The following is a 57,671-nucleotide window of genomic DNA, read 5'->3' on the forward strand; positions in this document are numbered from 1 at the left end:
CAGCGCCCACACGAATTACTTGGTTAACTTTTTAAAGAACGTTGAGCCGTTGCTCAATCAAGGCCGCGTATTCTACATCGAATCCCGACCCTGTCAACCGTTGTTTTGAAGTAATTTTCGAGGCTTTCAACAAGCGTTCAAACCACTCAAACCGTCCGGCTTGCTCCGAAGAGCGAGGCGCGCATTCTACAGTGAATCGTCGCCCTGTCAACCACCTTTTTGAAGAACTTTATAACTCAAATTTCTTCAACCTTTTCAGGCAGTTGCCGCTTCCGAACCGACCCCGTTTGGCGTCGTGTCCGTCAGAAGTGGGGCGCATTCTACAGCCCTCAGGAAAACTGTCAACGCCGGATTTTGACATTTCTCACGATTCTTCGGTTTCCACCTACACCACCACCCCAAAACCGGTCAAACTATGACCATAACGATCACTTTTCGTTCACTCTGGGGCGTGATTAATTTCTATAACTCAATTTTCACGGCACGGGCCGCCCGCGTCGCGTTGCTTCGCGCCTGATCGACCGAGTCTGCAAGAGCCAACGCCACCCCCATTCTCCGACGACCGGTTAGCTCTGGTTTACCAAACAACCTTAACTGGGTATCGGGCTGAGCCAGAGCCTCATCGAGACCAGAGAAGGCAACATGGTCGGACTCACCCTCCGGCAAAATGACGGCCGACGCCGATGGGCCATTCTGACGGATGGCGGGTATCGGAAGATTCAGAATCGCGCGAGCATGGAGAGCGAACTCCGACAAATCCTGAGAAACGAGCGTCACCAACCCGGTATCGTGGGGACGAGGCGAGACCTCCGAAAACCAGACATCATCCCCCTTGATGAACAACTCCACCCCATAAAGGCCATTGCCACCGAGGTTCTCTACAATCTTGCGCGCAATGTCCATTGATCGCTCAAGTGCGACCTCCGACATTGGCTGTGGCTGCCAGGACTCCCGATAATCGCCATCGACTTGCCGGTGTCCAATGGGATCACAGAAGGAAATACCATCGCGATGTTTAACGGTAAGGAGGGTGATTTCGTAGTCGAAATCCACAAAGCCTTCGACGATTACCCGCCCTTTACCAGCGCGCCCACCGGTTTGGGCATAGTCCCAGGCCGGCTCGATATCCTGCTCGGCCTTGACAGTGCTTTGCCCCTTCCCGGAAGAACTCATGACAGGCTTTACCACCAGAGGAAGACCCACTTCCTTTACTGCCGCCAGGTATTCTTCTCTGGAGCCCGCGAAGCGATAAGGGGAGGTAGGAACACCCTCCTCTTCGGCAGCCATTCGCCGAATACCTTCCCGATTCATCGTGAGGTTAACGGCGCGGGCGGTTGGCACCACCCGAAAGCCCTCCTCCTCCTCAAGACGAACCAGTTCGGGCGTGGCTATCGCTTCAATCTCCGGGACGATCAGGTCGGGCCTTTCCAGCTCGATAACTCGACGCAGCTCTGCCCCATCCAACATATCAATGACGTGACTCCGGTGCGCGACCTGCATCGCGGGGGCATTTGCATAGCGGTCTACCGCGATCACTTCTACACCGTATCGCTGAAGCTCAATCACCACTTCTTTTCCCAGCTCCCCGGAGCCGCAGAACAGAACCCTGAACGCTCCCTCTTTGAGAGGCGTGCCGATACGTACGGAGTCGCTTCCAGCCATGTCACCACCTGTTACGTTGATTTGATAGAAAGAAGGCGTCGAACGACGCCCTTACAGCGCAAACTTCTCTTCGCGAATAGCAACCTCACGAAGGACATCCCTGCGCTCCTCATTCGTCATTTGCGTCCATCGGAGTATTTCATCCCCGGTGCGCTGGCACCCGATACAGACATCGTTTTCATCAAGGGCGCATACACTCACGCAAGGGGAGCGGACTTTATCTGTCACACTCATCTGCGTGGCTTACAGGTTTTGAGGGATTCAAGGTACCGCACTCCGTTCTGTACGTAATGCTGAGCACTCATTTCCAGCATCTTCTTCTGGCTATCGTTCAGCTCTCGCTTAATCTTTCCCGGTGAGCCTATGACCATGGATCCATCGGGAATCTCCATCCCTTCCGGAATCAGCGTGTTCGCGCCGATCAGGCAGTGCTTGCCGATTTTGGCACCGTTCAGGACGACCGCATTGATGCCAATGAGCGAGTAATCGCCAATTTCACAACCGTGAAGCATCGCCTTGTGGCCTACTGTGACCCCCTTTCCGAGCGTCAGTGGGATGCCGGGATCAGTGTGCAGCACCGAACCATCCTGAACGTTACTGTCTGGGCCGATGGTAATCAGCTCGTTATCACCCCGAACCACAACATTGAACCAGACGCTGGCCTGCTCCATTAACCGGACACTTCCAATAATAGATGCGTTTTCAGCGACGAACTGATTTTCACCAACCAGTTCAGGCACGCGATCGCCCAACTCGTAAAACATCTCACCCTCCTTGAGGTGGCTCCAGCAAATCAATGCCCGCATCGTACACAGCGTTCAGGAAATCAACCAGAACCACAGCGGACATTCCCCAAATCTGATAGCGCTCCCAACGATAACAGGGCACGTAAAAGGTATGATTCATAAAGCTCAGGGTATCCGTTCGCTCTCGTATGTCGTCCATGAAAAAAGACAACGGAACCCGAAACACGCTGTCGATTTCTTCCGGATTTGGCGCCAGCGGGTAGTCACCAGGAATCACACCAACATAAGGCGTAACCAAGATGCCGTAGCGGGACATCACCTGACTGAGGGGCGCGATCACATCTACCCTGTCTGGCGGCAACCCAATTTCCTCATGGGTCTCGCGCAATGCTGTGGCAACGAGGCTCGGATCCTCCTGATCTCGCTTCCCTCCCGGATAGGCCACCTGCCCGCTATGGGTGTTCAGATTGGAAGATCTGAGCGTAAATACCATTTCAGGGTTCTGATGATCGTCAGTAATCGGAACCAGAATGCCTGCTTCCGGATAGTCGAGCGCCAGTTGACGGGGGGCATAGGATGCCAGACGCTCGGCAAGTAAATCTCGCAACGTAATACTCCAACACCATAAGCGGTTTACATGAGACACAGGCGATCGTGATCGTTAAACTGACCACCTGAACCTATTCAGTATACGGGGAAAACAATGAAGTACTGCAGCACTTGCGGCCATCCGGTTGAACAACGCATCCCCGAGGGTGACAACCGCCACCGTTATGTTTGCATCAGCTGCGAGGAGATACATTACCAGAACCCGCGAATCGTCGCCGGTACCGTGACTCTTTGGGAAGGAAAGCTGCTGCTTTGCCGCAGGGCCATCGAACCCCGCTATGGCTATTGGACTCTGCCGGCGGGGTTTATGGAAAACGCCGAAACAACCGTTGAGGCTGCGATGCGGGAAACCCGGGAAGAGGCACTCGCCGAGGTGAACGTAGAGGGCCTGTACTCCATCATCGATGTCCCGCACATCAACCAGGTGCATATGTTCTACCGGGCATCCCTCATTAACGGGGAGTTTGGTGCCGGCGAAGAGTCCCTGGAATCACAACTGTTTGAACTGGATAAAATCCCCTGGAGCGAACTGTCGTTTCCCACCGTTCGAAAGACACTGGAGCTTTTCGTTGAGGACGCCAGAAAAGACACTTTTGGCGTTCACATCGACGATATTCGGCGCCCTATGTCAGCCTCCAGTAAAACAGGCTGATTACAGCAACTCCATTCGATAGACCTCATAGGCGGGCTCCTCATAAGGGTGAGCCTGCTTCAAGGCCTCCAGCGCCGTCCTGATCAGACTGTCCTCGCAAACCAGCTCCACCTTGTACTCGTCTACTTTTTCCAGAGCCCCGACAACCCCCAGAAACGGGTCGCTGCCGTCAAGCGGTCGGAACTGTCCCTGCCCCCGACACTGCCACGCACAGCTGTCGTAGTCACCGATTCGACCGGCACCAACATCGAACAGAGCCTGCTTGGTTTTTTCGAGGTGGGATTCCGGCACGAAGTAGCACAATTTATACATAGACGCCCTCGCACTGAACATTTTTTGACCAAACCAACAACTTAGAAACTTACCCACAAAATCTGTGGATAACTTTGGGGAAAGTTTTTGGGTATGCGCCCCAAGGCCGCGTAATCACTACACTTACGTCAAATTGGCGAGAAAATCGCCCCTTTTATTTTTCTTATATATTTCAATGCTTTAAAAGAATGATCAAAAAGATGAACGCAATTCATACCTTTTGTTTACAAAACACGCAAGCGAGCACCACGAATGTGCATAAAGTGGACCAGTCAAGCCTGTTTTTCCATTTTTTTCACTCTTTTTTAGATTGACTTGCTCTGAAACAGGGCAGCCAGACGCACATAAAAAAAACCGACCTGAAAGGCATCAACGAGTGACACCCTCAGGCCGGTTTCGCTTTCCCGGTTAGCTAACTTATTCGAACCAGCCTCGAGCGTTTCTGAACATGCGCATCCATGGCCCGTCCTCCTGCCAACCATCAGGCCGCCAGGAGTGCTGGACCGCCCGGAAGACGCGCTCCGGGTGAGGCATCATAATGGTGACGCGACCATCACGGGTGGTCACACCAGTCACGCCGCCTTCGGACCCGTTGGGATTGAAAGGATAACGGGTCGTGGCCTGCCCCCGGTTGTCCACATAACGCAGGGCAACCATGTCGTTATCCATCAGGCTCTGAACTCCACCCTCTGCAGCAAACTCAATCCGCCCCTCACCGTGGGCAACCGCAATCGGCATGCGTGAGCCGGCCATGCCATCAAGGAAGGCAGACTGCGACGGCAACACCTCTGCCATCACAAATCGTGCTTCAAACTGCTCGGACTGGTTACGAACAAAACGAGGCCAGCCATCGCTGCCCGGAATCAGTTCGTGCAGATTCGACAACATTTGACAGCCGTTGCAAACACCCAGCGCCAACGTGTCCTGCTGATTGAAAAATGCGGCGAACTGGTCCCGAACGCGGTCATTGAACAGGATGGATTTGGCCCACCCCTCGCCGGCGCCAAGAACGTCTCCAAAAGAGAAGCCACCACAAGCAACCAGGCTCTGGAAGCCTTCCAGGGTCACGCGCCCAGCCAGCAGGTCACTCATATGCACGTCGACTGATTCAAACCCGGCACGATCAAACGCCGCGGCCATTTCGACCTGCCCGTTGACGCCCTGCTCACGCAGCACGGCGACCTTGGGACGGACGCCACTGTTGATGTACGGCGCTGCGGTGTCTTCATTGGGATCGAACGTCAGCTCGGCGCTCAGACCCGGGTCCTCGGCATCAAGCAGGTTGTCGAATTCTTCCTGAGCGCAATCGGCATTGTCGCGAAGCGCCTGCACCCGGAAGCTGGTTTCGGCCCACAAACGCTGAAGTTCTACGCGCGTTTCATCGATAAAGGTATTGTCCTCGTAGCTGAAACGGATGCGGTCATCGTCGTTCAGGCTACCGACAACACTCGAATGCTCACCCAGCCCCGCCGCAGACAATTGCTGAAGCACAAAAGCCGTGTCATCGCGGCGCACCTGAATAACGGCACCGAGCTCCTCGTTAAACAGCTCTCTGGCAATCTGAACTGACTTTTCGACCAGACCATCGAGACGGACATCGATGCCCACATGCCCAGCGAAAGCCATTTCCACCAGGGTAATGAAAGCGCCGCCATCAGAGCGGTCATGATAGGCCAGCAGCTTACCGTCGGAATTCAGGCCCTGGATAACCGCGAAGAATGCCTTGATGTCTTCCGGGTTATCCAGATCCGGCGCCACAGCACCAATCTGCTTGTAGACCTGCGCAAGCGCCGATCCACCAAGGCGATTCTGGCCGGCCGCCAGGTCGATCAGGATCAGATCCGTCTCCCCCGCGTCGGTCCGCAATTGCGGTGTCAGGGTACGCCCCACGTCGGTCACTGGGGCAAAGCCACTGATAATCAGCGACAGCGGAGCCGTTACGCTCTTCTGCTCGCCGTTGTCTTCCTCCCAGGTGGTTTTCATGGACATGGAGTCTTTACCCACCGGAATGGTAATACCCAGTTCCGGGCACAGCTCCATACCAACGGCACGAACGGTTTCGTACAGGTTTTCATCCTCACCCGGGTGGCCTGCCGCAGCCATCCAGTTTGCGGAAAGACGAATATCGGAAAGCTTTGCAATCGGGGCCGCCGCCAGGTTGGTGATCACCTCACCGACCGCCATACGGCCAGAAGCGGGCGCGTCAATGACGGCTACCGGCGTTCGCTCTCCCATCGCCATAGCCTCGCCGGTGTTTACATCGAAGGCACTGGCCGTGACGGCAACGTCGGCGACAGGAACCTGCCAGGGACCGACCATCTGATCGCGAGCCACAAGACCGGTAATGGTCCGGTCTCCGATGGTGATCAGGAAACTCTTGGAGCCCACGGAAGGCAGACGCAGCACACGGCGAACCGCTTCATTCAAATCGATTTTGGAAGAATCAAAAATCGGCTTGGTGAACGAGGAGCGGCTGACGCTACGATGCATACGCGGCGGCTTGCCGAACAGCACCTCCATCGGAAGATCCACTGGCTTTTCATCAAAATAGGAGTCGCCCAGTTCCAGGTGATGCTCTTCTGTAGCTTCGCCGATCACCGCGTAAGGACAGCGCTCACGCCGACAAAGCGCATCAAATTTCTCGAGGTTTTCTTGTGCTACCGCAAGGACGTAGCGCTCCTGGGATTCATTACACCAGATTTCCAGGGGCGACATGCCCGGTTCGTCGCTGGGGATTTCCCGCAGTTCGAACTTTCCACCGCGACCGCCGTCCTTGACCAGTTCGGGCATGGCATTGGACAAACCACCGGCACCCACGTCGTGGATAAAGGCAATAGGGTTGTCCTCCCCCATTTGCCAGCAGCGATCAATCACTTCCTGACAACGGCGTTCCATTTCCGGGTTGTCCCGCTGAACAGACGCAAAGTCCAGATTCTCGTGACTGGAACCGGAATCCATTGAGGATGCCGCACCGCCACCGAGACCGATCAGCATGGACGGCCCACCCAAAACAATCAGCTTGGCGCCAACGGGAATATTGCCCTTCTCAACGTGTTCCTCGCGAATGTTCCCGAGGCCACCGGCGATCATGATGGGCTTGTGGTAACCCCGGACTTCTTCGCCCGCTGCACCAGGAACCTTTTCTTCAAAAGTACGGAAATAACCCGCCAGGTTCGGGCGGCCAAATTCGTTGTTGAACGAAGCACCACCGATGGGACCTTCGATCATGATATCGAGCGCGGATACGATACGATCCGGCTTACCGTAATCCCCTTCCCAGGGCTGGCGATCACCCGGCAGGTTCAGGTTGGAGACCGTAAAGCCCGTCAGGCCGGCCTTGGGCTTGGAGCCGCGCCCAGTCGCGCCTTCATCCCGGATTTCACCACCAGAGCCGGTCGCGGCGCCGGAAGCCGGGGCAATGGCCGTCGGGTGGTTGTGAGTCTCCACCTTCATCAGAATGTGGATGTCTTCTTCATTGTATCCATAGACGCCTGTCTTCGGATCCGGGAAGAAGCGGCCACCGCGGCTGCCGCGAATGACTGAGGCATTGTCTTTGTAGGCAGACAGCACCCCTTCGCTGTTCATCTCAAAGGTGTTGCGGATCATCGCGAACAGCGACTTTTCCTGGCCTTCGCCGTCGATATCCCAGGAAGCGTTGAAAATCTTGTGACGACAGTGCTCGGAGTTGGCCTGCGCAAACATCATCAGTTCAACATCGGTGGGATCCCGCTGCAGGTCGGTAAACGCCTTCGTGAGGTAATCGATCTCGTCTTCAGCGAGAGCCAGTCCCAGACGCTTGTTGGCCTCAACCAGTGCTGAGCGGCCTCCATCAAGCACCGGCACCCGTTCCAGCGGACGCGGCTCTTCGTGACTGAACAACAGCCCGGCACCGGCCATTTCGTGGAATACGGTCTGGGTCATCCGGTCGTGAAGCAAGGCCGCGATCTTTTCGCGCTGGGTGAGGTTCAGTTTCTGGTTGGCCTTAATATAGAACGCCGTCCCACGCTCGATACGCTGGATCTGACGCAGTCCGCAGTTACGGGCGATATCGGTTGCCTTGCTTGACCAGGGCGATAGAGTCCCCGGACGAGGTACGACCAGAAACAGCACACCCTCGGGTTCTTCAACCGATACACTGGGGCCATACTTCAACAGCCGATCGAGAATCGCCTGCTCCGAGTCAGAGAGGTTTCCGTCGAGGTCCACGAAATGCATGAATTCTGCATACACGTGATCAACTTCAGGGACTTCCTCCTGAATCCGGGCATGCAATTTACGGGAACGAAAAGGCGAGAGCGCCGGGGCGCCACGAAGTTCGAGCATGGTATCAACCTGTATCGCGCGAAAAAGAGGAAATCTGGATGAGTTTGGAAAGGCGGCAATGATACTCGAAAGCCGCGCCGGGATACAGTTTCCCCATCCTCCCGGAAACTGGACAATTCACATTGTTTTGCATATTACTTAGTCAGTTGTGTTGACCAATGCAAACAAGACATTGATCATTTGATGGTGGCAGGACGCCACACTCGGCATGACATCGGATACGTCCATTCCTTTCACACTGACGTATCCCGACGAGCCAGCTGTAAATGGAGTTCAGGGAAGTGTTCAGATCAATATTGGAAAAAGCGACGGCTCCCGTTCGGGTTTCAGTATTCGTGTGCGCTGCACTGGTCATTGCCGGCTGTTCCCGGCCAAGCACCCTGCAGGAAATCCGGGACGAAAACGTTCTGCACGTGATCGCCCGCGAGGCCCCATCGATCTACTTTGAAGGCAGGGACGGCCCAACCGGTTACGACTACGAACTGGCCAAGCGTTTCGCCAAGGAACTTGGCGTGAACCTTCGTGTTCGTGTCGCACAGGACAATACCGAAGTACTGTCCGTACTGGAACGGGATTTCGCCCACATTGGTCTGGCCGGTCTTTCCGCCTTGCCCGACCTTGAAGGCACATACAAACCCCTGGCAACCGGCATCTCCGCGCAGTCGGTGGTGGTCTATAACCGCGATTTCCCGGCACCAGATTCTCTCAGTGACCTTGGCGGAAAAACGCTGCACCTGGTTCCCGAGAGCAATCACGAACACCTGCTGGAAAATGCCAAAGCCGAATCAATCGATACCAACTGGCAGGCTCACCCCGGGCTGGACGCCGCCGGCATTCTGGCGCGGGTCGAAAGCGGTGAATTCAGCTACGCGGTGGTATCTTCCAACGAGCTGGAACTGAACCACGTATTCTTTCCCAAGGTGAAAGAAGCGTTTCCTCTTGGCGAACCAGAGGAGCTGGTCTGGCTCTTCCCCGCCACCCAGGATGACACGCTGGTAAAAGCAGCCCGTCAGTTCCTGAAACAGCTTCAGGCCAATGGCACTCTGGCTCAGCTGGCAGAGCGCTTCTATGGCCATCTCGACCGACTGAACTATGTGGGTGCCAGAACCTTCATGCACCACGTGGATAATCGTCTTCCGAAATATTCGGACATGTTCCGGAGCTACGCCAGGGAGTACGGCGTTGACTGGCGACTTCTGGCCGCCATCGGCTATCAGGAATCCCACTGGCGACCCAACGCGGTATCACCGACGGGAGTAAGAGGCCTGATGATGCTGACGCGTAACACGGCCAAATATATAGGCATCAATAACCGACTGGACGCCGAGCAAAGCATTCACGGCGGCGCCAAGTATTTCCGTATCGTCCACGATCAGATTCCAGACCGCATTCCAGAGCCGGACCGTACCTGGTTTGCGCTGGCGTCCTACAATGTCGGGTTTGGCCACCTGGAAGATGCCCGGAGACTGGCACAGGATGCTGGCCGGAACCCCGACCGCTGGATGGATGTAAAGGAATTCCTGCCGTTGCTGGCCCAGAAGGAATGGTACACCAAGACCCGCTATGGTTACGCACGTGGCCATGAGCCGGTGCTCTACGTTCAGAACATACGCCGCTATTACGACGTGCTAACACGCATTACGGATCCCGCCGGCGACCAGACCGAAAACGACCCAATGCTCGTCGACCTGGAATCAAAAGGCGCGGGCCGTGGGGTCAGTAACAGCAAGGAAAGCACTCAGGACATGCAGGCCAGCTTACCCCCTGACCTGGGAATGATTCCGCCCACCCTCTAAAAGCAGAATCAGGCATTTGGAGGGCGCGGGTCAGTCTTCATGGCCCCGCGCTTCCAGCGCCCACTCAACCTGTCCGGCGGAAAATCCGCGTCGGGTCAGGAAACGGGCCTGACGTACCTTCTCATCCCAATCTTTCTGCAAGTCGGCAAGACCATAGCGGCGCTCCCGCAGAGCGACTGCCCTCTCGCGCCAACCCTGTTCGGTCACCTCTTGCAGGCAGTCTGGCGCAACATTTACCCCACGCTGTTGCAGCTCCGACAGAATACGAAGCGGGCCATAGCCGAGATCCATTCGTTGTCGCGCGTACACATCTGCAAAACGGCTATCGTCAAGCCAGCCTTCCTGCTCGTACTCATCCAGAACGGATTCAATCACCGGAGTTTCGATCCGGCGCTGACGCAATTTCAGGGACAATTCCAGCCGGCTATGCTCTCGCCGGGCAAGGAGCCGCAATGCGGTCGAGCGCGCCTTATGCAAAGGATCGTCCTGATTTTCCTGTTTTGCCATGTAGCCCCTTTCCGCCTGTGCAATCAAAACGCTAGACTAGCCCCGGAATTCACGTTACCGGATAACCCGGTAACCGTACCCGGCACTCTGCCTTCTGGGTGCCGATGGCCGGTAGCGGGACCACTTTGCCCGACACCGAGGACTGGCTTCAATCCCAAAAGGATACCTTTATGGCTGCTTTCATTAAGAAACTCTTTAAATCCAAGAAAACCACCGAACCTGCAACCAAGCCTTCTGTTGAACAACCGACGAAGGACTCAGGCCATCAGCAGGACACCCGGGACATTCTCAGAGAGCAGCAACGGCACATCCTTAATGGTGCCCCAACCCAACAACAACTGGCCACTATTGCCGTTGAGGGCGTTACCGCCGAGCTCCGACTGAAAGCCGCCGGTCAAATGACAGATGCGGCCTGCCTCCACCAGGTACAGAAACAGGCCAAGGGCAAAGACAAAGGGGTTTACCAGGCGGTTCGACAAACCCTGCAACGTCAAAAAGAAGAAAAAGCGAAACAAGAGGCTCTGGTGGCAACCGTCACCAATCTGATTCGCAGCGCCACGGAGCAGGCCCGGAGCGACGATACCAAGCTCTACGAAGCCCGACTCGACGCCCTGCTTGGACAATGGAAAGAAGTCGAGCAGCACGCGACCGCCGAGCAGACACAGGAATTCCTGCAAGCAAGCCACAGATGTCAGCAACGCCTTGACGAGATCAAGCAAGCCAAGGACGACGAAACCCGGCAGCATGACCAGAAGGAACAACGTTCTGAAACCCTTCAACTGCTTCAGTCAACGCTGGAGGACCTCCGTGGCCACTCCCCGGAAGGACTCCCCTCTCTGTCGTCGCTGGACGCCCTGCAAAAAACCCAGGAAAACCGCTGGCTGGAAGCAACCCGGGACACAGCAGTTTCGGATGCGGAAAAGAAGGCCTATAACAGCGCAATGCTGACGCTGCGCAACTACATCAGCGCCATCCGCCGCATAACCCAGCACAGGGAAGCGCTTGCAGCCCTGGCCACGGCTAAACCTGAAGAGCACGCGGGCGACAGCGATATTCGGAAACAGGCTCAAACCCTGGTAGACGAGATCAACTGGCCCTCCGGCTACCCGCTGCCGGACATACTCCAGCCAGCTCACACCTTGCTGAAAAAATCTGCCAGTACGAAAACGCCTGCCCTTAGTGATGTCCAGCCCAACGACGCTGCTATAGCAGAACTGAAACAGACCATTGCCAAGCTTGAATCGGCTCTGGAAAGCAAGCAACTGAAAGAATCTCGCCAGCTTCTTAAATCAGCCCAGGCTGTCTTCAAGGATCTGAATCACCGCGAGCGGAAGACCTTTCAAGCCCGAATGCAGTTGCTGAACGGTCAGGTGAACGAACTCAGCGACTGGCTTGGTTTTGCCACGGAACCCAAGCAGATCACCCTGTGCGAGCAGATGGAATACCTGGCCGACCAACCCATGGATCCAGAAGCCAAGGCCGAGCGCATCAAGGAACTGCAAAAGGAGTGGCGCGAACTCGGTGGTTCGTCTGATCGCTCACTATGGACGCGCTTCAAAGAGGCGTCCGACCGGGCATTCGAGCCCTGCAAGGACTACTTTTCGGCGAAATCCGGCCTGAAACAGAACAACCTCGAAACACGCAAAAAGATCTGCGAAGAACTGGAAACCTTCCTGAGCCAGGCAGACTGGTCCGCCATGGACTGGAAGGGCGCGGAGAAAATCCATCAGACCGCGCGACAGGAATGGAAGTCCGCCTGGCCGGTAGAATTCCGTGATAATCGCCCCATCCAGAAACGCTTTGACGATCTGCTCAAGCGCCTTGAAACATCGCTGGACGAAGAGCGCAGGAAAAACGAAACGCTGAAACAGGCCATTGTCGAAAAGGCCCAGGCGCTGGTCGAACACGACCCCCTGCAGGATGCAATCAATCAGGCGAAGAATCTTCAGAAGGACTGGAAGGCGATTGGTATCACCCGCCATCGAGAAGATCGTAAGCTCTGGCAGACATTCCGGAGCGCCTGCGACCAGATTTTTGCACGGCGGGACGCACAGCGCAGCGCCCACAAAGAAGCCATGCAGGTCGCAGACGAGAGTGCCAAACAGGCTTTGTCTGCGGCCAGCCAGCTTAATGAGAGCAATGAAGACTCCGCGCTGTCGGACGCACAGAAGAGCCTGAGTTCGCTACTGGGTTCGGAGGTGTCTCCGGGAACAAGTGACCAACTGAAGGCCGAAATCCAGCGACTGAAAAAAACCAGGGCCCATCGTGCGCTGTCATCCACCATTCAGAACTGGCAAACCCTCGTGGACGCGCGAACGGATGGGACTCTGAGCCAGGAAGAAGTTCCGTCACACTGGCCTGAACTGGCACATCACTTGGCCGGGGCTGACCACGGCGAACTGGTGATTCGGGCAGAAATTCTGAGCGGGGTGGAGTCACCGGCCGAGGACCAGCAACGCCGGATGGAAATCCAGGTACGTCGCCTGGCGGATGGCATGGGGTCGTCTGAACAGTCAGGCAGCACCATGCAGGAGCTGGAAAAACTTGTGGCCGGCTGGTGCCTGGTCGATACCGATCACAGTCCTGTCCATCCTCTGGCCCAGCGCATGAATCAAGCAATCGGAGCACTCGCTCTCCCGTGACACCTGCTCTCTAGCGCTGATGTTCCCTCACGAAATCCCTGGCCGTTTTAACCGCGTCCAGGGATTTTTCTTTCATACCCTTGAGCTCATCATCGGCCAGGTAAAACATCATATCGATGGGATGGCGATAGTAGCGCGGAGGAAGCCGGTTAAGCGCCACACACATAACATCGGCCAGATAGTCGGCGGTATCTTCCTCCTCCCGGGTGGCATTGATGGCATCCTGCACTAGCCGTTCATAAAAATTATCGATGGCATCTCTGAGGGACATACGCATGTTCCTCCCGCGTTCGTGCACAACATCCAATTACCATAGATGCGCCCCTGCGCCTTGTCACTGGCCCTGAGCAATTTCGCCAATAGGATTGGCAGGCACCGTCATTACACAGGCCGGCGCCGAACCGCTATGGTAGAGCCATCCCAATCAAAACGAACAATGAACCGAGGACAGCCAATGACCACCGAAGCCTACATCTTCGATGCCGTTCGGACGCCGCGTGGCCGCGGCAAGAAGGACGGTTCCCTGCACAGCGTAAAACCCGTCACGCTATTGAAGACCCTGCTGGATGCCCTGAAAGAGCGGAATAACCTGGATACCGCGCAGGTCGACGACATCGTCATGGGCTGCGTAACAGCTGTGGGCGATCAGGGCGCGGATATCGCCAAAACGGCAGCGCTGGCCGCCGACTGGGACGAAAAGGTGGCCGGCGTCACCCTGAACCGGTTCTGCGCCTCCGGCCTTGAAGCCGTGAACCTGGCCGCCATGAAAGTGCGGTCCGGCTGGGAAGACCTGGTGGTTGCCGGCGGCGTTGAATCCATGTCCCGCGTACCCATGGGCTCCGACGGGGGTGCCTGGGCGATGGACCCGGAAACCAACCTGCACACCGGCTTCATGCCTCAGGGCATTGGCGCAGACCTGATTGCAACCATCGAAGGGTTTAGCCGTGAAGACGTCGACCAGTTTGCTGTACGTTCCCAGCAAAAAGCCGCCAATGCCTGGAGCAACGGTCATTTCGCCAAATCCATCATCCCCGTGACCGACCAGAATGGCGTAGTCATTCTCGACTGTGACGAACACGTGCGGGGAGAGACCACCTTAGACTCGCTGGCTGGCCTGAAGCCCTCGTTCCAGATGATGGGCGAAATGGGGTTCGACAGCGTTGCCCGGGAAAAGTACCACTACATCGAAAAGATTAACCACGTGCATCATGCGGGCAATTCCTCCGGCATCGTGGATGGCGCCACCGCCGTTCTGATCGGCAGCGCAGCCAAGGGCAAGGCCATGGGACTCAAGCCGCGGGCCCGCATTGTCGCCACCGCGGTGACCAGCACCGACCCCACTATCATGCTGACGGGGCCTGCGCCGGCCGCGCGCAAAGCGCTGGACAAGGCCGGCATGACGGCAGATCAGATCGACCTGTTTGAAGTCAACGAAGCCTTTGCCTCTGTGGTCATGCGCTTTCAGAAAGAGCTGTCGGTTCCCGATGAAAAAGTGAACGTGAATGGCGGCGCCATCGCCATGGGCCACCCGCTTGGCGCCACCGGTGCCATGATCCTCGGGACACTGATGGACGAACTGGAACGCCGGGAACTGCGATACGGCCTGGCCACCCTGTGTGTGGGCGGCGGCATGGGTATCGCCACCATCATTGAACGCGTCTGAACCCGACACTTTTTTCAGATAGGAGAATTGTAATGTGTGCCATCCGTTATGAACTGGGTTCAGATCAGATCCTGACCCTGACCATAGACATGCCGGGCCAGTCCGCCAACACCATGAACGGGGCCTTTCGTGACGCCCTATCCGAAACGGTCGCACGGGTTCAGTCAGACCTGGACACTGTCCGCGGCATCATCATCACCTCGGCCAAGAAAACGTTTTTTGCCGGTGGCGACCTGAAGGAACTGCACAAGGTGAGCCGAGCGGACGCCAAAGCCTTCGAGGATATGGTCAACGGTCTGAAAGCCGACATGCGAGCCCTGGAAACCTGCGGCAAGCCCGTGGTTGCCGCCATCAATGGCGCGGCACTGGGTGGCGGGCTGGAACTCGCCCTCGCCTGCCATCATCGGGTGGTTCTGGATAACGACGCCATCCAGCTGGGCCTGCCGGAAGTCACCCTCGGCCTGCTGCCCGGAGGTGGAGGCACGCAGCGCTTGCCTCGGATGATTGGCCTGGAAGCCGCCTTCCCGTTTCTGATGGAAGGCAAGAAAGTGAATCCCAAAGCGGCCCTGAAAGCAGGACTTATTGATGATCTTGCCGAGTCTGTGGACGAGATGATCACCAAGGCCCGCGAGTTCATCGACGCGAACCCGAAATGCCAGCAACCCTGGGACCAGAAAGGCTTCAAACTCCCCGGGGGTGCCCCCCATCACCCGGCCATGGCCCAGAAGCTGGCCATTGCGCCGGCCATGCTCAGGCAGAAAACAAAAGGTTGTTATCCCGCGCCGGAACGAATTCTTTCAGCGGCGGTTGAAGGCGCCCAGGTGGACTTTGACAGCGGCAGCCTGATCGAAACCCGTTATTTTGCCGAGCTGGTGATTGGCCAGGTCGCCAAGAACATGACCGGCACCTTCTGGTTCCAGCTTAACGATCTGAAAGCGGGCGGCAGTCGCCCAGCAGGCTTCGACACGGAAACCTTCAGCAAGGTCGGGATTCTCGGTGCAGGCATGATGGGCGCTGGCATCGCCTATTCCACCGCAACCCGTGGCATCGACGTGGTTCTGAAAGATGTATCGGTGGAAAACGCCGAGAAAGGAAAGGGGTACTCCGAGAAACTGTTAGCAAAGAAAGTCAGCCGTGGCCGTATGACCGAAGCCCGGAAGGCCGAGACTCTGGCTCGCATCCAACCCACCGACTCCGCGAGTGACCTGGAGGGATGTGACCTCATCATTGAGGCGGTCTTCGAGGACAGCGGCCTGAAAGCCAAGGTAACGCAGGAAGCCGAGCCCAAACTGGTGAACAACGGCATTTTCGCCTCCAACACGTCCACGATTCCCATTACCCAACTGGCCCAAGCGTCCGGCAAGCCAGAGAATTTTATCGGCCTGCACTTCTTCTCGCCGGTCGACAAAATGCAGCTGGTGGAAATCATCGTGGGCGCCAAGACCTCCGACGAGACACTGGCGCGGGCGTTCGACTACGTTCAACAGATTGGCAAAATCCCGATCGTGGTGAATGACAGCCGGGGATTCTTCACCTCCCGGGTATTCGGCACCTTCGTGAACGAAGGCATCAGCATGCTGGCCGAAGGTATCCACCCTTCCAGCATCGAGAACGCCGGCCTGTTCGCGGGTATGCCCGTTGGCCCGCTGGCCATTTCCGACGAAGTCAGCCTGACCCTGATGCAGCACATCCGTGCCCAGAGCAAGAAGGACACGGAAGCGGCAGGCGGTGTTTGGGAACCGCATCCGGCCGAGGCCGTGATTGACCGCATGGTCGATGAACAGGGCCGCAAGGGTAAGGCCGCCGGGGCGGGCTTTTATGAATACCCGGAAAACGGCAAGAAACATCTCTGGCCCGGACTGGATCAGCTGTTCGTGGATAACGACAAGGCTCATGCTGTCCAGCTCCAGGACCTGAAAGACCGCATCCTCTTTATTCAGGCAATTGAAACCGTTCGCTGCCTGGAAGAAGGCGTATTGAGGAACATTGAAGATGCCAACATCGGCAGCATTTTCGGTATCGGCTTTGCGGCCTGGACCGGCGGCGCCATTCAGTTCATCAATCAGTACGGTGTTCGCGCATTCACCGAACGCGCGAGCGAGCTGGCCGCCCGCTATGGTGAGCGATTCACCCCACCCGGGCTGCTGGTAGAGAAAGCCGAGGGCAACGCGGCCTTTGTCTAAGCAGTCCACCGGAGAGGCACAAGCCTCTCCGGTTCCCCGCACTTATCGCCCCTACGCCCCGCAAAGCCCCCGCCTTACTAACCTGACACTTTCATGGACAGATTGTCACGAACCTGCCAATCACTGGTATGGCAACGCTGTTAGCGCTTGCCTACAATGAGCCTATTCGCTAACGGGTAAGCCGGCCCCTCTTCCAGGCGCCGCACCAGTAAAGTCAGGTAAGAATTTATGACCTACGCGGAAAGAACTGTCGCTCGTCGCTCCGCTGCTTCGGGCAGCCGAACCGGGCTCTGCAAAGCCATCAGCCTGGCTTTGTTGGTGGGCATGCCTCTTGGCCTGTCTGCAAAGATTGATGACAAGCAGATCTACGAACCTGTCGCTCCCACCATCGATCAGGCCCGAGCGAACATTCTGATTGCCCGCCAGCTCCAGTTCACCCACTTCCGGGACATGGGCATCAATGACCAGCTTTCCGAACAGGTCTTTGACGCCTACCTCGACTATCTCGATGGCCAGCGTATCTACCTGACCCGCCAGGACGTAGACCGGTTTACCGGCACCAAGAGCCAGCTCGGCTCTGCCCTGAAAACCGGTCAGCTTCAGCCGGGCTTCGATATTTACAACCTGGTTCAGCAACGGGTCATCGAGCGGCTCCAGTTCGCATTGTCCGTGCTGGATGATGGCCTCGATTCCCTGGACTTTGCAGCGGACGAAACCATTCTGGTCGATCGATCGGAAGCCGAGTGGGAGGCGGACACCGCCGCACTGGATGAGCTTTGGACCAAGCGCATCAAAAACGCCGTTCTGGCCCAACGACTGAACGGAAAAGAGGACGATGCCATCAAGGAAAGCCTGGTGCGTCGTTACGAAGGTCAGCTCAAGCGCGCGTACCAGGCTCGGAGTGAAGATGCCTTCCAGGCCTACATGAATGCCTTCACCAGCATCTGGGATCCCCACACCTCGTACTTCTCGCCCCGGACGTCCGAGAACTTCAACATCAACATGAGCCTGTCGCTGGAAGGGATTGGAGCGGTCCTTCAGGCGGATAACGAATACACCAAAATTGTGCGTCTTGTGCCCGGTGGTCCGGCGGCCAAGCAGGGTCAGTTGCGGCCGGCGGACCGAATTGTTTCCGTCGCCCAGGAAGACGAAAAACCTGTAAACGTGATTGGCTGGCGACTGGACGAAGTCGTGGATCTGATCCGCGGCCCCCGCAACTCTGTGGTAACCCTGGAGGTGATTCCGGCCAACGCAAGTGATGAAACCATCACCAAGACCATTGCCATCAAGCGGGATGAAGTGAAACTGGAAGAACAGAGCGCCAGCAAGGACCTCATCGAGCTTGAACGGGACGGTGACGATTACAGCATTGGCGTAATCAACATTCCCACCTTCTACGCCGATTTCCAGGCGATGCAGGCCGGCGATCCGAACTACAAGAGCACCACCCGGGATGTTCGCCGATTGATCCGCGAACTGCGTGAAGACGGCATGGATGGCCTGGTGATAGATCTGCGCAACAACGGTGGTGGTGCCCTGCACGAAGCCAACGACCTTGTGGGTCTGTTCATTGACAAAGGCCCGACCGTGCAGATCCGGCACGCCAATAACGAAGTCCAGACTCTGGATGATGAGGACCCGTCAGTGTCCTACGATGGCCCACTGGTGGTGCTCACCAACCGGATGAGTGCCTCGGCTTCCGAGATTTTTGCCGGCGCCATCCAGGACTACGGACGTGGTCTGGTGGTTGGTTCCCAGACCTTCGGCAAGGGCACGGTACAGGCGGTTCGTCCCCTGAATCACGGCCAGCTGAAAATCACCCAGTCCAAGTTCTACCGTGTGTCTGGTGGCTCTACCCAGCACAAAGGGGTGATTCCGGATATCGAAATTCCGTCCCGGATCGACAAGAACCGGATTGGCGAGGACGCGTTGGAACGTGCTCTGCCCTGGGACCAGATTGAAGCCGTACCCCACACTCGCTATTTCGATTTCAGCGGCATCATCGATGAGCTGCGCCAGCGCCACGAAACACGGTTCTCCACCAGCCCGGAGTTCAACTTGCTGCAGGAAGAAATCGAGTTCCTGAACGAACAGCGGGAACTGGACTCCGTGAGCCTCAACTTTGAGACCCGCAAGGCCCAGCACGAACAGATCGAGCGCACCCGACTGAGCATTGCCAATGCCCGCCGTGAACTTCGTGGCGAAGAGCCTTTTGAGACCCTCGAAGCTCTGGAAGACTGGCAGGACCAGCAAGCCGCCCAGCAGGATGCGGTCGATGAGGAGCTGGACTTTGTCATCCGCGAAGGTGGCCACATTGTGGCGGACATGGTTGAACTGGACCGTCGCATGGTCTCGATTTCCACCCCCAGGCACTTTGCCGTCCAGGCGCCGGCTCAATAAGCGAGGATAACTGCAGGAGCATGCCGCAACGACCCAAGGATGAAATACCCCCAACGACGGAGCGAGTGTTGCGAGATACTCTGCTGGATGCGCTTCACGCCATGCGCTCCATGCAGGAAATCGAGGAACTTCAGAATCCGGAAGTGGCCGACAGCAAAAGTTCCGAGGGCCTTGTGGACCGACTGGTCGGCCTGACCGGCTCCGCGGTTCGCCTCGGATTGCGGGCCACCGATACCTCCGTGCGGGTGGGCCGGGCGCTGATCAATTCCCAGGACCAGCTTCGGGCCATGCTCACTGCAGGCCAGTCACTCAGGGACATCCGGGAAGTCGCCGGGCTCACCCTGAGCGAGATGAGCGAAGCCCTGAACCTGAAGGACAAATCGGTCCTGGAAGCCGTGGAAAACGGTACGGCTACCCTGTCTTTCGAACTGATCCTCCGGCTCGCCGCCCTGATCGCCCGAAACGATCCCATCCCGTTCATTCTCCGGACCACCCGCAATTACAACCCGGAAGTCTGGCAAATGCTCAATGACTGGGGCGTGGGCCGCCTTCCGCTGCAGTTCGAGCGGGAGCGTGAATTCATCAATATCTTTCGCCGCCATGACGACGCCAGAAACCTGTCGGACGAGGGGTTCAAGAAGGTGCTGGAATTTACCCGGCAGAGCTTTGAAATGTCCCTGCACTTTATTGAAGAACAGGAACGTGAGGTGGCAGAGCTGAAGACCACCTATGAGGAAAAATCGAAGACGGAAGATGAACCCGCCAAAGACTGAGAGGCTATCTCCCCTCAGCCCTGAGCACCATAAGAGCTACACATGTTCAGCCGAACAGCGCATCCATGCCAGCGCGATCCGGTTTTCGCACGACACCTTTTTCGGTGACAATCATATCGATAAGACTGGCCGGCGTAACATCAAACACGGGGTTGTAGACGTCGACGCCCTCCGGTGCCAAAGGAATACCCCGGATCGACTTTACTTCAGCATCGTCCCGTTCCTCAATGGGAATGTCCTGACCGGATACCAGCGCCATATCGACGGTGCTCGAAGGGGCAACCACCATGAAACCCACACCATGGTGTCTCGCCAAGACGGCCAGACTGTAGGTGCCAATCTTGTTGGCCACATCACCATTGGCGGTGATTCGGTCAGCGCCGACGATCACCCAGCGAACGTGACCCTGAGCCAGAATAGCCGCTGCCGCACCGTCAGCGTTCAACGTGACCGGAATGCCGTCCTGCGCCAGTTCCCATGCTGTCAGGCGACTTCCCTGCAGCCAGGGGCGCGTTTCATCGGCATACACTCTGTCTAATAATTCGACCTCGTGCAGACGCCGGATGACCCCCAGGGCAGTGCCATACCCCCCCGTGGCCAGCGCCCCCGTATTGCAGTGAGTAAGCACCGAAACAGGTTGGTCAGCGCCCATGGCTCTCAGGGCATGATCGGCCATGGCCAGATTGGCCGCCAGGTCTTCCTGGTGAATGGCCTTGGCCTCGTCCGCCAGTCGAGTCGCCGCCTCCTTCAGTGTGGCGCATTGCTCGAACACCGCCGTGACGCGCTGCAGCGCCCAGAACAGGTTAACCGCCGTGGGCCTGGAGGCCGCCAGTTCCTCAATTGCCCGGGAGACTTCTTCCCGCCAGTTGTCATCGGCGGCGTGGCGGGCCGCCAGTGCGGCCCCGTAGGCTGCGCTGATGCCAATCGCTGGAGCCCCCCTTACCACCATGTCGCGAATACACTGCGCAACTCCGCCAGCGCCTTCCGCTGTGATCCAATGCTCTTCGGCTGGCAACAACCGCTGATCCAGCAGGTCAAGGCTGTCGCCATGCCAACGCATCGCAACCGTTCCAATGCTTCGTAAAGGATTGGACTGACGGGTTTTATCCATTCGCGCACTCCGTTTGTGAAACGCTGAAAAGCCGCAGTATAACGTTTATACTAGCCAGCTACATTTTCACGACTGGCCCATTTCACACGGGTAACTGAGGCCCCGGTAACCAAGGCAGGTATATGACCGCAGACACCATCACCGCAGCCGATATCCGCATCAATGCCCGGTGGCTGATCCCCATCGAACCCAGAGGCGTTGTGCTGGACCATCAGGCGGTCATCATCACAGGCAGCAGGATCACTGCCGTGGTTTCCCAGGAGCAGGCGGATGCCGACTACCGCACCCGGGAAACGGTGGACCTGCCCAGTCACGTGGTCATGCCCGGCCTGATCAATGTCCACGGCCACGCGGCCATGTCCCTGTTCCGGGGAATGGCGGATGACTTGCCCCTGATGACCTGGCTTAATGAACACATCTGGCCGGCCGAGGGCGCATTCGTGTGCGAACAGTTCATTGCCGATGGGACCCAGCTCGCCATGGCAGAGATGTTACGCACCGGGACCACCACCTTTTCAGACATGTATTTCTTCCCGGAAATCGCTGCCCAGACGGCCTTTGACGCAGGTATGCGCGCCCAGATTGCCTTTCCACTGCTGGATTTCCCCACCGCCTGGGGCAATGGTCCGGACGAATACCTGAGTAAAGGGGAAGCGTTCATCAATGCATGGCGGGAAAACGAGTTCATTTTTCCAGCTGTTGGCCCGCACGCGCCGTACACCGTATCCGATGCTCCGATGAAAAAGGCCATCGACCTGAGCAATCGAACCGCCACCCCTATCCAGATCCATTTGCACGAAACCGCCTTTGAGGTCGCAGAAGCCACGGAAAAACTGGGCCAGCGCCCGGTCGCTCGCATGAACGATCTGGGCCTGCTGGGCCCCAACACCCAGTGCGTGCACATGACTCAAATGGACGATGCCGATATTGAAACCATCGCCTCCACCGGTGCACACATTGTCCACTGCCCGGAGTCCAATCTTAAGCTGGCCAGCGGCCTCTGCCCTGTGCAGAAACTGATCGACGCCGGTATCAATGTCGCCATCGGTACCGATGGCGCCGCCAGTAACAACGACCTGGATTTATTTGGCGAACTGCAGACTGCCGCGATGCTGGCCAAAGTCGTGGCCGGCGATGCCGCCGCTCTGTCCGCCCATGACGCGCTGGCCATGGCCACGCTGAACAGCGCCAAGGCCCTTGGTCGGGAACAGGAACTGGGCTCCCTGAAAGCCGGAAAACTGGCGGACATCATCGCCGTTGATCTGAGCGATCCATTCATCCAGCCGGTATACGATCCGGCATCTCACCTGGTGTACAGCAATCATGGCCGCGCAGTAAGCCACAGCTGGATTCACGGCGTACCTCAGGTACAGGACGGTCGCTTAACCCGAATTGATGTGGCAGACCTTATGCTTCGGGTGGATGACTGGCGCGAGCGCATCCGCAACCAACAGAATTCGTAAACGACTCAATACCCCTTCAGCAGGTAATGCGAACCATGAACAACCAGAATGTCGACAGTAACGAAATTGCCAAGTTTGAGGCTCTGGCGAGTCGCTGGTGGGATCCGACCAGCGAGTTCCGGCCACTGCACGACATCAACCCCCTGCGGCTGAACTACATCGACGAGCGTGTGTCCCTGGCCGGCAAGCGTGTCCTGGACGTGGGCTGCGGCGGCGGCCTTCTGTCAGAGGGCATGGCCCAGCGCGGTGCTCACGTGACCGGAATCGATATGGGCGAAGCCCCGCTTTCGGTCGCCAGGCTCCATGGACTGGAAAGCGGCGTGGAGGTGGATTACCGCCAGACGACCGTTGAAGAACTGGCGCAGGATCCTGAACACGCAGGCCAGTACGATGTGGTGACCTGTCTTGAAATGCTGGAACACGTGCCCGATCCATCATCCGTCATCAAGGCCTGCTCCGCTATGCTGAAGCCCGGCGGCCATATGTTTGTGTCCACCATCAACCGCAATCCGAAGTCGTTCCTGTTCGCGATCGTGGGTGCCGAGTACGTGCTCAATCTGCTGCCCAAGGGCACCCACGAGTGGAAGAAGTTTATCCGCCCATCGGAGATGTCGGATTACCTGCGCCACGCGAATCTTGAGGTGCTGGAGCTCACGGGCATGACGTACAACCCGATCACCAAAATTTACAAGCTGGGTCGGGATGTGGATGTTAATTACTTGATGCACGCGAAGGACACCCGTGAAGCCTGAGCAAACTCCGTCAGCCGTCCTGTTTGACCTGGATGGCACCCTGATCGACACCGCCCCGGACTTTATTCGCTGCCTGAACCTGCTCAGGCAGCAGCACGGCCTCGCCGCCCTGCCCGCTGAGCACATTCGCCGGTCGGTCTCCAACGGTGCAAGAGCCATGATTCGTGTGGGTTTTGGTCTGGAACCCGAGCATCCGGATTATCTGGACAAGCACACCGCCTTTCTGGACCTCTACGAACTGGGCGTCGCCGAAGAGACCACCCTGTTCAGCGGCATGGATGAGATACTACGCTCACTGGAAGCCCGCGACATCCCATGGGGCATTGTGACCAATAAACCGGTTCGCTTTGCCGCGCCGCTCGTGGAGGCCCTCGGTCTGGGCCCGCGCTGTGCCACGCTCATCTGCCCGGATCATGTCAGCCAGCGCAAACCCCATCCTGAACCACTGTTCCTTGCCTGCGAGCAAATCGGAGCTACCCCGGAAAATGCCATCTACGTTGGCGACCATGTACGGGATATAGAGTCTGGGCGTAATGCCGGCATGCAAACCATTGCGGTGCGCTATGGTTACATTGAGAAACCGGAAACAGTGGATCTGTGGGGCGCGGACCGGATTGCCGACACCGTCAGCGACCTGGCAAAGCTGTTACAATAACGACCGCAAAAGATTTAGGGTTGCCGATACGCAACCGCCTGACACGGAGACAGGTTATGCAAGATTACCAAGCACCCGCCGACCTACTGCAGGACCGCATCGTTATGGTGACGGGCGCCGGCAGTGGCATTGGCCGGGCTGCCGCCATCGCTTATGCGGCACACGGGGCCACGGTGATTCTGATGGGGCGCACGGTGTCCAAGCTGGAGGCTGTGTACGACGAAATTGAAGCCGCCGGCTACCCGCAACCTGCCATCGTGCCCATGAACTTTGACGGTGCCGCGGTCAAGGAATACGAAGAACTGGCCATGACCATCGAAGAAAACTTTGGCCGGCTGGACGGCATCCTGCACAACGCCGCCATTCTGGGCGATCGCAGCCCGATCGAGCTGTACGACCCGGAGACCTGGAATCAGGTCATGCACGTGAACGCGACCGCGCCGTTCCTGCTCAGCCGCGCCATGATCCCGTTGCTGCGCCAGTCTACCGATGCCTCAGTGATCTTCACCTCGTCAGGTGTAGGCCGCAAGGGACGGGCGTACTGGGGAGCCTACGCGGTATCCAAGTTCGCGGTGGAAGGCCTCACACAGGTACTGGCCGACGAATTGGATGACGAGCGCCACAATGTGCGCGTGAACAGCCTGAACCCCGGTGCCACCCGTACCAACATGCGCGCCCATGCCTACCCGGCCGAAAATCCGCAACAGAATCCTGCGCCGGAAGAGCTCATGCCCATATACCTGTACCTGATGGGCAAAGACAGCAAGGGCGTGAACGGTCAGCAGCTCGACGCGCAACCCAAGTAATGGAACTGCTGTTTTACACCACATCCAACTGCCACCTGTGTGAGGTGGCAGAGAACCTGCTGATCCACACGCCCATGCCGAAGCCCGTTCCGGTGGATGTTGTGGATATCGCGCAGTCAGAATCACTGGTGGAAAAGTACGGCACGCGCATTCCGGTGTTGCGACGCAACGATACCGGCGCGGAACTGGACTGGCCGTTCACCAAAGACGACTTAATCACGTTTCTTGAATGAGGATAGCCCCGCCATGTTGATGGTTATATCCCCCGCCAAGACGCTCGACTACGAAAGCCCGCTGGCCACAGAGCGCCACACCCAACCGGACTTTCTGGACGATGCCTGTGAACTGATTGATCAGCTCAAGGAGTTGGAGCCGCACCAGATCAGTAATCTGATGAGCATCAGTGAAAAGCTCGGCCAGCTGAATGCCGAGCGCTTCCAGAGCTGGCACACACCGTTCACCCCGGACAACGCCCGCCAGGCCGTTCTGGCCTTCAAGGGTGACGTCTACACCGGTCTGGATGCCGCCAGTTTCAGCGAGAAAGACTTCGACTTCGCCCAGAAGCACCTGAGGATGTTGTCCGGCCTGTATGGACTCCTTAAGCCTCTGGACCTGATGCAGCCCTACCGTCTGGAAATGGGCACCAAGTTTGAAAACAACCGGGGCAAGGATCTCTATGCCTTCTGGGGCAGCAAGCTGACCGACGAAATCAACCGGCTGCTGGCCGAGGACGATGACGTACTCGTCAACCTGGCCTCCAACGAGTACTTCAAAAGCATTCAGAAGAAGAAACTGAACGGTCGGCTGATTACCCCACAGTTCAAAGACTGGAAGAACGGCCAGTACAAGATGATCAGCTTCTACGCCAAGAAGGCCCGGGGCCTGATGTGCCGGTACGCCATCCAGAACCAGATCACCCAGGCGGACGATCTCAAGGGTTTTAACCTTGAAGGCTATTATTTCAGCCACGAACAGTCAGATACCAACAACTGGGTATTCCTTCGGGATGAACAATAGAATTTCCGACGCTTAAAGACAGAGACCGTAATCTATGAACGAAGCAGTATTCTCCCAAATCGCCATGCTGGTACTTCTCACCGGGCTCATCACCTGGATGGGATTTATCGTGTGGGATCTGGCGAAAAAATCCAAGGCCGGCCGGTTCGGTACCATTACTCTGTTCATCGTACTCGGCGCTGGTGTCGTCGGTTTTATCGTGAAGACCGTTCTGGTCGAAATCATGGATTTGTGACGCTAGGGAGCCTCTGTACAACTCCGCATCACCTCTGGCATTCAGAGCACTTCACAATCAAGGCGTGATTTTGCAGGAATGTCAGGACCTTTCAAGAAATCACAACGTAGAGTGTGAACTGCTCTGAAAGCCCCGAACGGCTTACTCTGAAGGCGGCACCTGCGGTGTTGCGGCCCTTGCCAAGGACTACGGCCATTGGCTGCGATCCGCGCCTTGCAGCTACCGCCTTCAGAGCAAGCAGAGGCGATTCGGAGTTGTACAGAGGCTCCCTCCTACTTTACGGCTGCCAGCCGGTGGCCGTATCATCCTTCCCCTTTCCCGTTTCAGCCCATTGAAGATTCAAGGATCCAGCCTGATGTGGTTTCGCAACGCCCGTGTTTTCCGTTTCACCAAACCCTTTGACATCTCGGCCGAGGAGTTAGAGGACAAGCTTCAGGCCGACGCCTTTAAACCCTGTGGTCCTCAGGAAACCAGCCGCCAGGGCTGGGTACCGCCACTGGGCAAGCATGGCGAACAGCTGGTACACAGTGCCGGCGGTTATCACCTGATTGCCCTGCGCAAGGAAGAGAAAATCCTGCCGGGTCCGGTCGTCAAGGAAGCGGTTGAAGAACGGGCCGAAGCCATTGAACTGGAACAGAGCCGGAAAGTGCGTCGCAAGGAAAAGGACGAGATCAAGGAACAGGTCATGCTGGAAATGCTGCCTCAGGCTTTTTCCAGGAATCGCCGCTGTTATGCCTACCTGGCGCCGAAAGACGGCGTGCTCGTGGTTGATGCTGGCTCGGCAAAACAGGCGGAAGACCTGGCTTCCACGCTGCGCAAGAGCCTGGGTTCACTGCCTGTCCGTCCGCCGGCACTGGAACAGGCGCCGGCCTTTACCTTTACCGGCTGGCTGAACGAAACCATCGACCTACCTGCTGCCATTACCCTGGGTAGCGAGTGCGAACTCAAGGATCCGTCCGAAGACGGCGGCGTGGTGCGTTGCAAGGGCCTGGATCTGAAAGCCGACGAAATCCGTAACCACCTGGATGCCGGCATGCAGGTAACCCGTCTGGCTCTGACCTGGGATGAAAACGTGTCGTTCGTTCTGGACGAGGAGTTTGGCATTCGCCGTATCAAATTCGGTGAAACCATTCAGGACCAGCTGGACGATGTAGACGCCGACGATGCCGTCGCCAAGTTCGACGCTGCCTTCACGCTGATGACTCTGGAACTGGCCCGACTGATTCCGGGGCTGCTGGAAGCCATGGGCGGTGAGGACCGCTCTGCCATCATCGAAGAATAAAGCCCCCGGCAAGGGCGCCGTCAGTAGGTGTCCTTGCCCAGCCGCTCCCGCTGCCAGTCTTTTTCCGGTTCGTTCAGCACCAGCCGCAGGTCCATAACCTCTTCTTCGTGGTTGTATTTCACCTCAAATCCCAGATGCTCCGCGAGGCTCAGCATGGGCCGGTTGTCCGGTAGCACATTGCCCACCATTTCCACCGTTCCCCGCTCCCGGCAGTAATCGATCATTTTTTGCATCAGCGTGATACCAAGACCCTCGCCTTTCATCTTGTCGTGCACCATCACAGCAAACTCGCACCGCAGGTTATCGGCGTCGGTCCAGGTGCGTACCGTACCGAGGGTTTCCTCCCCTTCCCCATCCTCCCGGGGCGCGTTGGCGATGAACACCATTTCCCGGTCGTAATCGATCTGGACCATCTGGGCGACGTCCTCCCGGGAGAAATGCTTGCGGTACTGGAAAAACCGGTAGCGGATGGATTCCGGTGACTGGAGCTCGTGAAACACACGGTGCGCCGGCTCATCTTCCGCCAGTACAGGCCGGATAATGACCCGTCGGCCGGATTTGGGCAGCACAATCCACTCTTCCAGCTCCCTTGGGTAGGGCTGAATAATGGGTCTGCCCGCCTGATCGGACAGGTTAACCGCGGTGTTGACCGCGACCGCGCCCTGATGATTGAACAACAGGGGTGAAATCTCCAGCCCCTTGATCTCCGGGATATCAATCACGATCTGGGACAGGGTGACCAGTGTTTCCGTCACCGCCCGGATATCTTCCTCCGGCCTCAGGCTGTGCTCCTTGAGCAGTTTGTACATGTAGGTGCGGCGGAGCAGCTCCCGGGCCAGCACCATGTTAAGCGGCGGCAGGGCAATCTGCCGGTCGGTCTTCACATTAATCTGAGCACCGGCAGCGCCGCAAACCACCAGAGGCCCAAACACCGGATCCCGGGTGATCCCCACACTGAACTCGATGCCGCCCACGTGCTGGTAGGAATACTGAACCGCAAATCCGAGGAATCCACTGTCCGGGAAATGCAGCTGGTAATCCTCCATCAGGAAGCGACAGGCCTCGATAATGGCCTGCTCACTGTTCAGCTTCTGGATCGTACCCTTGTAGCGCCGCTGGGTCGGGCTGAGCTTGAGGAATGGATGACACACCTGCTCGTGGATAATGGAAACGTCGACGGGGCGTCGCTCTACCGCAAAAACGGCCAGTACTTCATCCACATCGTCACAGTAGATGGTATCGACGGTACTGATGCCGTAGTCGCTGATCAGGTCCCGGGCTTCCCGGTTAGACAGGTGGTAACGACCGTCGTTCAGGGCTTTCCTGACCACCCGCCGGGTCACGCTGCGATCGATAAAATGGTCGGTAAAGGACTCCGGCGTCTCGGTTAGCAGGCGCTGCACCCGCTGATGCCGGATGTGCTGCATGAAGGCCGTCACGGCCTTTTCCGGACTGAAGAAGGAAGGTATTCCGGCCCGGTAGAACTCTTCCCGGGAATCCATCACCGTACTTTGCCCCAGCCAGCAGGTAAACACATTAAGCCGGGTGCCCCTGGATGCATGAACCACCGCGTCAGCGATTTGCAGGTTATCCTCGGTCAGGCTCGGGGCGTACATCACCAGAACGTTGGCCACCTCCGGATCCCTGCCCAATATCTGGATGACTTTGGAGTAAAGCTCGGGCGAGGCATCGTAGTTCAGGTCAATCGGATTCCTTCGGGTCCAGTAGGGCGGCAGCAGTTCCGCCAGCGCATCCACTGATTTTTCCGATAACTGGGCCAGTTCTCCGTCCAGATGGTCCAACCGGTCCACTGCCAGCACCCCGGGCCCAACTCCATTGGCCATGATAACCAGCCCCTCCCGGCGCAGAGGACGCATCCGGGTCAGGGTTTCCAGGGCATCGAACATCTGCCCCAAGCCATCCACCCGCAGCACCCCGGCACGCTGCAGCATGGCGTCGTAGATCGGATCGCTTCGCGTCACGCCGGCGGGCAGGTCGTGGGGCACCCACTCGGATTCCGGCACCCGTCCGGATTTCACCGCAATCACTGGCTTGGTCCGGGAAGCCACCCGAACCGCAGACATAAACCGGCTGGGATTGGGTATATTCTCGATATGCAACAAAATCGCGCGGGTCTGGGAGTCCTGCGCGAGATAGTCGATCAGATCGTCGTGATCGATATCCATCCCGTCACCCAGCGTCAGGAAATAGGAAAAGCCGACGCCCCGGGCAAACGCCCAGTCAATGACCGAACTGGCAATGGTACCGGACTGACCAATGAAGGCGACCCGGCCGGGAATAACGCCCATGTGGGCATAGGTAGCGTTGAGATTTCGCTTGGGCACCATGACACCAATGGTGTTAGGCCCAAGCACCCGCACCCCGGTTTCCCGAGCCGCTTCGCGCACGGCATACATCAGAGGCTGGCCGGTTTTGCTGTGGGTCCGGGACATACCACCGGTCATGACGATGGCAGTCCTAACGCCCGCCTCTCCCAATCGGCGAATCGCCTTGGCGACGGTCTCGGGCGGCGTACAGATAATGGCGAGGTCCGGAGAAAAATCCATCCGGGATACTTTTTTGACGCAGGGCACACCGTGCACGTTGTCGTAATCGTTCTGGTTAACCACCAGCAAACGCCCGGCGTATTCCCCACCCATCAGATTCCGCAACACCATACCACCGAGGCTGTCGGCCCGCTCCGAGGCACCAATAACCGCAATCGAATCAGGATTGAACAGGCTTTCCAGGTAACGGGTGCTCAAGCTGGCGGTCTCCCTGCGACAAGAAATTTGGCAATAAATTCAAAGAAATACTAATACTTATGAGTTTAGCCCGATCCCGGACCAGAAACATTAACGGGGCATGACCATCCGACTACAACCAAAGAACGGGGCAGCCCCTTGCCATCCCTGATACCATGATCCAAAACAATAGCAATTACAGAGTATTGATCAGGTATGACCACGGCATTTTTTTTCCACGACGATTGTTTGAAGCACAACATGGGGCCAGAACACCCGGAGTCCCCGGAACGCATCAAGGCTATTCTCAGTTTTCTGGCAGATACCAGGCTGCAACAGGAACTGGACTGGGTCCGGCCGGAAGAAATAACCCGTGACCAATTACTATTAGTGCATCCCGAGAAATATCTGCAACAACTGGAGCTCATCGTCCCGACCCGCGGCCGGGTGTTTGTCGATCCGGACACCGCCATCATGGCAGAGTCCCTGATGGCCGCGCGCCTTGCTGCCGGCGCCAATATTCAGGCGGTGGATATGGTCATGAGTGGCCAGGCCACCAATGCGTTCGTCTGTGCCCGACCTCCGGGACACCATGCCGAGCGCAGCCGGGCCATGGGCTTTTGCTTTTACAACAACGTTGCACTGGCCGCCATGCGTGCGCTGACCTTTCATCAGCTGGAACGGGTCGCGATCATCGATTTTGACGTACACCAGGGCAACGGAACAGCGGACATTGTCGGCGGCGACGAGCGTGTACTGATGTGCTCGAGCTTCCAGCATCCGCTCTACCCTAACTCCCACGTTTATCAACAACCGGACAATATCATTAATGTGCCGGTCGAAGCTGGCACCTCGGGTAAGGATTTCCGGAAGGTGGTTGAGGAGGGCTGGCTGAAAGCCCTTCAGGACTTCAGGCCACAGCTGGTCCTGATCTCTGCAGGATTCGATGCCCACCGGCTGGACCCGTTGGCGGAACTGAATCTGGAAACAGAGGATTACGGTTGGCTTACAGAATTGCTCACCAGTGTGGCCAGCGATCACGCCAATGACCGAATCGTGTCAACTCTGGAAGGTGGCTACAACCCTAAGGCCCTGGCCGAATGCGTCGCCCGCCACCTTGAGGTTCTGAGCTCAGTGCACTGAACGAGTTCAGCCCGCTGAGCCACCGCCATAGCCGGTGGCCTGCCGGAACCCGGGACGCTCCCCTTCGCGCTGAAGCCTTATATTGGTGCGCCAGTTATCCGCAGGCCGGCACAACGCCCGGACCCCGGCCATGCCCCCAGAACAAGGTGACCGGAGCGGCAAAGCGACATGCGGATTAGAACACACTGAATGTCATAACGGTTACAGATTGCCTTGGGGAATTCCTCTGTTCACCGGTAACATCGGCTACTTCCCGGCGCCCTTTGGGCCAGGATACAAAAACAAACACAGCCCCCATCTGATATAATCCGCCAAATTTTCAGGGTATGTCCCTCCGAGATACTGGCGAACACTCTCATGACCAATCAGATTACCCTTACCCGCCCGGACGACTGGCATCTGCACGTTCGTGACGGCGACATCCTCAACGACGTTGTTCCGGCCACCGCTGCCTGTTTCGGGCGCGCAATCATCATGCCCAACCTGGTGCCGCCGGTCACAACCGCTCAGCAGGCCACCGCCTATCGCGAGCGCATCCTGGCCGCTGCCGGTGACTCGGCGTTCGAGCCACTGATGACCCTCTATCTGACCGAGAGCATGACGCCGGACACCATCCGCGAAGCAAAAGCCGCAGGCGTGATCGCAGCCAAGCTGTATCCGGCGGGCGCCACCACCAATTCCGATTCCGGCGTGAAGGATATCCGGAATATCTATCCGGTACTGGAGGCCATGGCCGAGTGCGGCATGCTGTTGCTGGTTCACGGGGAAGTCACCGATGCCGACATTGACATTTTCGACCGGGAGAAGATCTTCCTGGAGCGGGTTCTCGCCCCGACCCTGGAAGCCTTCCCTAACCTGAAAGTGGTGCTGGAACACATCACCACCGCCGATTCTGCCGCCTTCGTACAGCAATACAACGGTGATAACCTGGGTGCCACACTGACGCCCCAGCATCTGATGTACAACCGGAACCACATGCTGGTGGGTGGCATCCGGCCGCACCTGTACTGCCTGCCGATCCTCAAGCGCAATAAACATCAGCAGGCCCTGCGAGATGCGGTCGCCAGCGGCAACAAGCGTTTCTTCCTGGGTACCGACTCCGCGCCCCATGCCAGGGACCGCAAGGAAGCCGCCTGCGGCTGTGCCGGCTGCTACTCCGCCTTTGGCGCTATCGGCCTCTATGCCGAGATATTTGAGGAACTGGGCATCCTGGACAAGCTGGAGGCCTTTGCCAGCTTCAACGGTGCCGACTTCTACGGCCTGCCCAGAAACACCGACACCATCACCCTGGTGCGCGAACCCTGGACCATGCCCGACCAGCTTCCACTGGCCGGTGGCCACATCGTGCCACTGAAGGCCGGTGAAACCGTTAACTGGCGCCTGGCGTAAGCACCATAGATTCCAAACCCATTTTGAATCACACGGCTATGACCGGAGTTTGAGTGACTGACGAAAACCAAGAACCGCATCCCATGTCCCGCCGCTTTCGTGGCTTCCTGCCCGTCGTTGTTGATGTCGAGACAGCAGGATTCAACCCGGAACGGGACGCTCTGCTGGAGGTTGCCGCTGTTCTCCTGACCATGGACGAGGACGGCTACCTGCACCCCAGCGAAACCTACACACACCATATCGATCCGTTTGAAGGCGCCAACCTCGAGCAGTCGGCACTGGACTTCACCGGCATCGATCCGTGGGACCCGGAGCGGGAAGCGGTGCCCGAGCGGGAAGGCCTGAGCGAAATCTTTCGCCCGATCCGCAAGGCAGTGAAGGAATTCGACTGTAAGCGTGCGGTACTCGTAGGCCACAACGCCACTTTCGACCACAATTTCCTGTTTGCGGCAGCCATGCGAGCGGATATCAAGCGCAACCCGTTCCACCCGTTCTCCACGTTCGATACGGCTACCCTCGCGGGTCTGGCCTATGGGCATACGGTGCTGGCACAGGCGTGCAAGCTGGCCGGTATCCCGTTCAGCAATCGGGAAGCTCATTCGGCTGCCTATGACGCAGAGAGAACGGCAGAGCTGTTCTGCGGTATCGTCAATCGCTGGAAAGACCTCGGCGGCTTTCCACCTGCCCCGGTGAATCTGGAAGAGTAAGCACCTTTTCCTGGCCAATAAAAAACCCCGCCGAAGCGGGGTTTTTTCGGTCTCAGGCGACCGGGATTACCAGTAGATGCCTCGCATGATCGCCGCAAAGGCAACCTGCTCGGTGGATACCTTCGGCTTCTCGGCAGACTTGCTGCCGGCTGCCGCCGCCGAATCCGGGAACATCCGGTAACCGGTGTTCATCACGATCTCGCCCATCTTCGGCGCCAGTGCGTGCAGCACCTGAGCGAAGATACCCAGACGCGTTGCGATACGCTTCGGACGGTAAATGATGGCCTCGGCCACCATGTCGGCCGCTTCGTCCGGCGTCAGGGTCGGAACAGAATCGTAGATCTTGGTCGGCGCAATCATCGGCGTCTTCACCAGCGGCATGTTGATGGTGGTGAAGGTGACGTTGCGGTCTGACCACTCAGCAGCGGCACAGCGGCTGAACGCATCCAGCGCTGACTTGGACGCCACGTACGAGGAGAAACGCGGCGCGTTGGTCAGTACACCGATGGAGGAGATGTTCACGATGTGACCGCGACGCTGCTCCAGCATTTTCGGTGCGAAGCCCATGATCAGGCGAACGGAACCGAAGTAGTTCAGCTGCATGGTGCGTTCGAAGTCGTGGAAACGATCGAACGACAGATCCAGGGAACGACGGATGGAGCGACCGGCGTTGTTCACCAGCACATCCACCTGGCCGTGGTTGTCCAGAACCGTCTTCACGAAGCGATCGCAGTCCTCCATGTCGGCGAAATCACACTGGTAAGCGTGAACATTGCCGCCCTTCTCTTCGAGGTGAGCCGTCACTTCGTCGAGCTTTTCCTTGGTCCGCGCACCAATAACCAGAATCGCACCCGCTTCAGCCAGCTTTTCGGCCGTCGCCAGTCCGATACCGGAGGTGGCACCGGTCACCACGCACACCCGGCCTTCCACGGTTCCGCGCAGGGTACGGTCCTTAAACAGGTCCGGATCCAGATTGCGTTCCCAGTAATCCCAGATGACAGCGGCGTACTCCGGCAGGCGCGGCACTTCAATGCCTGTGCCCTTCAGGACGCGCTCGGTTTCACGGGCATCGAAACGGGTCGGGTAGTTGATGAAGGACATCACCGAAGGCGGGATGCCCATGTCGTCCAGAAGCGCTCCGGTCAGACGCTTGACCGGCGGAAGATTCTTCAGGCTCTGGCGAATAAACGGCGGAACGAAGCCGAACATGCGGGAGTCGATGCGCATGGCCATCTTCGGCGCGTGACCGGCGTCGGAAAAGATGTTGAGGATCTCGCCCACTTTGTAAGGGTCCGAATCCACCAGATGGAAGCAGTTGCCATCTTCACCATCCAGGTGCGCAATGTGATCCATGGCGTTGACCACGAAATCCACCGGCACGATGTTCAGGCGGCCGCCTTCGATACCAACGGTGGGAACCCACTGGGGCAGCGCGCGACGAATCTTCTGAATCATCTTGAAGAAGTAGTAAGGGCCGTCAACCTTGTCCATCTCACCGGTCTTGGAGTGACCGATGACCATACCAGGACGGTAAATGCGGAACGGAACCTTGCACTCCTGACGAACCACTTTCTCGGATTCGTGCTTGGTCAGCAGGTACGGATGGTTCAGCTTCTCGGCTTCTTCGAACATGTCCTCGCGGAATGTGCCTTTGAACAGGCCCGCCGCCGCAATCGAGGAAACATGATGGAAGCACTTGGCGCCCATGGATTCAGCGGCTTCAACCGCAGCGCGGGTGCCTTCAATGTTGGCCGCCTGTTGGGACGCTTCATCAGCTCCCATGTCGTAAACAGCAGCAAGGTGGAAGAAATGATCAATGTTGCCCTTGAGGGACTTCATGGTGGCAGCGTCGATGCCGAGATTCTTGCTGGTCAGATCACCAATGACCGCTTTGACCTGCGACTCATCCGCACCCCAGCGTTCGCGAAGCTGCTCCAGTTTTTCCTGGGACTGTTCGCGTACCAGTACGTGAACCGTACCACCACGTGCCAGGAGTTTTTCGACGAGGAATCGGCCGATGAATCCGGTGCCACCCGTTAAGAAGTAGTTCATTGATTAGTCACCCTGCTTGTTACTCTGTTTTTTTCTATCCGTGTTTTGGCTCACCAGAAGCCCGTGGACTTATGATGTTTTTCGAAACGTTAGCATTGTACGTAATTGCGACCCTGATGTATCGAACTTTTTTAGAGCTTTTGCTCTGTAACCCCTTGTTTTTAATTGAGCTTTTACTCTAATTCGACACATCACCCCAGGGTCAGGACCTGTTCAGAATGCCTACAGAATCCAATGCTGACAAGGCAAATTTCATTACTCAGGAGCCGCCCACAGCGCGGTGGAACAAACCCATGAAACAAGACTGCAGCAATGACATAATCAGGAACTAATTGCCGTCAGCGGCGTCTCCATTCCTCATTCAATGACCGTCCTTAAACGGAAACCAACTCATGAATAAAGATACCCCAAATACTGAACGCTACATCGCTATTGCCCGGGCCTGCCTGAAGGCCATTAACGACACGGCAGAAAATGCCGGAAATCGCGAGCAAAAAATCCAGGCCGTTTACGAAGCCATCGATTCAGCGTTTCAGGCGGAATTCGCAGAGTACCGTCAGTCCGTGGCTATCATGGGCACGGTACTGGAGCGCATTGCATCCGGGGAACTCAGTCAGGACAAAGCAATAGACCTGGCTCGCAAAACCCTGGATCAGCAACCGGACAGCACCCGTAACGCCCTGATGCACTGACCTGGAACCCAGGACCATCGTATAAAAAGAGGCTCTATGAGTACCGGCACCCGGCGAGAGGTATCCATGCACAGAACCGTTATCCAGACCCTTACCCTGCTCACGCTGCTGATTGTCAGCAGCCTGGCCATCGCCACCGAGCAGTTGAAGAAAAGCCCGAACGACAACAATCAGTACCGACTGCTGGAGCTGAACAACGGGCTCCAGGCCATTCTGGTGTCGGACCCGGATGCCGACAAAGCCGCGGCATCCATGAACGTCGCCGTGGGCAGCGGCAATGACACGCGCGGTCGCGAAGGCATGGCTCATTTCCTCGAGCACATGCTGTTCCTGGGAACGGAAAAATACCCGGAAGCCGGTGAGTACCAGCAATTCATAAAGAGCCACGGCGGCAGCCACAATGCCTTCACCGCGTTTCAGGACACCAACTACTTCTTCGACGTGGAAGCCAGGTTCCTGGAACCGGCGCTGGACCGGTTCGCCCAGCAGTTTTCCGCGCCCCTGTTCACGGCGGACCTGGTGGACCGGGAACGTAACGCCGTGCATTCGGAGTACACCTCCAAGTTAAAGGAGGACGGCCGGCGTTTTTACTCGGTCAAGAAAGCGACCAGCAATCCCGAGCACGCCTTCAGCCAGTTTGCCGTGGGCAACCTGAGCACACTCGAAAACACGGAAGAGAACCCGCTCCGGCCCGATCTCATTCAGTTCTGGAAAGACCACTACTCAGCCAATGTGATGACCCTGGCGGTATACGGCCCCCAGCCCCTGGACGAACTGGAACGGATGGTTCACCCCCGGTTCTCCGCCATTGAAAACCGCCAGTTGACGGTCATGGAACATCCGGCGCCTCTCTACCCGGAAAGCCAGTTGCCGGCCAAGGTGACCGCTGATGCCATTAAGGATGTGCGCACGCTGAACCTGTCCTTTCCCATTCCGTCGCAAGACGACAATTACCGCACCAAGCCCGCCAGCTACGTGGCCAACCTGCTCGGGCACGAGGGCCCGGGCAGCCTGTTTGACGTGCTCAAACGCGCGGGTCTGGTGGAAAGCCTGTCAGCGGGCCTCGGCATGGACACCGGCAGCAACGCCACGCTCGAGATCAACATGGCGCTCACGCCAAAGGGGCTGAAGTACCACGAGGACATTCTGCCGCTGGTGTTTGATTACATCGACACGATTCGCGACGCGGGCATCACCGAGCAGTATTTCCAGGAAATGCAGCAGGTTGCGCGTATGGATTTCCGTTTCCGCGAGCAGCGAGACCCCGTGCAGGAAGCCATGTCCCTGGCCAGTCAGCTTCGCCATTATCCCTATGAGGATGTACTGAGCGCCCCGTGGCTCATAGAGCGTTATGCGCCTGAACAGTACAAGGCCATTCTGGATGAACTCACCCCTGACAACGTCATGGTGTTTGTGCTCGCTCCGGACCCGGTACTGGCAGCACCCCGCGAAACCCGGTGGTATAACACCCCGTGGCAGCTGACCGAACTGAGCACTGAGGAACTGACGGCGGACGCGCCGGAAGTGCTGGCGTCACAACTGCGGATGCCAGCCGCCAATCCGTTCATCGCTGAAAACCTCGACATGATTACCGGCGACACCATGCCGGAGCCCGTTCTTCTGGGCAGCCAGGACGGCCTCGACATCTGGTACGCCCGGGACACTCGTTTCGGAACGCCCAAGGCCAATGTTTACCTCAGTCTCCGCACTCCGGCGGCCAGAGCTTCTGCCCGCAGCAGTGTCCTGACCACGTTGCTGGTGGACGCCGTAAACACCAACCTGAATGCCTGGGCCTATTCGGCACGCCTGGCCGGACTGGACTACAGCGTTTATCCGCACCTTCGAGGCGTGACCGTGCGCGTAGGCGGATACAGCGACAAACTGCATTCCCTGTTGTTCCGGATACTAACCCAACTATCTGATCCAACACTCACCGAGCAGCGGTTCGAGATCGCCCGTCAAAACCTGGTGGACAGCCTGGAAAACAAGGCCAAAAATCGCCCCGTGGAACAAACTTCAGAGTTTATCCAGACCGCTTTGCTTGAAGGCGTGTGGAGTACCGAGGACAAACTGATCGCTGCGCAGCAGGTGTCTCTCGATGAGCTGAACTCCTTCTCTCAGGCCCTGTTCTCCCAGGTGGATCCGGTCATGCTGGCCCACGGCAACCTGACCCGGTCCTCGGCCCTGAACCTGGCGGCGCAAGTCCGGGCTTTGATTCTCGACGACAACGCCATTACCGAGGTTGAACGCAGCCGGGTTCGACAACTCCCTGCCAACGAAACCGAAGTGTCCATTTCAGTGAACCATCCGGATACCGGCTATACCCTGTACATGCAGGGTTCGGACACCAGTTATGAGGAGCGGGCCCGGTTCCGGCTGCTGGCCCAAATTATCAGCAGCCCATTCTACGAGACGATCCGTACCCAGCAGCAGCTTGGCTACATCGTCTACGCCACACCGTTTGAAATGCTGGAAACGCCGGCCCTGGGATTTGTGGTTCAGTCGCCCACAGCCAGCAATCAGCAAATCGACGAGGCGATTCGGGAGTTCTCGGCGGCATTCGAAGATCGGCTGAACAGCCTGGACGACGCCAGCCTCACTCGAGAGAAACAGGCGGTGATCAGCAAACTCCTGGAGCGGGACCGGCAGCTGGGAGATATCTCCAGCCGTTACTGGCAGGAAATTGATCGAAGTAACGACCAGTTCGATTCAAGGGAACAACTCGCCGATGCCGTTCGGAAGGTGAGCAGAGAGGAGCTGCTTGAAACTTACCGACACGCTGTTCTGGAGCGCGACCACAGCCTTCGTGTCGTGACGGGGAAAGAGCAGGCAAATGCCGACAGCGAACTGGTTCGACTGATGAGCCTGCCTCCGGTTACAGCTCAACCGGGGGCAGGCGCGTAAAACGTTCCCAGTCCTCCGGTTCGTCCACATCCCAACGGGGCTCCAGCAACTGCACGCGGAGCCCCAGTTTTTTCAAACGGGAACAGGTTTGCTCCAGCACGCTCTCAGTGCCCCACTCCACACCCGCCAGCATGCCCGGCAACACACGCCTCGCACCGATCAGAACATAGCCACCGTCTTCGGAAGGCCCGAGCACCACATCGGCCTCTGAAAGATGCTGAACGGCTTCGCGGATGTACTGGGGATCAACCGACGGACAATCGCTGCCTACGATGATCGCCCGACCGTGCTCTTCCAGAGAGGATGCGAGCGCATTCAGCATCCGGTCGCCCAGATTCGCGCCCTGCTGGGTTTTCTGCGCCAGATTGGTCGCTTCAAGGTTACGCAGGATGATGTCAGCCTCTTCACTGGCCTCATCGGGTTCCCTATCCCACCAGAACTGCACCGGGTAGCCGGTGGTGTAGAGGTTATCCAGCACGGCCAGTGTCAGACGGATATGGGCATCCAGCGCTCCTGCCACTCCCAGGGCCGGCATCAGCCGGGTTTTAACCCGTCCCTGCTTGGGCCACTTTGCGAATTGCATCAGGACGGTGGAATGACGATCAACCAGTACGGACATCGGAACGATACTCTCTGGCCAGGGATTCCGGCGACTCACCACGCCAATAGCGCCAGCGCAACCGCCACATCAGAAAAATAGTACGCCAGGGGCCGTGCTTCTCCCAGCGCCGGCTGTCAGTCACCACAGGGGACTCAACACAAAACGGGCGCGACACCAGGCACAGGCGCCTGGCCAGTTCGATGTCTTCCATCAAGGGCTGTTCACGGAACCCGTACAGTGCCTCGAACACATCCCGGCGAACAAACATCGCCTGATCGCCAGTGCAAATACCGGTAAGCCGGGACCGCTGGTTCATAAGCCAGGCAATTATCCGAAACAAAGGTCTCTGGCCGCTCAAGCGCACATCGAATCGACCCCAGGCATTGCCAGTCTCAGCAAAGGCCTCCAGCCGGGTCATGGCATCGTCCGGCAAACGGGTATCGGCGTGCAGAAACAACAGAACGTTGCCACGGGCCGCGTCTGCGCCCGCATTCATCTGTACCGCCCGTCCCTTGCCTGACTGCACAACCCGATCGCAAAGAGGCCGCGCCAGTGAGGCCGTGCCGTCGTCACTACCGGCATCAACCACGATCACTTCGTGGCCGGCACGGCGAACAGAACCAAGAGCGGTTAGCGTTTCAGTGATCGCGGCGGCTTCCCGCCAGACGGGGATAATAATGCTGAGAGATAGAGGATCGGACAAAACTCACTCCGCAAATCCATGGGACGGGGTAACACCTTGAGCCATCAGTCTCAGACCGCTATCATACCGCCGTTCCTCGCAATATGCCCCCGTAGCTCATCTGGATAGAGCGTCCCCCTCCTAAGGGGAAGGTAACAGGTTCGAGTCCTGTCGGGGGTACCACCCCTCCTTCAATTACCCAAATCGTTGCGGGCTGAATGCCTCCAGAGGCAAGGCAGTCTTTTCTCCATTAATCAACTGTGCAGTGAGCTGCGCTGATGCGGCAGAGAGCGTCCAGCCAAACGTACCGTGTCCCGTATTGATAAACACGTTCGGCTCACCGGCAACACCGATGATCGGAGGGCCATCCGGGGTCATTGGGCGAAAACCTGTCCAGGGCTCGGCGGCTTTCAGGTCGGCAGCGCCGGGGAAGCGCAAATCAATAGATTTACGAAGGGTCTCCAGCCGACGCTCGGGAATCTGTCGATTGTAGCCTGCCAGTTCAACAAAACCGGTTACTCTCATGCGGTTGCCCAAACGGGTAGCAACAACCTTGTACTGGTCATCGATAACCGTCGAGCGCGGGGCCCGTTCGGGGTCGGTCAATGGTGCGGTGAGCGAATAGCCTTTGACCGGATAGCTGGGTACGCGTATGCCAAAATGCCCGGCCAGTTCATTGGAAGCGGTCCCCGCACAGAGGACAAAGGCGTCCGCAGCCAAAGGCTCTGGGGTCGCACCGGCTTTGTCGTTCAGGTTCAGCGCGCACAGCCGGCCCCGCTCTCGAACAACGCCGGTCACTTCGGTTCCGTAAAGAAAGCGAACCCCCTCGGCCTCGCAAACTTTCGCAATGCTCTGGGTGAATCGATGGCAATCGCCGGTACCGTCCTCAGTCAAACGCAGAGCACCTTTCAGCGCTCCACTCCGAGCCATTCCGGGCTCTAATGCATAGGTTTGTTCTGCATCAAGCAGTTGGTAGCCTATGCCCATCTCATCCAGCAAAGCGGCCTTGGCCTTCAAGGCTGTCAGGCTATCCTCATTGCTCGCCAGTTCGATCAAGCCCGCGCGGTCCCCATCGAACTCGAGTTCCAAAGTATCCTCCAGGGCCTCAAAACACTCACGACTGTACACCCCAAGCCTGAGCATCGCCTTTTTATTCTCGTCGAACAGGCCGGGGGTCGTAGCATAACGCCAGGTCGCAAACAGAAACCGCAGTGTTGTCAGAGATGGCGGTTGGCGCATTTTTAGCGGGCCATCCCGCTGCATCAGCCAGGGCAGCGCCTTCTGCATCATGGCCGGTGAAGCCCAAGGATACACCGCACCATAGCTTCGCTGTCCGGCGTTCGCCCGGCTGGTTTCCAATCCCGCCTGGCCCAGGCGCTCAATGACAGTGACTGTGTGACCACGCTGGCTCAGAGCTTGGGCCGTCGTGGTCCCCACAACGCCTGCGCCAATGACCGCTATGTGCATCGCATTTACTCCCACACTGGTGAATTGGCTGTCGCTCCGATTCCTCGAACCGAAACCTTAGATCCGATGAAGCACGCCTTCAGAACATCGAAGCATCGTCATCAAGAGTCACCACCCACGCTCTGCCATACCTGGATAGCGGCGGCGAGATCTTCCAGTGAAGCGCCGACGGATTTGAACACAGTGATCGCCTCGTCACTACTGCGCCCAGGGCGCTCACCCTTTAGAAGTTGAGCCAGGTCGGACCGAATATCGGAAAAATCAAAGGCGCCTTCGTCTGCAGCCTGGAGAAGATCCCCTGCCTCACCTTTGGCGCCTGCGTACGTATCGACAAAGACTTCGCTCCGGCGAAAACAGGCCGCGTCCGTTTCTCGCATCGTCGGTTTGAACGCTCCAACCAGGTCAAGGTGACTGCCAGCCTTAAGCCAGGAACCCTTGATCAGCGGTGCCGTTGAGAGTGTGGCGCAACTGATGATGTCCGCCGTGGAGGCAGCGGTTTGAAGATCTGTCACAATCTCGGTGTCGTACCGGTCTGCGTACTCTTCTGCCAGGGCTTTCGCTTTATCAGGATTACGCCCCCATATACGAACCTGGGTGATCGGCCGAACCGCAGCGTGTGCTTCAATCAGCATGGGCCCAAGCTTTCCCGTGCCGACCATCAGCAAGCTGGAGGCATCTTTCCGGGCCAGTTCCCGACTGGCCAGTGCCGAGGCCGCCGCTGTGCGGCGCCGGGTCAGTTCGCTGCCATCCATACACGCCAACGGTCGGCCATGCTTACCTTCACTCAGGAAATAGACACCCGAAATAGCAGGCAAACCATGGGCAGAATTCTGCGGGAACACATTCACCATCTTCATGCCGATGTAGCCTCGCTCTTGCCAGGCTGGCATCAGTAACATGGTGGCCTCTCCGTCCTCGCGATGCATGCTGTGATGATGGCGCGGGGGGGCTTCCACTCCCTCTCGAAAAGCTTGCCCGATGCCATCAATCAGTTCGCGCCAAGATAGCGCTTCGGCAATCTGTTCGGCGTTAATAAAGCGCATGTTACGCCCCCGGCAATGCGGCAATTACCATGATCTCAACTTTCCATTCGGGCTTGGCCAGTTTGGATTCCACACAGGCGCGTACGGGCGGAAGACAATCTGCGACCCAGGCATCCCAGGCAAGGTTCATCTCGGCAAACTCGGCCATGTCAGTAACCCAGATAGTGGCCGACAAAAGGTGCTGCTTATCCGTACCAGCCTTGGCCAGCAACTGTTCAATGCCCTGCAAGATTTGTTCAGTTTGGCCACGCATATCGGCGCTGGCATCCGAAGCAACCTGGCCAGCCAGGTAAACGGTATTGCCATGAACAATGGCCTGGCTCATACGATGGTTGCTGTCGATGTAACGATCGGTCATAAAATACTCTCTGTTGCCTGATAAATAAGAAGGTAAGGACTATCGATCTAGCCCCATCGGAAGCCCTGCAAGAAGGCGGCTAAATTGTCACTGAGGCTGTCGGTCGGGTATCCACCTTCCTGAACGATCACCTTCGGACCTTTCACCTGCGCCAGACGCTGCCCAATGCGGAAAAAGTCTTCGGTTTCCAGGGCCATCCCAGCCAGCGGATCGTCCTTGTGCGCATCGAGCCCGAGCGCGATGACAGTGGCCTGGGGTTTGAATTCGGCATGAGCAGACAGCAGTCGTGACAGTGCCTGCAGGAACGCAATGCCATCGGCACCCAGCGGCAGCGGCACATTGCAGTTGTAGCCTTTGCCGTCACCAGCCCCGACCTCTTCCGCTGCTCCCCAGTAAAACGGGTAAAAATCGGCAGGATCGACATGCACAGAACCGGTCCACACGTCAGCTCTTTCCCAGAAGATATCCTGAGTCCCATTGCCATGGTGCAGGTCGACATCGACGATGGCGACGCGTTCGTAGCCTTCCCGCAAGACGGTTGCAGCCAGCGCTGAATTATTCAGAAAACAGAACCCCCCACCCCGCTCTGGCCCGGCATGGTGGCCCGGCGGGCGACACAGAGCATAACTGACCGGTTCGCCGTCAAGCACAGCCTGCGCGGCTGCCTGTGCCGTCGTGGCACTGGCGAGAATGCCTGTGTGGCTGCCTTCGTCCATCGGACAGGCCATGTCGTGCATGTGCCAGCCGGCCTGGCCAATGATATGCCGAGGATAGAAGGTCGCGTGGCCACAGGGATGCACGTTGGGGGCAACGACCTCGGCGGCGGCTGGCAAAGCCCGCCAGCGCTCAACAACGCTCTCCAGAAAGTCGAGATAGCGGGCGGTGTGTATGCGCTTGAGTCTGTCCATCAACCGGGGGTCACTGGTCAGCGGTGGTAACAGGTTCAGACTGGCACCCGAAGCTTCAACGGCTTTTTTCAGAAGATCGGCGCGCAACGGCTGTTCGGGTGAAGGCGCCGGTTGCCCGCGCAGAAAAAAATGTTTGGGCGCGTGCAGGCCCTGCGCTTCATGATAAAAACATTTCAAAACTCACCGCCTATTTGTTGTTCTCAAGGTGTTTTTGCAGGAAGTTTCGCGTTCGTTCCTGATCCGGGTTACTGAACAGTTTGTCCGGTGCGCTCTCTTCAACCACGACACCGCCATCCATGAACAGGGCCCAGTCCGAAACATCCCGCGCGAAACTCATCTCATGAGTAACGATCAGCATGGTCATATGCTCATCCGCGAGGCTGCGCATGACCTGGTTTACTTCTTCGACGAGCTCGGGGTCGAGCGCTGAGGTGGCTTCGTCAAACAGCATTACCTTGGGTTTCATCGCCAGCGCCCGCGCGATGGCAACACGCTGTTTCTGGCCACCCGACAACCAGTTCGGAAACACATCGGCTTTTTCGGCAAGGCCCACCCGTTCCAACTGTTCCATGCCCAGTTCCCGGGCCGCTTTCTTATCCATGCCCTTGAGCTTGCGGGGGGCCAGGGTGACGTTATCGATGGTCGACATGTGTGGAAACAGATTGAAATGCTGAAACACCATGCCCATGTTCTGGCGGATGTGGTTGATGTGCCGCTCAAACGCCATGCCTTTCATGTCAGGGCGGTTAACCTGCACCCCATCGAGCAGGATAACCCCGTCGTCGATCACCTCCAGATTGTTGACCGAGCGCAACAGGGTACTTTTGCCTGAGCCCGAAGGGCCAATGATGGAAATAATCTTGCCCCGGTCTACCGTCAGGTTGATGCCTTTTAACACCTCAAGGTTTCCGAAGCGTTTATGGACATTACGCACCTCAACCATGGGCGTAGCGGTCTGTTGTTCTGTGCTCATTTACAGCTCCAGCTTTATTGGCTTCTTGTTAAGTCAACTCAGTGGCGATACGAGGTTTGTCGTTCCAGCCATGCCTGCCCCAGTTCCATCACGATATTGATCACGTAATACATGGCAGCGATCACAATAAAAAATTCGAAGGGCCTGAACGACACACTGATGGCGTATTGCGATGCGTACACCAGTTCGGCCACACCGATCGCTGACAGCACAGAGGTATCTTTGACCATCAGAATCATGTTGTTACCCAATTGCGGAATCGAACGGATAAACGCCTGTGGAACGATGATGTAAAGGATGGTTCGCCAGTGCCCGAAGCCCAGGGATCGTGAAGCTTCATACTGACCGCCCGATACGGACTTGATGGTCGTAATGAAAATATCGGCGTTGTACGCCATGTAGTGAAAGCCCAGCCCCAGGATACCCACCACGACAGCCGGTATCAGAATCCACTCGCCTAAACCGAAGTAAAGGAAGTAGAGCTGCAGCAACAGGGGGGTGGTCATGAACAGCCAGATGAAAAAGCGCAACGGCGCGCTCACAACCTTGTTGGTATAAATGGATATAACAGCGACCACCAGTCCGCCCAGAACGGACATCAGTGCCACGGCAAGGGCCACCAGCGCGGCAACCCCAACACCCTTGAGGAGCGTGGGGAAGTACGTAATAACTGCCGAAAAATCGAACTCCATCGCTATGCCTCCTACTGGGTGGTGTACCGGGTGGCCCGGCGGTAGGCCAACTCGATGATGCCCATCACCGCGTAGATGATGACGATGTACATAAGGGCACTGAGAGTGAAGATTTCCAGCGGCTTGTAAGTGGAGCCGATCAGACGCTGGGCCTGATAGGTCAGTTCGACCACTGAGATAATGGAAACCAGAGAGGAGTTCTTGATCAGAACGATGGCCAGGACCCCGACGGAACGGATCATCAGGCTGGCGGCCTGCGGCAGGACGATGTAGAACATGGTTTGCGCACGGCCAAATCCCAGGGATCGGGCTGCTTCGGTTTGTCCGTTGTCGACGGACTCAATGGATCCCCGAATCGCTTCACTCATGTAGGCGCCAATATTGAACGCGCCAACAACGACGCCACAGGTGACGGGGTCCAACCGCAAGCCAATACTCGGACCGCCGTAAAACACCAGGAGCAACTGCACGAAATACGGTGTCCCCCGTACGATGCTTACGTATCCACGGGCAAACCAGCGAATGGGCGCAAACCGCAAGGTCTGTAAAAACACCAGCCCGCAGGCAACAAAGAACCCGAAGAAAATCGCGCGGGAAGAAATATCAATCGTAACCCAGGCCGCCCTGATCAACAGGGGGGTAACCTCGACCATTAAATCAAAGTCCATGGTCATCCCTTGTTCTGTTGTTATTCAAATCTTTTATCTGAAGGCAACCCGGCCAGGAAAGGGCCGGGTTGTGACTCACGGTCCAGTCCTTACTCGATGTTGGCACCTTCGCCGATCCACTTATCGACAATCGCCTGATAAGTGCCATCCGCCTTGATTTCTGCCAAAGCCTTATTCAAGGCTTCCATCAGTTCTGGCTTGTTCTTCTGAATGGAAATGGCTGCAGGCCAGCGTGGCAGGTCACCCACGTCGACCATCTTGATGGCTGGTGCATTTTTCTGCATTGCCACCAGCACCGGAACGTCGTCCGCAATCATTACATCGATGCGGCCCGTGGTAAGGGCATTCATCATATCCGGCAGGCCCTGGAAGGTCTGGTTCGTCCATTCGCCTTCACCATTTTCAACGGCCCACTGATTACCGGTTTCCCCGAGCGTGGAGCCAACGCGCTTGCCAGAAAAGTCGTCGATGCTGCTGATGTCGTCGGTGCCCTCCTGCACCCAAACCGAAAGGCCTGAGCTGTAGTAGGAATCCGTGAAGGCCACCGCCTTCTTCCGTTCCTCTGTCACGCTCATGCTGCAGATACAGGCATCAAACCTTCCACCCGCAAGAGCCGCGATAATTCCATTCCACGGAGAGGACTGTACGTTGACTTCCACGCCCATTTTCTCGGCCAGGGCTTCGGCAATATCAACGTCGAAACCGACCAGTTCACCCTGGGTGTTCACGAAGCTGAACGGAGGATAGGCGCCAGAGTTGGCCACCTGAAATACGCTTTCCCGAATCTCAGGCAGGTCACGCGCCTGAGTGGGCATGGCCACCATCAGGGTTGCGCCGATGGCTACGGCTGCGGTCGCCATAGTTTTGGAGAACTTTTTGATGTGTAACTTCATATCCCTATTCCTTATTAGACGTTTATCAAAACATGCATAGTTCCATGCACTTAACTACTTCACACTGCTTAATGACCATTTCTGTTGGGCCCGAATCGATCGCAGTTATCCATCCGGATTCGTTATTGTTATTTGTGATGGTTTGTAACTTGATCACCTCCCGCCAATCATTCCCCGTGTTGTTCCTCACCACTTTCAATTGCAAAGATCAGTGCTGCTTCAGTCTTTGCCTGCAAGTCTGCATCGCTGATGTCTGCCAGCTTTTCCCGCACAACCAGACCCCGGTTGGTAACGTCGATGACAGCCAACTCTGAAATAATTCGGCTGACACAGGCTTTGGCTGTGAGGGGCAAACGGCAGGTTTCCAGTATTTTCGGGCGACCGTGTTTGTCGGTATGGGTGGTGAGCACGACGATGCGCTTTGTTTTTTGTGCCAGTTCCATGGCTCCACCGATACCCGGAGAGAACCTGCCCGGAATTTTCCAGTTGGCGAGATTGCCGTGTGCATCGACTTCAAAGGCTCCAATCATCGTCAGGTCCACCCGAGCCCGACGAATCATCGCGAAGGACACGGCACTGTCGAACAAACTCGCACCCTCGCGTAACGAGACGTAGGCGCCAGACGCGTCAATAAGGAAAGGGTCCATCGACTCCGGTTCGGCCTGCTTCCAGGCACCGAGAATGCCGTTCTCCGAATGGATCTGGACATCAAAGTCATCCGGCAGGTAATGCATGACTTTGGTCGGCAACCCTATGCCCAGATTCACAATGCTGCCGGGGGTAATCTCGAGCACCGCCCTGCGCAAAATGCGCTCAACGTCGGACATGATGCTCCAGTATTCCGTAGTCTGAGGTGAGTGATTCCAGTTGCACGACACTGTCGACAAAGGCTCCCGGTGTGTGAACCTGCTCCGGGCTGAACCGCCCAGGGGCCCCCAGATCCGGTGTTTCAACAATCACGTGGTCCGCCGCCATAGCCATGAGCGGACTGAAGTTAATGGCAGAGCCCTGATAAACCAGGTTGCCCAGCCAGTCGGCCTGAGCCGCATGAATAAGTGCAAAATCGGCTCGAAGCGCCATCTCAACTTTGTAGGTTTTTCCCTGCCAATCGAGCAGATCGTCAGGGCGGGTGATCTCGGAGTGGATACCAATATCGGTCAAAAAACCAAAGCTGCCGGCCCCGGCGGTGCGGATCTTTTCCGCGAGAATACCCTGGGGGTGAAACGCCACCTCTATCTCACCCTGGTTGAACCGATCGATCACGTTTTTATTCAGGCCAATGTGCGTGGTGATCAGCTTTCGAACCTGGCCATTCTCGATCAGTCGGCTCACGCCATGACTGGCCTCGTTGGCATCGTTCTTGATGAGCGTCAGGTTGGTTTGCCCCTGGCGCAGTAATTCATTGATCAGGCTGAATGGTGTGCCCGGATTGCCGAAACCACCCACCATGATGACCGCACCCGAGGGGATCGAAGCGATGGCGCTTTCGAGGGTGCGGTTCTTCTTCATGACCAGGCCACCTGCTCTTTTGCGATCTGTTCGAAGTCCGCCAGGCTGAGGTCGAACAGAGCAATAATGGCGTCGATATCGTCGGTGGTAACCGTCAATGGCGGTGTGATCAGAACATGATCCCCCGCCAGGCCGTCCAGGCAACGTCGCGGATAGATCAGCAAGCCCCGCTCCTTTGCTAACGCTGTAATCCGTTCGAAGGCGTTGAATTCGGGAGGAAAACTTTGCCTGGTCAGCTTGTCTTGCACCAGCTCCACACCCTGTAACAGGCCAATACCCCGCACATTGCCTACGCAGCTGTATTTCTCGGCCAGCTGCTTGAGTCGCTGGCGTAAATAGAAGCCTTGTTCAGCGGCGTTGCTGACCAGATTCTCCGAGTCCATCACCTCAATCACCGCAAGGCCGGTGGCGCAGGCAAGCGGGTTTCCGGCATAGGTATGGCCATGCATAAAGCCGCCGCCGCGGCCCACGGCATCCACCAGTTCCTGACGCGCCATCATGGCAGCAATGGGGTAATAGCCGGAGCCAAGCCCCTTTGCCAGTGCAAGAATGTCCGGTGCTACGCCATAGTGCTGGTAAGCAAACCAGGCACCGGTACGCCCCATACCGCTGAGCACTTCATCCATGATCAGCAGGCAACCATACCGGTCACACAGGGCGCGCAACCCTTCCATGTAACTTCGGGTGAACATACGGCCACCGGTGCTGGCACCGCCGACAGGCTCAACAACAATAGCGGCGACAGTTTCCGGGCCAGCGGCCTCAATGGCACGCTCAGTCTGTTCGAGCACCACGGCAATATGCTCTTCAACGTTGGCCTCACGAAAACGATACAAGTCTGGCGAGGGCACCTTGACTGAGCCTATGGTGGCCGAACGGTAGGGTGCTTCCAGCGGTTCATACCCGGTCAACCCCAGTGCGCCCAGCGTGCTGCCGTGATACGACGGGCGCAACGACACGAACTTGCTACGCTCAGGCTGACCTTCAACAAGGAAATACTGGACCGCCAGTTTGATGGCGCTCTCGACAGCTTCCGAACCACTGCCCACAAAAAACACTTTCTGAAGATCAGCGTCCGTCCTTTCAACCAGCTTATTCGCCAGATCCAGCGCAACCTGGCTTTCAAACTGGGTTCGGTAGGTGAACGCAACCTTGTCGAGTTGCTCGACCATGGCGCGTTTTACGGTGGGATGATTGTGGCCAATATTGCAGGTGATGGCTCCGGAGCAGCCATCAATATAACGACGTCCGTCAGTATCCCAGAGGTAGATACCGTCGGCGTGGCTGACCAGGGGCATGTCTTTAGTGGTCAGGTAGAACAACGCATTGCTGCTGGGCATCGAATCGCCGATCCTTCTGCAAAAAACGATGTTTTTTTGTTCAAATCCAAAGCCATAGGATCAGTTCTATAAACTAATTGCAATGCATGATATTTTTGCATTACTTGATGATTTCTACTCATATATTAACTAAAACAAGACGCCCGCAAGGCTTGCCATCATGAGCGACATCAACCTGACCTCCCTGAAATCGTTACTGATTTTCAAAAGGCTGTACGAAACGGGCAACGCGACACAAACAGCAAAAGATCTGGGGATCACCCAGTCCGGTGTCAGCCGATCACTCGCCCAGCTAGAAGAAAACATTGGCTTTGCGCTGTTCATGCGGCATAAGAAACGGTTGATTGTTCTGCCCGAGGCCGATGAGCTTTATGGGGAAATCCTGGGGTTAGTGAGCAATCTCGAAAACATGAATCACAGCATCGTGGCGTTGAGGGAATTCGGTGCCTCGCGCATACGTATCGCCTGTGCCCCCAGCCTCGGTTTTGACTACGTTCCCAAAACCATTGCACGCATTCTGAGCGATAATCCGAAGTACAGTGTGTACCTGGACATCATGCCCAGCCCGGAAATTGTGCGCGCCGTTGAAGCCGGCAACTTTGACGTCGGATTCGTCACTCTGCCAGTGACCACCGAAGCGTTGGTCGTCGATGAATTCATCTCAACCGAAGCGGTTTGCCTGATACCCAGAAACCACAGCCTGGCGAGGGCCAGTGTGGTGACCACCGACGACCTCAAAGGCCAGCATCTGGTTATCCCGAACCAGCCCAACCTGGCTGCCGACCAGCTACTGGTGCACCTGTCAGAAAGAAACATACACATTGCCGGCAAGACCGAGGCCAACATCTCGGCCATATGCTCACTGGTTGCAAACGGTGTCGGTATCACGCTGATCAATCCCATCACCGCCTACGATCATCAGGCCATGCATGCCGGGCTCCTGATGAAACCGTTCAAGCCAGCCATCCATTTCCGCTTCGCTCTGGTGTACAAACAGAAGTGGGCGAACAACCGGTTAATCAGCCTGCTCAAGGAAATGCTGCCGGATTTGCCGGATCACCGTGTGGCCGAAAGACATAACCGAGGCTGCGACATAACCTGAATTATTTAGGCAACTTTACTTTTCTGGCAAATCCAAGCCCAGCTAAGCCAAGCCCTAAAATTGTTAAATAGCCAGGCTCAGGGACTGCAACGAAATCAGCTTTATAATCCTTGCCTATCGCTAATAAATGAGCCCGGAAGCTGTTAATATCCAAGTGTGTACTACCGCCGCCCCAGCGCTGAACTTCCGTCAAGTTGACCGAGGCTAGCCAGCTAGTAACAAAATCTCTTCCTGCGAGTATTTTCGTTCTTCGCGTAGCCATCCAATGATCGAAACCACTCCCCAGTCCATCGCCAGTATCGATAAATATAAAATCTGAATGTTTGTCAAATAATCTGGGATTGGCAAGTGTCACAGGATCCCAATTACCTGTGCTAAAAACCGCATGCATATTGGTATTGTTTGAATTACCAATCCACGGCTCACCTGCTTCAGTTAAATACACCGGGCTTCCAACGGCTGACCCCGCGAAGAAAAACAATAAACAGGGTATCTTTTTCATAATCAATATCTCTGTAGCATGGTATTAATAGACCCAACCAATAGATTTGGCCTCCAAATCCTGCCCGTAATGTTGATTGGCCAGCGGATGAGAAATGTCATTGGGCGCAGCCGTCACTGGCACACGTAAGGCCGACAAAGCCAAGACAAAGCCAAGACAAAGCCGGCCCGGAACGGTCCTGTTGTGCCCATACCTTGCCCCTGGTCAGTTACCCATGCGGTCAGCAAAGTGCTGTCCGCGCCTATAACGAACATTCGCAGGTCAAGGACGGGCGAACACCCCCCAATTGGGTGGGACTTTGAGATAACTGAAACCTGAGAAGGGATTACCGGAACAGAGCGAAAAGAACTTGCATCAATTGCCGTTGATTGGTGACACCGAAATGCCGGAAAAGATTTTTGACATGAGATCGAACAGTCTCATGGTTTACCTGGATTGTGTCTGACACCTCCCTGACGGATTTCCCCAGCATCAAATGGTACGCAACCAGCGTTGCCACGGGTGGCAACCCCATTGAACGAAGGCTCGCCTGAACCGCTTCTTGCTGATAGCACCCGTGAATCGAAATTAGGACAACCGGGCCTGTCGTTGGCAACAAACCTGCTGCTTCTCCCCCGAGAACCGACAAAGAGACCCTCAACTCATCGAATGCTCCATCCGAGAAATGGTATTCGAATCGACTTGGATCAATCTCTCCATGCCTCGAGAAATGGCGCAATTGTTGACTGAGCCACGTTCTTGCCGGCGCGCACTGAAATACCACCCTCCCATCCTTAACCTTCAGGATGTGTTCACGCCGGACCAGATGCTCGAATCGATCGTTAGCGTAGACGAGTCGGGCGGAAGCGTCGACAAGACCAAGTGCCGATTCACAGCTATCAAGAAGGTTACCGGAAAGCTCCAGGGAAAACTGAAGCATTGACAAATCCGATGATGTATTGATCGCTGATCTCAACAGAGGGAATAGTTCCTGCATTCGCGACAGTCGCTTGGCATCAAACTCGCCAGCATTCAGAGGCAACAATGCACTCAGCATTCCGAAGCCCTCTTTACGGCTTTCGAAGAAACCGCCGGCACAATGGAACATCTTGATCGGTTTAAGAAACTCATCGTAGAACCGGGTATCTACCAGGCGGCGGTTGGGGTAAAGATCACCGCTTTTATACACAGCGTGAGTTTTCCGCTGCTTCAATGCGTCTATCCAGACATCGCCCTGAGGAAACTTTGTCTGGTAGGACTTCATTACACTGGAGGGAAGGCTACTGGCCTCATAGAAAGAAATTGACGCCTGATGACTACCACTCATCACTACCAGGTTCACATTGTCGACCGAGAGGTAACGTTCCATCGCCGCCAAAGCCTCCGGCCAGCGCTCGGGATGCCACGCGGCCTCATTGATCAGTGCAGAAAGGCGGTCTATCTCGTTAGTCTTATTGGCCATTAGACACGGTACAATGTATTTTCAGTTTTCTAATCAATGAATTCTGTGAATGACAGTCTGTCTTGATAAACGCAACTTTCAGATAACTTCTCGCGGTATTCTGGGTGATACCCATCATTTCCGCGGCTTGCCGGACGGTCATACCGGAGGCCAAGCAATGCGCAAACCTGGATTCAGCCATGGTCAAGCCCCATAAATGTCGGCATTGACCATTACACCCCTCACCCGACGAGGAAAATTCGTGCCGCTCCACTGTTATGAGCTGGATGAGGAAGTGCTCCGCTCCTCCATTGAACGTGAACTCTCGCCGGCTGTTTGCCCGGTAAATCGACGCAACAACGGTGCCTTGGTTGGAGTGGATAACCTTCCGCACAGGGAGGTGATCCTGAGCCGAATGACGGACCACCTGAACGAAGGCCGCTCTAAGGCACGGGTTGATCCAGACCAGGTGCCCATGTTCAAGAGCCAGTAGACCCCGGTAGTATTCGTTGACCCGGCGCCCCAATTCACGGAAAACCTTCCCGGTGCAATCAAATTCCACCAGCGTAATCTGATTATCGATTGTGAGGCGCTCCATCACACGGGCCACTTTCCTTAGCGCAGCAATCTCCCCCCTCCTGGGCTGCCCTTCCACCGCTGCCATCCTTCGCACATAGCTCTCAATCATGGTCAGCTCCCTTGCTACCTGGTTTCGCCACTCATGTTTTACCTCCAGGGGTGGCTCTCAAATGGGCCGAAACCATCTGCTTTCTTCGTACCTCCAGATCCGTCATGCGAGCTTGAGCGGAATATCTCCGCACAGCCCAAGAACTCTGCATAAAGAGTGTCGGGGGCTCGCTGGCAAGCGAACTGAGCGTATCAGCAGAAACCGGCAACTAGCCGGTTAGTGTAGTAGGTAATTCCGGTATGGACAGAAGCGATACACGTCGTCCATGATCCGGCTCCCGAAATATCCGTTTTGGTAGCGAAAGCGGACAATTGTTTGAATAGATTGGCCAGTCAGGCCGAATGCCGGCGAGCAGCGCCTGCCTGAAACTGACCAATTCCTTGACTGTCCGACAAAACCACGCCACCCATTAACAACTGAGGCAAGATTCCATGATCTGGACTGTATATCTTTCTGGCGAAATCCATACTGACTGGCGCGAGCAAATCCAGGCCGGCGCATACGAAGCGGGTTTGCCGGTGGAATTTACCGCTCCCGTCACCGACCACGACGCCAGCGACGCAGCCGGCGACCTGCTGGGTAAGCCGGAAAACCAGTTCTGGCGTGATCACCAATCGTCCAAGGTGAACGGCATTCGCACCAAGACGATGCTTGAACAGTGCGATCTGGCCGTGATTCGTTTTGGCGACAAGTACAAGCAGTGGAACGCGGCATTCGATGCGGGTTACTGTGCGGCTCTGGGCACCCCGTACATTACCCTGCACGGCGACGACATTGTGCATCCGCTGAAGGAAGTGGACGCGGCGGCGATGGCCTGGGCTCAGACTCCCGAGCAGGTTGTGGAGATTCTGAAGTATGTGACCACCGCCAAATAAGCAGCCCCCCTCCGTTAGTGCTGGGGCATCTGCCAGATGCCCCGGTGTGGAGAAAACCTGCAGGCAAGCTCAGACCGCCCATACGACAAGCTCCCGCCCGCTCACAGAAACGATGGCCGCCCTAGGGGCGATTCTCCAGAGCCTCAAGCGCCCGCCGCAAGCCGACAGCAATCCGTTGGACCTTCGGCACCCGGTCTCTGCAGGCGATAATACCGAAATTCAGGAACTTACCATGACTACAGCAGGTAAAGTTCAACGGCACGCCTGGCATAATCAGGCTTACCGGATAGATGTGAAGAAGCCGGGCCCCGTCCAGATACCTTTCTTCCCGCTGTCCCGGCACGTTTGAGATAACCGTATTGAATATCGGCCGACCATGCCCGGCCCGGCCCAGGATGACCGAGGACATAAACGGGCCTGTCGCCATCAGAGAGTAGGGTACGGTGGCGCCCTCCGGAAGGCTTTGCAGAAAGGATTTGGCCGCCCGGGTGGACGCTGTAATCTGAGCCAAACGCTCCTTGGGGTCTGCCACATTCGTGCCCAGGGCTCCAAAGATCATGCTGACCTGATTGCCCACACTGTGATCGCCCGGCTTTCGGGTAGACACCGGAAGAGCAGCCGTCAGGGACTCCTTCGGCAAGGCATTCATATTGATCAGGTAATCTCTGAGTGCTCCGCCGGCCAGTGTCATCACTACATCATTCAAAGTGGCGCCTGCCTCTTTAGCAACTTTCTTGAGCCGAGCAAGTTCAAAATGCTGGGTGGCGACCCGCCTCTGGGCTCCTATAGGGCCGTTAATGGCAGAAGGTGGTGTCGATGCAAACGTGGTGAGTTCCGGATCTTTCCTGCGTAATCGAAGCGCTGCTCCCATGGCCGCTTTGAGATCACTGAACCCCGGCAGGGACAACGAATCCGTCTCAGCATCATTCTCGGAACAATGTCTGGCCCAATGGGGTTGCGTCTGTTCATCGGCCCCGGCGGACAGGCCTTCAACCAGCAAATGAGCGGCACTGATGCCATCGACCAGAGCGTGATGAAGTTTCACGTAAATCGCGAACCGCTGGTCTGACAGGCCCTCAATGAAGTGAAACTCCCAGAGTGGCTTTCGCAGATCCATTCGCAACCCGTGAATCCAGGCGACCATCTGACCAAGCTCCACTTCACCCCCGGGCTCAGGAAGCGCCCATTGCCGAAGGTGGTATTCCAGGTCCAGGTCGTGAACGCTCCGGGTAGCAGGGCTGAGCTGCCAGCGACTTGGTCGTGTCAACACCTGGTTCCACGGGTAGGAAACCCGGATTTCCCGTCGCCAACGCCCCACCAATTGAGTGACGAACGCTTTTTGTTGGTCTGGCTCCAGTCCCTCGGGATAACTGAATACCATCAAGCCGGCCACGTGCATCGGCATATCCCGCCCCTCAAGGCGTAATGAAGCCGCATCGATTAAAGACAGTTTTCTCAGGGACATTCTTCACCTCCGGTGATCCCAAGTGCTTCTTCAAGCTCCACCAGCGCATCAGTCAGACCGGTAGCAAGTCGCTGCATATGAGGCACGGAATCCCGGCAGGCAATAATGCCAACATTGAGAGTGCCCGCATGGCTGTAACAGGTGAAGCTGACGGCCATTCCCTGAAACACAATGTTGGCCGGATAAAGGTGCAGCAGGCGGGCACCACGAAGGTACTTCTCCTGGCGCCCGCCAGGCACATTCGATACCACGGTGTTGAACATGGGGCGACCTGTACCTCCCATGCCAGAAAGCATTTTCAAGATAGCTGGGGCCATACTGGCCAGCGAATAAGGCACGCGCATTTGCGGTGACAGTTCCTGAATGTGTTTTTTTGCCTCGGATGTGGACGCATGAATCTCATGGAGCCTGACCGCCGGGTCGGCAATGTTGGTCCCGACAATGCTGTAAATCATCCCCACGGCATTGCCACTGCTCGTATCACCAGCCTCCCGGAGCGACATAGGAATGGCGGCCGTCAGGCTTTCCTTTGGCAGAGCAGTAATGTCCTTCAGATATCGCCTTAAACTGCCCCCGACCAGGCAAGCCACAACATCGTTGAGGGTGACGCCCTCATGGCGGGCTACCGCTTTCAAGCGTTCCAGTGGGAAGGCTTGGGTGGAAAACCGACGCTGGGGGCCTATACGACCGTTCAACGGGCTACGGGGCGCTGATCGCAACGTAGTCAGGGAGTCATCCTCGCCAAACATCTTGAGAACGTTTTTCGCGGTACCCACCGTCTCGCTGAGTGATGGCAGCTTCAGTCGTTTCAGGGCAAGCGGTTTTTCGGGGGCAGCATGCACCCAGAAAGGCGGAGTGGTCAGATCGTCTTTGTGGTCAGACAGTCCGTTCATCAAAAGGGAGGCGCCGCTGACGCCGTCGACAATGGAGTGGTGAAATTTTACGTAGATGGCAAATCGATCACCTTCAAGGCCATCGATCACCACGCATTCCCAAAGCAGTTTTCGCAGATCCATGGGCTGACTGTGCAACTGGGCGACCAGCTGGCCCAACTCCTTTTCGCCTCCGGGTGCAGGCAGCGACAGGTGTCGCAGATGATATTCCAGATCCGGATCATAAGAAGTCACCAATGAAGGCGCCAGCTGCCAGCGAGAACCCGATACCAGCACTTTGTTCCACGGTGACGTAATGCGGGTTTCTTTGCGACCATCTTCCATCAGTTTCCTCACGAAACTGGCAACACCCTCTTCGGGTGCCTCGAACAC

51 protein-coding genes and 1 tRNA gene (1 of these 52 running past the window's edge) are annotated in these 57,671 nt (G+C 56.9%); 24 read left to right on the top strand and 28 right to left on the bottom strand.

Going from position 1 to position 57,671, the window contains the following annotated elements; genetic code table 11:
* Positions 1 to 462: 462 nt before the first annotated feature.
* From purT to K8I84_RS05515, 4 genes are read right to left on the bottom strand one after another with little or no spacing between them, the layout of a single operon-like run.
* The gene (purT, locus tag K8I84_RS05500; protein ID WP_223793737.1) at positions 463 to 1,662 is read right to left on the bottom strand and encodes a formate-dependent phosphoribosylglycinamide formyltransferase; all 1,200 of its coding nucleotides are present in this window, start codon (positions 1,660 to 1,662) and stop codon (positions 463 to 465) included.
* A gap of 51 nt (positions 1,663 to 1,713) precedes the next feature.
* Positions 1,714 to 1,896, bottom strand: a complete 183-nt coding sequence (locus K8I84_RS05505; RefSeq protein ID WP_263283004.1) for a DUF1289 domain-containing protein — start codon at positions 1,894 to 1,896, stop codon at positions 1,714 to 1,716.
* A complete protein-coding gene (locus K8I84_RS05510; RefSeq protein ID WP_223793739.1) occupies positions 1,893 to 2,426 on the bottom strand; it encodes a gamma carbonic anhydrase family protein in 534 nt (177 codons plus the stop codon). The genes K8I84_RS05505 and K8I84_RS05510 overlap by 4 nt, the downstream gene beginning before the upstream one ends.
* A 1-nt stretch (position 2,427) precedes the next feature.
* On the bottom strand, positions 2,428 to 3,015 hold the full coding sequence (locus K8I84_RS05515) for an NUDIX hydrolase (RefSeq protein ID WP_223793740.1): 588 nt from the start codon (positions 3,013 to 3,015) through the stop codon (positions 2,428 to 2,430).
* Positions 3,016 to 3,111: 96 nt separating this feature from the next.
* On the opposite strand from K8I84_RS05515, the gene K8I84_RS05520 reads away from it, so the two are divergent.
* On the top strand, positions 3,112 to 3,669 hold the full coding sequence (locus K8I84_RS05520; protein WP_223793741.1) for an NUDIX hydrolase: 558 nt from the start codon (positions 3,112 to 3,114) through the stop codon (positions 3,667 to 3,669).
* On the opposite strand, the gene K8I84_RS05525 is transcribed toward K8I84_RS05520, so the two are convergent.
* Both K8I84_RS05525 and purL read right to left on the bottom strand, forming a co-directional pair.
* Positions 3,670 to 3,981 (bottom strand): YqfO family protein, encoded by a 312-nt coding sequence (locus K8I84_RS05525; protein ID WP_223793742.1) that lies wholly within the window; start codon positions 3,979 to 3,981, stop codon positions 3,670 to 3,672.
* Between the two features lie 417 nt (positions 3,982 to 4,398).
* Positions 4,399 to 8,304 carry a phosphoribosylformylglycinamidine synthase gene (gene purL, locus K8I84_RS05530; RefSeq protein WP_223793743.1) on the bottom strand — a complete coding sequence of 1,302 codons (3,906 nt, stop codon included), beginning with the start codon at positions 8,302 to 8,304 and terminating at the stop codon, positions 4,399 to 4,401.
* Positions 8,305 to 8,570: 266 nt separating this feature from the next.
* Between purL and mltF the strand changes: the two genes are divergently transcribed.
* Complete coding sequence (gene mltF / locus K8I84_RS05535; RefSeq protein ID WP_223793744.1) at positions 8,571 to 10,100, top strand: membrane-bound lytic murein transglycosylase MltF; 1,530 nt, start codon at positions 8,571 to 8,573, stop codon at positions 10,098 to 10,100.
* Positions 10,101 to 10,130: 30 nt separating this feature from the next.
* Here mltF and K8I84_RS05540 read toward each other — a convergent pair whose 3' ends face one another.
* Positions 10,131 to 10,607: a regulatory protein RecX gene (locus tag K8I84_RS05540; RefSeq protein ID WP_223793745.1), complete on the bottom strand. Its 477-nt coding sequence runs from the start codon at positions 10,605 to 10,607 to the stop codon at positions 10,131 to 10,133.
* A 170-nt stretch (positions 10,608 to 10,777) separates the two neighbouring features.
* On the opposite strand from K8I84_RS05540, the gene K8I84_RS05545 reads away from it, so the two are divergent.
* The gene (locus K8I84_RS05545; RefSeq protein ID WP_223793746.1) at positions 10,778 to 13,249 is read left to right on the top strand and encodes a DUF349 domain-containing protein; all 2,472 of its coding nucleotides are present in this window, start codon (positions 10,778 to 10,780) and stop codon (positions 13,247 to 13,249) included.
* A 10-nt stretch (positions 13,250 to 13,259) separates the two neighbouring features.
* Here the strand turns inward: K8I84_RS05545 and K8I84_RS05550 are convergent, their stop codons facing one another.
* Positions 13,260 to 13,520, bottom strand: a complete 261-nt coding sequence (locus K8I84_RS05550) for a late competence development ComFB family protein (protein ID WP_223793747.1) — start codon at positions 13,518 to 13,520, stop codon at positions 13,260 to 13,262.
* Positions 13,521 to 13,703: 183 nt separating this feature from the next.
* Between K8I84_RS05550 and K8I84_RS05555 the strand changes: the two genes are divergently transcribed.
* From K8I84_RS05555 to K8I84_RS05570, 4 genes are all read left to right on the top strand, one after another.
* Positions 13,704 to 14,912, top strand: coding sequence for an acetyl-CoA C-acetyltransferase (locus K8I84_RS05555; RefSeq protein WP_223793748.1), 1,209 nt, complete (start codon positions 13,704 to 13,706; stop codon positions 14,910 to 14,912).
* 32 nt (positions 14,913 to 14,944) lie between these two features.
* Positions 14,945 to 17,095: a 3-hydroxyacyl-CoA dehydrogenase NAD-binding domain-containing protein gene (locus K8I84_RS05560; protein WP_223793749.1), complete on the top strand. Its 2,151-nt coding sequence runs from the start codon at positions 14,945 to 14,947 to the stop codon at positions 17,093 to 17,095.
* Between the two features lie 228 nt (positions 17,096 to 17,323).
* Positions 17,324 to 19,495 (top strand): carboxy terminal-processing peptidase, encoded by a 2,172-nt coding sequence (locus tag K8I84_RS05565; protein WP_223793750.1) that lies wholly within the window; start codon positions 17,324 to 17,326, stop codon positions 19,493 to 19,495.
* Between the two features lie 20 nt (positions 19,496 to 19,515).
* Positions 19,516 to 20,268 carry a helix-turn-helix domain-containing protein gene (locus K8I84_RS05570; RefSeq protein WP_223793751.1) on the top strand — a complete coding sequence of 251 codons (753 nt, stop codon included), beginning with the start codon at positions 19,516 to 19,518 and terminating at the stop codon, positions 20,266 to 20,268.
* Positions 20,269 to 20,314: 46 nt separating this feature from the next.
* Here K8I84_RS05570 and mtnA read toward each other — a convergent pair whose 3' ends face one another.
* Positions 20,315 to 21,379 (bottom strand): S-methyl-5-thioribose-1-phosphate isomerase, encoded by a 1,065-nt coding sequence (mtnA, locus tag K8I84_RS05575; protein WP_223793752.1) that lies wholly within the window; start codon positions 21,377 to 21,379, stop codon positions 20,315 to 20,317.
* 122 nt (positions 21,380 to 21,501) lie between these two features.
* Between mtnA and K8I84_RS05580 the strand changes: the two genes are divergently transcribed.
* From K8I84_RS05580 to rdgC, 8 genes are all read left to right on the top strand, one after another.
* Positions 21,502 to 22,842 carry a TRZ/ATZ family hydrolase gene (locus K8I84_RS05580; RefSeq protein WP_223793753.1) on the top strand — a complete coding sequence of 447 codons (1,341 nt, stop codon included), beginning with the start codon at positions 21,502 to 21,504 and terminating at the stop codon, positions 22,840 to 22,842.
* A 35-nt stretch (positions 22,843 to 22,877) separates the two neighbouring features.
* A complete protein-coding gene (gene ubiG, locus K8I84_RS05585) occupies positions 22,878 to 23,594 on the top strand; it encodes a bifunctional 2-polyprenyl-6-hydroxyphenol methylase/3-demethylubiquinol 3-O-methyltransferase UbiG (RefSeq protein ID WP_223793754.1) in 717 nt (238 codons plus the stop codon).
* Positions 23,584 to 24,249: an HAD family hydrolase gene (locus K8I84_RS05590; protein WP_223793755.1), complete on the top strand. Its 666-nt coding sequence runs from the start codon at positions 23,584 to 23,586 to the stop codon at positions 24,247 to 24,249. The genes ubiG and K8I84_RS05590 overlap by 11 nt, the downstream gene beginning before the upstream one ends.
* A gap of 56 nt (positions 24,250 to 24,305) precedes the next feature.
* Positions 24,306 to 25,055 (top strand): YciK family oxidoreductase, encoded by a 750-nt coding sequence (locus tag K8I84_RS05595; RefSeq protein ID WP_223793756.1) that lies wholly within the window; start codon positions 24,306 to 24,308, stop codon positions 25,053 to 25,055.
* Positions 25,055 to 25,288 carry a glutaredoxin family protein gene (locus K8I84_RS05600; RefSeq protein ID WP_223793757.1) on the top strand — a complete coding sequence of 78 codons (234 nt, stop codon included), beginning with the start codon at positions 25,055 to 25,057 and terminating at the stop codon, positions 25,286 to 25,288. The genes K8I84_RS05595 and K8I84_RS05600 overlap by 1 nt, the downstream gene beginning before the upstream one ends.
* 13 nt (positions 25,289 to 25,301) lie before the next feature.
* A complete protein-coding gene (gene yaaA / locus K8I84_RS05605; protein WP_223793758.1) occupies positions 25,302 to 26,072 on the top strand; it encodes a peroxide stress protein YaaA in 771 nt (256 codons plus the stop codon).
* A 34-nt stretch (positions 26,073 to 26,106) separates the two neighbouring features.
* Entirely contained in the window at positions 26,107 to 26,307 is a 201-nt protein-coding gene (locus K8I84_RS05610) for a DUF2788 domain-containing protein (protein ID WP_223793759.1), read from the top strand.
* Positions 26,308 to 26,662: 355 nt separating this feature from the next.
* Entirely contained in the window at positions 26,663 to 27,589 is a 927-nt protein-coding gene (gene rdgC / locus K8I84_RS05615) for a recombination-associated protein RdgC (protein ID WP_223793760.1), read from the top strand.
* Between the two features lie 20 nt (positions 27,590 to 27,609).
* Here rdgC and K8I84_RS05620 read toward each other — a convergent pair whose 3' ends face one another.
* Entirely contained in the window at positions 27,610 to 30,354 is a 2,745-nt protein-coding gene (locus K8I84_RS05620) for a bifunctional acetate--CoA ligase family protein/GNAT family N-acetyltransferase (RefSeq protein ID WP_223793761.1), read from the bottom strand.
* Positions 30,355 to 30,549: 195 nt separating this feature from the next.
* On the opposite strand from K8I84_RS05620, the gene K8I84_RS05625 reads away from it, so the two are divergent.
* The 3 genes from K8I84_RS05625 (at position 30,550) to rnt (ending at position 33,572) form a co-directional block, all read left to right on the top strand.
* Positions 30,550 to 31,476, top strand: coding sequence for a histone deacetylase family protein (locus K8I84_RS05625; RefSeq protein ID WP_223793762.1), 927 nt, complete (start codon positions 30,550 to 30,552; stop codon positions 31,474 to 31,476).
* A gap of 357 nt (positions 31,477 to 31,833) precedes the next feature.
* Positions 31,834 to 32,865: a dihydroorotase gene (gene pyrC, locus K8I84_RS05630; protein WP_223793763.1), complete on the top strand. Its 1,032-nt coding sequence runs from the start codon at positions 31,834 to 31,836 to the stop codon at positions 32,863 to 32,865.
* A gap of 53 nt (positions 32,866 to 32,918) precedes the next feature.
* Positions 32,919 to 33,572 (top strand): ribonuclease T, encoded by a 654-nt coding sequence (gene rnt, locus K8I84_RS05635; protein ID WP_223793764.1) that lies wholly within the window; start codon positions 32,919 to 32,921, stop codon positions 33,570 to 33,572.
* 66 nt (positions 33,573 to 33,638) lie between these two features.
* Here the strand turns inward: rnt and K8I84_RS05640 are convergent, their stop codons facing one another.
* Entirely contained in the window at positions 33,639 to 35,624 is a 1,986-nt protein-coding gene (locus tag K8I84_RS05640; protein ID WP_223793765.1) for an SDR family oxidoreductase, read from the bottom strand.
* Positions 35,625 to 36,016: 392 nt separating this feature from the next.
* On the opposite strand from K8I84_RS05640, the gene K8I84_RS05645 reads away from it, so the two are divergent.
* Together K8I84_RS05645 and K8I84_RS05650 are read left to right on the top strand one after the other, a co-directional pair.
* Entirely contained in the window at positions 36,017 to 36,316 is a 300-nt protein-coding gene (locus K8I84_RS05645) for a hypothetical protein (RefSeq protein ID WP_223793766.1), read from the top strand.
* A gap of 36 nt (positions 36,317 to 36,352) precedes the next feature.
* On the top strand, positions 36,353 to 39,220 hold the full coding sequence (locus K8I84_RS05650) for an insulinase family protein (protein WP_223793767.1): 2,868 nt from the start codon (positions 36,353 to 36,355) through the stop codon (positions 39,218 to 39,220).
* On the opposite strand, the gene K8I84_RS05655 is transcribed toward K8I84_RS05650, so the two are convergent.
* Both K8I84_RS05655 and K8I84_RS05660 read right to left on the bottom strand, forming a co-directional pair.
* A complete protein-coding gene (locus K8I84_RS05655; protein ID WP_223793768.1) occupies positions 39,192 to 39,839 on the bottom strand; it encodes a TIGR04282 family arsenosugar biosynthesis glycosyltransferase in 648 nt (215 codons plus the stop codon). The two genes, K8I84_RS05650 and K8I84_RS05655, sit on opposite strands and share 29 nt — an antisense overlap.
* Positions 39,823 to 40,524: a TIGR04283 family arsenosugar biosynthesis glycosyltransferase gene (locus K8I84_RS05660; protein WP_223793769.1), complete on the bottom strand. Its 702-nt coding sequence runs from the start codon at positions 40,522 to 40,524 to the stop codon at positions 39,823 to 39,825. The genes K8I84_RS05655 and K8I84_RS05660 overlap by 17 nt, the downstream gene beginning before the upstream one ends.
* An 85-nt stretch (positions 40,525 to 40,609) precedes the next feature.
* Here K8I84_RS05660 and K8I84_RS05665 point away from each other — a divergent pair.
* Positions 40,610 to 40,686 (top strand) — tRNA-Arg (locus tag K8I84_RS05665).
* A gap of 12 nt (positions 40,687 to 40,698) precedes the next feature.
* On the opposite strand, the gene K8I84_RS05670 is transcribed toward K8I84_RS05665, so the two are convergent.
* From K8I84_RS05670 to K8I84_RS05720, 11 genes are all read right to left on the bottom strand, one after another.
* Positions 40,699 to 41,970: a D-amino acid dehydrogenase gene (locus K8I84_RS05670; RefSeq protein ID WP_223793770.1), complete on the bottom strand. Its 1,272-nt coding sequence runs from the start codon at positions 41,968 to 41,970 to the stop codon at positions 40,699 to 40,701.
* Positions 41,971 to 42,071: 101 nt separating this feature from the next.
* Positions 42,072 to 43,013: an ornithine cyclodeaminase family protein gene (locus K8I84_RS05675; protein ID WP_223793771.1), complete on the bottom strand. Its 942-nt coding sequence runs from the start codon at positions 43,011 to 43,013 to the stop codon at positions 42,072 to 42,074.
* Position 43,014: 1 nt separating this feature from the next.
* Positions 43,015 to 43,371 carry a RidA family protein gene (locus K8I84_RS05680; RefSeq protein WP_223793772.1) on the bottom strand — a complete coding sequence of 119 codons (357 nt, stop codon included), beginning with the start codon at positions 43,369 to 43,371 and terminating at the stop codon, positions 43,015 to 43,017.
* A gap of 47 nt (positions 43,372 to 43,418) precedes the next feature.
* On the bottom strand, positions 43,419 to 44,456 hold the full coding sequence (locus tag K8I84_RS05685) for a histone deacetylase family protein (protein WP_223793773.1): 1,038 nt from the start codon (positions 44,454 to 44,456) through the stop codon (positions 43,419 to 43,421).
* Between the two features lie 10 nt (positions 44,457 to 44,466).
* Positions 44,467 to 45,252, bottom strand: a complete 786-nt coding sequence (locus K8I84_RS05690) for an amino acid ABC transporter ATP-binding protein (protein ID WP_317848203.1) — start codon at positions 45,250 to 45,252, stop codon at positions 44,467 to 44,469.
* 38 nt (positions 45,253 to 45,290) lie between these two features.
* The gene (locus K8I84_RS05695) at positions 45,291 to 45,944 is read right to left on the bottom strand and encodes an amino acid ABC transporter permease (protein WP_223793774.1); all 654 of its coding nucleotides are present in this window, start codon (positions 45,942 to 45,944) and stop codon (positions 45,291 to 45,293) included.
* Between the two features lie 11 nt (positions 45,945 to 45,955).
* A complete protein-coding gene (locus tag K8I84_RS05700) occupies positions 45,956 to 46,612 on the bottom strand; it encodes an amino acid ABC transporter permease (RefSeq protein WP_223793775.1) in 657 nt (218 codons plus the stop codon).
* Between the two features lie 89 nt (positions 46,613 to 46,701).
* Positions 46,702 to 47,505: a transporter substrate-binding domain-containing protein gene (locus tag K8I84_RS05705; protein ID WP_223793776.1), complete on the bottom strand. Its 804-nt coding sequence runs from the start codon at positions 47,503 to 47,505 to the stop codon at positions 46,702 to 46,704.
* A gap of 167 nt (positions 47,506 to 47,672) precedes the next feature.
* The gene (locus K8I84_RS05710) at positions 47,673 to 48,332 is read right to left on the bottom strand and encodes a 3-oxoacid CoA-transferase subunit B (protein ID WP_223793777.1); all 660 of its coding nucleotides are present in this window, start codon (positions 48,330 to 48,332) and stop codon (positions 47,673 to 47,675) included.
* Positions 48,319 to 49,014: a CoA transferase subunit A gene (locus K8I84_RS05715; RefSeq protein WP_223793778.1), complete on the bottom strand. Its 696-nt coding sequence runs from the start codon at positions 49,012 to 49,014 to the stop codon at positions 48,319 to 48,321. Before K8I84_RS05715 ends, K8I84_RS05710 begins: the two co-directional genes overlap by 14 nt.
* The gene (locus K8I84_RS05720) at positions 49,011 to 50,354 is read right to left on the bottom strand and encodes an aspartate aminotransferase family protein (protein ID WP_223793779.1); all 1,344 of its coding nucleotides are present in this window, start codon (positions 50,352 to 50,354) and stop codon (positions 49,011 to 49,013) included. The genes K8I84_RS05715 and K8I84_RS05720 overlap by 4 nt, the downstream gene beginning before the upstream one ends.
* Positions 50,355 to 50,514: 160 nt before the next feature.
* Here K8I84_RS05720 and K8I84_RS05725 point away from each other — a divergent pair, with 160 nt between their 5' ends.
* Entirely contained in the window at positions 50,515 to 51,456 is a 942-nt protein-coding gene (locus tag K8I84_RS05725) for a LysR family transcriptional regulator (protein WP_223793780.1), read from the top strand.
* Between the two features lies 1 nt (position 51,457).
* On the opposite strand, the gene K8I84_RS05730 is transcribed toward K8I84_RS05725, so the two are convergent.
* Both K8I84_RS05730 and K8I84_RS05735 read right to left on the bottom strand, forming a co-directional pair.
* On the bottom strand, positions 51,458 to 51,958 hold the full coding sequence (locus K8I84_RS05730) for a PEP-CTERM sorting domain-containing protein (RefSeq protein WP_223793781.1): 501 nt from the start codon (positions 51,956 to 51,958) through the stop codon (positions 51,458 to 51,460).
* A 325-nt stretch (positions 51,959 to 52,283) separates the two neighbouring features.
* On the bottom strand, positions 52,284 to 53,306 hold the full coding sequence (locus K8I84_RS05735; RefSeq protein WP_223793782.1) for a helix-turn-helix transcriptional regulator: 1,023 nt from the start codon (positions 53,304 to 53,306) through the stop codon (positions 52,284 to 52,286).
* Between the two features lie 334 nt (positions 53,307 to 53,640).
* Here K8I84_RS05735 and K8I84_RS05740 point away from each other — a divergent pair, with 334 nt between their 5' ends.
* Together K8I84_RS05740 and K8I84_RS05745 are read left to right on the top strand one after the other, a co-directional pair.
* A complete protein-coding gene (locus tag K8I84_RS05740) occupies positions 53,641 to 53,871 on the top strand; it encodes a hypothetical protein (RefSeq protein ID WP_223793783.1) in 231 nt (76 codons plus the stop codon).
* A gap of 626 nt (positions 53,872 to 54,497) precedes the next feature.
* A complete protein-coding gene (locus K8I84_RS05745) occupies positions 54,498 to 54,941 on the top strand; it encodes a YtoQ family protein (protein ID WP_223793784.1) in 444 nt (147 codons plus the stop codon).
* Between the two features lie 121 nt (positions 54,942 to 55,062).
* Here the strand turns inward: K8I84_RS05745 and K8I84_RS05750 are convergent, their stop codons facing one another.
* Entirely contained in the window at positions 55,063 to 56,406 is a 1,344-nt protein-coding gene (locus K8I84_RS05750; protein WP_223793785.1) for a wax ester/triacylglycerol synthase family O-acyltransferase, read from the bottom strand.
* On the bottom strand, positions 56,397 to 57,671 hold the 3' portion of the coding sequence (locus tag K8I84_RS05755; protein WP_223793786.1) for a WS/DGAT/MGAT family O-acyltransferase. 87 nt of this gene lie beyond the right edge of the window; 1,275 of the gene's 1,362 nt are visible here — the last part of the coding sequence; its start codon lies off the right edge, out of view; its stop codon occupies positions 56,397 to 56,399. The genes K8I84_RS05750 and K8I84_RS05755 overlap by 10 nt, the downstream gene beginning before the upstream one ends.

Origin of the sequence: Marinobacter sp. F4216 (assembly GCF_019931195.1) — a bacterium.
Classification (GTDB): Bacteria; Pseudomonadota; Gammaproteobacteria; order Pseudomonadales; family Oleiphilaceae; genus Marinobacter; species Marinobacter suaedae.

Excerpts from the sequence above, each read along its gene's own strand:
- purT (WP_223793737.1), bottom strand. The coding sequence starts at position 1,662 with ATGGCTGGAAGCGACTCCGTACGTATCGGCACGCCTCTCAAAGAGGGA.
- K8I84_RS05505 (WP_263283004.1), bottom strand. The coding sequence starts at position 1,896 with ATGAGTGTGACAGATAAAGTCCGCTCCCCTTGCGTGAGTGTATGCGCC.
- K8I84_RS05510 (WP_223793739.1), bottom strand. The coding sequence starts at position 2,426 with ATGTTTTACGAGTTGGGCGATCGCGTGCCTGAACTGGTTGGTGAAAAT.
- K8I84_RS05520 (WP_223793741.1), top strand. The coding sequence starts at position 3,112 with ATGAAGTACTGCAGCACTTGCGGCCATCCGGTTGAACAACGCATCCCC.
- K8I84_RS05525 (WP_223793742.1), bottom strand. The coding sequence starts at position 3,981 with ATGTATAAATTGTGCTACTTCGTGCCGGAATCCCACCTCGAAAAAACC.
- purL (WP_223793743.1), bottom strand. The coding sequence starts at position 8,304 with ATGCTCGAACTTCGTGGCGCCCCGGCGCTCTCGCCTTTTCGTTCCCGT.
- mltF (WP_223793744.1), top strand. The coding sequence starts at position 8,571 with ATGGAGTTCAGGGAAGTGTTCAGATCAATATTGGAAAAAGCGACGGCT.
- K8I84_RS05540 (WP_223793745.1), bottom strand. The coding sequence starts at position 10,607 with ATGGCAAAACAGGAAAATCAGGACGATCCTTTGCATAAGGCGCGCTCG.
- K8I84_RS05545 (WP_223793746.1), top strand. The coding sequence starts at position 10,778 with ATGGCTGCTTTCATTAAGAAACTCTTTAAATCCAAGAAAACCACCGAA.
- K8I84_RS05550 (WP_223793747.1), bottom strand. The coding sequence starts at position 13,520 with ATGTCCCTCAGAGATGCCATCGATAATTTTTATGAACGGCTAGTGCAG.
- K8I84_RS05555 (WP_223793748.1), top strand. The coding sequence starts at position 13,704 with ATGACCACCGAAGCCTACATCTTCGATGCCGTTCGGACGCCGCGTGGC.
- K8I84_RS05560 (WP_223793749.1), top strand. The coding sequence starts at position 14,945 with ATGTGTGCCATCCGTTATGAACTGGGTTCAGATCAGATCCTGACCCTG.
- K8I84_RS05565 (WP_223793750.1), top strand. The coding sequence starts at position 17,324 with ATGACCTACGCGGAAAGAACTGTCGCTCGTCGCTCCGCTGCTTCGGGC.
- K8I84_RS05570 (WP_223793751.1), top strand. The coding sequence starts at position 19,516 with ATGCCGCAACGACCCAAGGATGAAATACCCCCAACGACGGAGCGAGTG.
- mtnA (WP_223793752.1), bottom strand. The coding sequence starts at position 21,379 with ATGGATAAAACCCGTCAGTCCAATCCTTTACGAAGCATTGGAACGGTT.
- K8I84_RS05580 (WP_223793753.1), top strand. The coding sequence starts at position 21,502 with ATGACCGCAGACACCATCACCGCAGCCGATATCCGCATCAATGCCCGG.
- ubiG (WP_223793754.1), top strand. The coding sequence starts at position 22,878 with ATGAACAACCAGAATGTCGACAGTAACGAAATTGCCAAGTTTGAGGCT.
- K8I84_RS05595 (WP_223793756.1), top strand. The coding sequence starts at position 24,306 with ATGCAAGATTACCAAGCACCCGCCGACCTACTGCAGGACCGCATCGTT.
- K8I84_RS05600 (WP_223793757.1), top strand. The coding sequence starts at position 25,055 with ATGGAACTGCTGTTTTACACCACATCCAACTGCCACCTGTGTGAGGTG.
- yaaA (WP_223793758.1), top strand. The coding sequence starts at position 25,302 with ATGTTGATGGTTATATCCCCCGCCAAGACGCTCGACTACGAAAGCCCG.
- K8I84_RS05610 (WP_223793759.1), top strand. The coding sequence starts at position 26,107 with ATGAACGAAGCAGTATTCTCCCAAATCGCCATGCTGGTACTTCTCACC.
- rdgC (WP_223793760.1), top strand. The coding sequence starts at position 26,663 with ATGTGGTTTCGCAACGCCCGTGTTTTCCGTTTCACCAAACCCTTTGAC.
- K8I84_RS05625 (WP_223793762.1), top strand. The coding sequence starts at position 30,550 with ATGACCACGGCATTTTTTTTCCACGACGATTGTTTGAAGCACAACATG.
- pyrC (WP_223793763.1), top strand. The coding sequence starts at position 31,834 with ATGACCAATCAGATTACCCTTACCCGCCCGGACGACTGGCATCTGCAC.
- K8I84_RS05640 (WP_223793765.1), bottom strand. The coding sequence starts at position 35,624 with ATGAACTACTTCTTAACGGGTGGCACCGGATTCATCGGCCGATTCCTC.
- K8I84_RS05645 (WP_223793766.1), top strand. The coding sequence starts at position 36,017 with ATGAATAAAGATACCCCAAATACTGAACGCTACATCGCTATTGCCCGG.
- K8I84_RS05650 (WP_223793767.1), top strand. The coding sequence starts at position 36,353 with ATGAGTACCGGCACCCGGCGAGAGGTATCCATGCACAGAACCGTTATC.
- K8I84_RS05655 (WP_223793768.1), bottom strand. The coding sequence starts at position 39,839 with ATGTCCGTACTGGTTGATCGTCATTCCACCGTCCTGATGCAATTCGCA.
- K8I84_RS05670 (WP_223793770.1), bottom strand. The coding sequence starts at position 41,970 with ATGCACATAGCGGTCATTGGCGCAGGCGTTGTGGGGACCACGACGGCC.
- K8I84_RS05675 (WP_223793771.1), bottom strand. The coding sequence starts at position 43,013 with ATGCGCTTTATTAACGCCGAACAGATTGCCGAAGCGCTATCTTGGCGC.
- K8I84_RS05680 (WP_223793772.1), bottom strand. The coding sequence starts at position 43,371 with ATGACCGATCGTTACATCGACAGCAACCATCGTATGAGCCAGGCCATT.
- K8I84_RS05690 (WP_317848203.1), bottom strand. The coding sequence starts at position 45,252 with ATGAGCACAGAACAACAGACCGCTACGCCCATGGTTGAGGTGCGTAAT.
- K8I84_RS05695 (WP_223793774.1), bottom strand. The coding sequence starts at position 45,944 with ATGGAGTTCGATTTTTCGGCAGTTATTACGTACTTCCCCACGCTCCTC.
- K8I84_RS05700 (WP_223793775.1), bottom strand. The coding sequence starts at position 46,612 with ATGGACTTTGATTTAATGGTCGAGGTTACCCCCCTGTTGATCAGGGCG.
- K8I84_RS05705 (WP_223793776.1), bottom strand. The coding sequence starts at position 47,505 with ATGAAGTTACACATCAAAAAGTTCTCCAAAACTATGGCGACCGCAGCC.
- K8I84_RS05710 (WP_223793777.1), bottom strand. The coding sequence starts at position 48,332 with ATGTCCGACGTTGAGCGCATTTTGCGCAGGGCGGTGCTCGAGATTACC.
- K8I84_RS05715 (WP_223793778.1), bottom strand. The coding sequence starts at position 49,014 with ATGAAGAAGAACCGCACCCTCGAAAGCGCCATCGCTTCGATCCCCTCG.
- K8I84_RS05720 (WP_223793779.1), bottom strand. The coding sequence starts at position 50,354 with ATGCCCAGCAGCAATGCGTTGTTCTACCTGACCACTAAAGACATGCCC.
- K8I84_RS05725 (WP_223793780.1), top strand. The coding sequence starts at position 50,515 with ATGAGCGACATCAACCTGACCTCCCTGAAATCGTTACTGATTTTCAAA.
- K8I84_RS05730 (WP_223793781.1), bottom strand. The coding sequence starts at position 51,958 with ATGAAAAAGATACCCTGTTTATTGTTTTTCTTCGCGGGGTCAGCCGTT.
- K8I84_RS05735 (WP_223793782.1), bottom strand. The coding sequence starts at position 53,306 with ATGGAACGTTACCTCTCGGTCGACAATGTGAACCTGGTAGTGATGAGT.
- K8I84_RS05745 (WP_223793784.1), top strand. The coding sequence starts at position 54,498 with ATGATCTGGACTGTATATCTTTCTGGCGAAATCCATACTGACTGGCGC.
- K8I84_RS05750 (WP_223793785.1), bottom strand. The coding sequence starts at position 56,406 with ATGTCCCTGAGAAAACTGTCTTTAATCGATGCGGCTTCATTACGCCTT.